Source organism: Serratia sp. CY52157 (genome assembly GCF_052168495.1).
GTDB lineage: Bacteria > Pseudomonadota > Gammaproteobacteria > Enterobacterales > Enterobacteriaceae > Serratia > Serratia ureilytica.
Window position 1 is genome coordinate 338,426 of record NZ_JBJNMO010000005.1, and the last position, 57,671, is coordinate 396,096.

Genomic DNA, 57,671 nt, shown 5'->3' on the forward strand with positions numbered 1-57,671 from the left:
CCAGGCGATCAATGCAGGATGCGCGCCACGCACGTCTACCACCGCTTCGCGCACCGCCGGGTGCGTTTCCAGCAGGACTTCAATCTCGCTGCACTCGATGCGGAAGCCGCGGATCTTCACCTGCTGATCGTTGCGCCCGCAGTAATCGAGGTTGCCGTCCGACAGATAGCGCGCCAAATCGCCGGTGCGATACATGCGGCCCCCCTCGTTGAACGGATCCGCCAGGAAACGCTCGGCCGTGAGATCTTCGCGATTCAGGTACCCCAGCGCCACGCCCACGCCGCCGATATACAGCTCGCCAATCGCGCCCAGCGGCACCGGCTGACGGTGTTCGTCCAGCAGATACACCCGCGTATTGCCGATCGGCCGGCCAATCGGCAGACGGTGCCGCCCCGCCGCCACGGTAATGTGCGCCGAGGTGGCGGCAGTGGTGGCTTCCGTCGGGCCGTAGCCATTGATCAGCTGCACCCGGCCGCCCTCCCTCAGCACCCGGGTATAGGCATGAGGATCCGCCGCTTCGCCGCCGCTGATCAAGTATTTCAGCCCCGCCAACGTCGCGGGGATGCTGTGCGCATGCTGATTGAACAGCGAGGTCGGCAGCACCAGCACCGTAATCGCCTGGCGCGTCAGCAAATCGGCGAACGCCGAGGCGTCCAGCAAGACCGCCGGCGGCACCACCACCAGCGCGGCACCGTTCAGCAAAGCACCCCACACTTCCATCGTCGCCGGATCGAACGCCGGGTTGATGGCGAAAGCGATGCGATCCGAGTCGCTGAACTCCGCATAACCGTTATTGATCACCAGTCGGTTGATCCCCTGATGCGGCACCATCACGCCTTTCGGCTTACCGGTTGAGCCGGAGGTGTACATGATGTAGGCCAGATCCAGACTGTCGCTCGCCAATATCGGCGCGCCGGACGGCAGATCCGCGTCGTCGCTGTGAGGCAGACGGGCGACACCGACGCCGATCTGCGCGTCGTCCTCGCCGCCGTTCAGCAGCAGCACCGCGCCGCTGTCGGCGATGATCCAGTTTTGCCGGCCGGCCGGCAGCAGCGGATCAACCGGCACATAGGCCGCGCCGGCTTTTAGGATCGCCAATTGGGCGATCACCAGGGCGGCGCAGCGCTCAAACCGGACCGCCACCCGCTGGCCGGGCTCCACGCCCGCCTTAATCAGGCGCCAGGCCAGCCGATTGGCGCGCTCCGCCAACTGCTCATAGCGGATAAGCTGCTCGCCATCGATCAACGCCGTCGCCTGCGGCGTGCGCCGCGCCTGCTCGTCGAACAGCTGATGCACGCACGCCTGCGCCGGATACGCCCGTTCGGTGCGGTTCCACTCGTGCAGCAGCAGCTGGCGTTCGGCCGCAGGCAGCAGATCGACGCACGCCGCCGGCTGGTCAAGATCCGCCGCCATCGCTCGCAGCGCCTGCTGCAGATACGCGCCGTAGCGCGCCGCCGTGTCGCGATCGAACAAGGCGCTGGCGTAATTCAACGAGCCGACAATGCCGCTGCCGCTTTCCGCCAACTCAAGCGTCATGTCGAATTTCGCGACGTCATAGTTCAGCCCCGCATCCGTCGTTTGCAGGCCCGGCAATGCGATATCGCGCACCGAGCCGTCCTGCCAGGCCAGCATCACCTGGAACAGCGGCGTCGCGTCCAGCTGGCGCGGCGGATTGACCACCTCCACCACCTGTTCAAACGGCAGATCGCCGTTTTCCCGCGCCGCCAATACCGTCTCGCGCACGCGTTCGAGCAAGATTCTCAGCGTCGGCTCACCGCGCAGATCGACATGCATCGCCAGCGTGCTAACGAAGAAGCCGGCCAGCGGTTCGATTTCCAGCCTGCTGCGGTTGGCCTCCGGGGTGCCAATCACCACCTGCGGTTGGCCGGCCATGCGGGACAACACCAAACTCCAGGCGGCCAGCACCGTCATGAACAGCGTGCCGCCGTATTGGCGGCTCAACCGCCGCAGCGCGTCGGTGAGCGCCGCGTCGATAACCAGAGGCACCTCGCCGCCGGCGAACGACTGCATCGCCGGACGTGGCCGATCGGTCGGCAGCGTCAGCAGCGCCGGCACATCGCCCAGCGTCTGGCGCCAGAACGCCGCCTGCTCGGCCAACCGTTCCTGCGTCAGCCACTGGCGCTGCCAAACGGCATAATCGACATAGTGCACCACCAGCGGCGGCAGCGGAGACGGTTCACCGCGTTGGAAGGCACCATACAGTGCGCTCAACTCCCGCATCAGAATCCCGGTAGACCAGCCGTCGGAAACGATATGGTGGCAGGTCAGCAGGAACAGATGCCGCCGCTCGCTCACTTGCAGCAAGCAGGCCCGCACCAGCGGCCCCCGTTCCAGATCGAACGGCGCTTTCATCGCCGTTTCGGCCAACGCGTGCAAACGTTGCTCCGCATGACGCTCGCCGCGCAAGTCGTGATGTGCCAGCGGCATGGCCGCCTCCGGCAAGATCCGCACCTGAGGTTGCCCATCCTGGCAAACAAACACGCTGCGCAAGGCTTCGTGGCGGGCATACAGCGCGTCGAGGCTGCGTTGGAACGCCGGCGCATCCAGGTCGCCGTCAAGGCGCAACGCCAGCGGGATATGGTAAGTCTCGCCGATCCCACCCATTTGGCTCAGGAACCACAGCCGCTGCTGGGCAAACGACAACGGCAATGCGTCGTGACGTGGGGTCGGCACGATGGCCGTCGGCTGCGCCGCCCCCTCCCGTTCCAGCCACTGCGCCAACGCCTGCAACACCGGCGCGGCGAACAGCGCCGACAGCGGCAGCCGCCAGCCGGCCTGCTGCACCCGATTGGCCAACTGTACCGCCAACAGCGAATGTCCGCCCAGGGCGAAGAAATCATCATGACGCCCGACGCGTTCAACATTCAGCAACTGACGCCAGATGGACGCCAGCAGGCGTTCTCGTTCATTGGCCGGCGCTTCATAAACGGCGCGCGCGGCGGCCCCCAGCTCAGGCGCCGGCAGCGCGCGTTTGTCCAGTTTGCCGTTGGTGGTCAGCGGCAACGCGTCCAGCCACACAAAGGCCGTCGGCACCATATAGTCCGGCAGGCGGCCGGCCAGATGCTGGCGCAGCCGCAGCGCCAGCGTTTCCCGATCTCCCCCTTCGCCCGGCACCGCCCAGGCCACCAAACGTTTGTCGCCGCCGTTGTCCTGCCAGGCGTCAACCGTCACGCTGCGGACCTCAGGATGGTCCAGCAGCGCCGCCTCCACCTCACCGCACTCAATGCGGAAACCGCGAATTTTCACCTGCTGGTCGTTGCGCCCCAGATACTCCAGCTCACCGTTCGGCAGATAGCGCGCCAGATCGCCGGCACGATACATCCGTTCTCCCGCCACGAAAGGATCGTCGAGGAAACGTTGCGCATTCAGCTCCGGCCGATTCAGATAGCCGCGCGCCACGCCCAGCCCGCCGACATACAGCTCACCCACTGCGCCCTGCGCCACCGGCTGACCGTGTTCGTCAAGCAGATACAGGCGCAGATCCGGGATGCGGCGGCCGATCGGGCTGCCGCTGCCGGTGATGTCCGCCGGAGACATTTCCCGGTAGGTGACGTGCACCGTCGTTTCCGTTATGCCGTACATATTGATTAACCGCGGCGCGTCCGGCCGATTACGGGCATACCACGGCGCCAGATCGGCCGGATTCAGCATTTCGCCGCCGAAGACGATGTAGCGCAGCCGATGCGGCGTGTCGTCCTGAGCCTGAATGAACGCTTTAAAGGCGCTTGGCGTCTGATTCAGCACTGTCACGCCCTGGTGACAAACCAGCTGATAGAACGCGGGGGCGGAGCGCGCCGTTTCCTGCGGCACGATCACCAACCGGCCGCCGTGGCGCCACGCGCCCCAGATTTCCCATACCGAGAAATCGAAGGCGAACGAGTGGAACAGACACCAGACATCCCCGGCGTCAAAGCCGAACCCGGCGTCGGTCGCGGTAAACAGGCGCTCAACCTGACGGTGTTCCACCATCACGCCTTTCGGCTTACCGGTCGATCCGGAGGTATAGATCACATAGGCCAGATTGGCCGCCGTCAGCCCCGCAACCTGCGGATTGGCGGCCTCAGCACCCCAGTCCTCCTCGAGCGCCATCGTCGGCACATCGGCCCCGCTCAGCGCCGAGCGCCCTGCGGCGTCGGCCAGCAGCAACACCGGCTGGGCATCGTGTAAAATGTACTCCAAACGTTCGCCGGTATAAGCCGGATCGAGCGGCACATAGGCGCCGCCCGCTTTCAGGATCGCCAGCAATCCGACCAGCATCGGCGTGCCGCGCTCCGCACACAGCGCCACCAGACGATCGGGCCCGACGCCGCGCGCGATCAACACCTGGGCCAACGCGTTGGCTCGTTCATTGAGCGCCCGATAGCTGAGGCGTTCTTCTCCGCACACCGCGGCGATCGCCTCTGGCGTGCGCAGCGCCAGCCGCTCCAAGTGATGGTGCGGGCAGAGATCCGCCTGCGGTTCGTCCGGTGTCCGGTTCCAGCCATGCAACAACCGCTGTCGTTCGTTCTGCGGCAACAGCGCAAGCTGCGAAACCGGCTGCGGCGCCGCCAACGCGATGCTTTGCAACACCTGACGCAGATAGATCCCGTAGCGCTCGGCGGTTTCACGATCGAACAGCGCCGTGGCGTAATACAGCGAACCGGCGATCTCTTCGCCGATCTCGGTCAGATCCAGCGTCATGTCATATTTCGCCGCGGCATAGCCGGCATCGATCGCTTCCGCCTGCAGCCCCGGCAGGCCGATGTCGTGCACCGAACCGTCCTGCCAGCTCAGCATCACCTGGAACAGCGGAGTATGGCCGCGATGACGCGGCGGGTTCACCTGTTCAACCACCTGCTCGAAAGGCAGATCGCCATGATCGCGCGCCGCCAGCAGTGTATCGCGCACGCGCAGCGCCAACGTCGGCAAATCCGGATCGTCGGACAGATCGATGCGCAGCGCCAGGGTGCTGACGAAGAAGCCGATCATCGGTTCCGTTTCCAGCCGGCGGCGGTTGGCCTCCGGCGTGCCGATCACCAGATCGCGCTGCCCCGACAAGCGGGACAGCACGACGCTCCACGCCGTCAGCAGCGTGATGAACAGCGTGCACCCCTGACGCAGGCTGAATTGCCTCAGCGCCGCGGTCAGCTCGGCATCGAGCGAGATCGCCACCCGATCCCCGGCGAATGACTGCACCGCCGGGCGAGGGCGGTCGGTCGGCAGCGTCAACAGCGCCGGCGCATCGCCCAGCGTCTGGCGCCAATAATCGGCCTGCTTCGACAACCGCGCCGGCTGCAGCCATTGCCGCTGCCAGTGGGCGTAATCCGCGTACTGCAACGCCAGCGGCGGCAGCGGCGACGGTTCGTCGCGACACAACGCGCCGTACAGCGCGCCCAGCTCCCGCAGCAGGATGCCGTTCGACCAGCCATCAGAAATGATGTGGTGACAGGTCAGCGCGAACAGCTGTTCATCGTCGCTCAGCCGGATGAGGCAGGTGCGCAGCAGCGGGCCGCCGGCCAGATCGAAGGGCGCCGCGACCTCTTCCCGCATCAACGCGGCGGCGCGCGCCTGCGCATCCGCGACGCCGCGCAGATCGTGGATCGTCAGCGGCAAACCGGCGACCGGCAAAATGAGCGCCTGCGGCTGGCCGTCGCGGCTGATGAAAACAGTGCGCAACGCGTCGTGGCGCGCATAAAGCGCGTCGAGGCTGCTCTGCCAGGCGTCCAGATTCAGCGGTCCACGCAACCGCAGCGCCAGCGGCATGTGGTAAATTTCGCTCATGCCGTCCAGCTGGGTCAGGAACCACAGGCGCTGCTGAGCGAACGACAGCGGTAAGGCCGCATCGCGCGGCGCAGGCAGAATCGGCGGCAGGCTTTCCGCCTGCGTGATCTGGCGCGCCAGCGCCTGCAGAACCGGGTTGGCGAACAGCGCCTGCAGCGACAGCGGCAACCCGCTTTGCTGCAGGCGGTTGGCCAAACGCACCGCCAACAACGAATGGCCACCCAGGGCGAAGAAGCTGTCGTTGCGGCCAACCTGAACCACGCCCAGCAGTTCTTCCCACAGCACCGCCAGACGCTGCTCAACGTCCCCCTGCGGCGCCTCGTAAGCTTCACGACGATAGGCCTCGCCCGACGGGTCGGGCAATGCGCGGCGATCGAGCTTGCCGTTTGGCGACAGGGGCAGCCTCTCCAGCAGCACGCAGGCGGCCGGTACCATGTAATCCGGCAGTTTGTCGGCCAGATGCCGACGCAGCGTCTCCGCCAGCGACGCCTCCTCGGCGCCCTGCTGCGGCACCACCCAGGCGATCAGGCGTTTTTCACCGCCGTCGCCGCCGCGCGCATCCACCACGGCTTCGCGCACCTGAGGATGCGCGGCCAGCGCCGCCTCTATCTCGCCGCATTCGATACGGAAACCGCGGATCTTCACCTGCTGATCGTTGCGGCCCAGATACTCGATATTGCCGTCCGGCAGGTAGCGAGCCACGTCGCCGGTGCGGTACATGCGGCCGCCGTGACCGGCATCGAACGGATCGGCCAGGAAGCGCTCCGCCGTCAGTTCAGGCCGGTTGAAATAGCCGCGCGCTACCTGGATGCCGCCGATATACAGCTCGCCAACCGCCCCCAGCGGCACCGGCTGCCCTTGTTCATCAAGCAAATAGATCCGCGTATTGGCCACCGGCCGCCCAATGGGCACCGACACCAGCCCGGGTTGGCGGGTGCAGTGCCATGCGGTCACGTCCACCGCCGCTTCGGTCGGACCATAGAGGTTATGCAACTCGACATGCGGCATCTGACGGTAGAACTCCGCCACCAGCGAGGCGGGCAGCGCCTCGCCGCTGCACATGACGCGCGCCACCTGCCCACAGCGGCGGCTCGCGCCTCCATACAGCAGAAAGCTTTGCAGCATCGACGGCACAAAGTGCAGCGTTGTCACGCCATACTGTTCAATGGCGCGGCTCAGGTACTCCGGATCCTTGTGGCCTTCCGGGCGCGCCATCGCCAGACGTGCGCCATACATCAACGGCCAGAAGAATTCCCACACCGAGACGTCGAAGCCGAACGGCGTTTTCTGCAGCACCGTATCCGCCGGCGTCAATCCATAAGCCTCCTGCATCCAGATCAGGCGGTTAACGATGCCGCGATGCTCATTCATCGCGCCTTTCGGTTTTCCGGTCGAGCCGGAGGTATAAATCACGTAGGCCAAATGATTGGGCTGCGCGCGCGGCGCCGGGTTATCGGCTTTCAGATCGTCCGGCAACGGTTCTTCCAGCGCCAGTAGCGGCACCGCGTGTTCGCCCAGCGCCGCGCGGCCGGCGGCGTCCGCCAGCAGCAGCACCGGATCGGCGTCCTGCAGGATATATTGCAGACGTTCGCCCGGATAAGCCGGATCCAGCGGTACATAGGCGCCGCCGGCCTTGAGGATACCGAACAATGCCGCCACCATCGCCAGACTGCGCTCGGCGCATACCGCCACGCGGCAATCCGGCCCGACGCCGCGCTGTATCAGCGCGTGCGCCAGGCGATTGGCCTGCGCATTCAGTTGGGCGTAGCTCAGTTCGGCGTCGCCGCAGACCAGCGCCACGGCGTCCGGCGTGCGGCGCACCTGCGCTTCAAACAACGCATGCAGGCAGACATCCTGCGGGTAAGGCTGCGCCGTTGCGTTCCAGCCGTTGATCAGCAAAGCGTACTCGTCGTCCGGCAAAATCGACAGTTCACGCACCGGCATTTCTGGCGTGTGTTCCAGCGCATTCACCAGAGCGGTCAATGCCTGTTGCATATAGCGGCACACCCGCGCGGCTTCGATAGGCTCGATGACCTGCGCCGTCAACGCCAGCGAGTCCATGCCGTCGTCCACCGACAGCACGAACGGATAGTTGGTGCGTTCGTCCGCGCCGATCAGACTGACCCCTTCCGGCAGCGCCAATTCTTCCCCGTCGTTGTGACGGTAGTTCAGCAGCGCACTGAACAGCGGTGCGCCGCTGTTCACGCCGCTGCAGCGCTGCGCCAACGCCAGCGAGGCGTGCTCATGCGCCAGCAAGCCGCTCAGGCGCGCATGCGCCTGCCGCACCGACGCCTCAACGCTGCGCCCGTCCATATCCAGCCGCAGCGGCAGCGTATTGATGAATAGCCCCAGAGCCCGGTCGGCGCCTTCGCCCGACTCCATGCGGCCCAGCAGCACCGTGCCGAACACCACGGCATCACGCCCACTGGTGCGCGCCAGCACCTGCGCCCAGGCCAGATGGCACAGGCTGGCCAGGCTGACGCCCAATCGCTTCGCCTGTCGACGCAGGCCAGCATTCAGCGCAGGCGCCAACGCCAGACGGCCGGTATTGGCGCACTGTCCGTCGCCGTGTACGTTGCCGAGCCCGAACGGCAGCACCGGTTCGTCGATATCCGCCAGCATGCCGCAGAAGAAACGCTCATGTTCCTGTTCGCTGAGCCCCAAACGCGCTTGCGCCACCGCATTGCGGAACGGCTGCGCGCAGGCCAGCGTATCGCCGCGTCCGGCCAGAATGGCGTTAACTTCTTCTCCCATCATCGCCAGCGTCGAGTGGTCGCCAATCAGGTGGTGCCACTGCTGCAAGACGTACCAGCTGCCGTCGCTCTCTTCGGCGATAACGTAATACAGCAGCGGCGCACGCGTCAGATCCTGCCGGATCCGCCGGGGATCGAAACGCGCTTCCAGCTGACGGCCGATCGGCCCCTCGGCCGGATCCAGCGCCAGCTCGATCACCGCTAAACGCGCCCGACGCCAGACAACCTGTACCGGCTCGGACAACCCCGCGCCGACAAAAGCCGTGCGCAAAATGTCATGACGATCCACCACCTGCTGCATCGCCGCCAGCCAGCGATCGAAACGCGCCCGGCTGTCGAAACGCAGCAATGCCGATAACAGGTAGGGATCGCCCTCTTCCGCCAGCATATGGTGGAACAAGATGCCTTCCTGCAACGGGGAGAGGGCGTAGATATCCTGTACGTTGTCGATGCCGCCCTCCACGCCGTCGACGATCTGATCGATCTCCGCCTGAGTCAGATCGGCCAGCGGCAACATCTGCGGCGTGATTGCGCGGCAACCCGGCGCAATCCGATTTTCCGGCACCTTAATCCGCTGCTGCGACACCAGCGTTTGCGCCAGAGCCGACAGCGTTGGCGTGGAGAACAGCGCCTGAACGCTCGCCGACAGCCCGACCTGGCGCAGCTGCGCCATCAGCTTCACCGCCAGCAGCGAATGACCGCCCAACTCGAAGAAGTTGTCATGACGCCCCACGCGTTCAACGCTCAGCAACCCCTGCCAGATCTGAGCCAGCAGCGTTTCGGTTTCCCCCTGCGGCTCGACATAGTTTTCACGCATGGCGGCATCCGGTGCCGGCAGCGCGCGCCGATCCAGTTTGCCGTTCGGCGACAGTGGCAACGCCTCCAGCCACACAAAGGCCGTCGGCACCATATAATCCGGCAGCGCTGCAGCGAGCGCCCGGCGCAGCGTCTGCGCCAGCGCCTCGCGTTCCGCTTCCGGCTGCGGCACGACCCAGGCCACCAGACGTTTGTCGCCTTCGCCATCAGTGAGCGCATCCACCACCGCGTCGCGCACGGCGGCATGCATAGCCAGCTGCGATTCGATTTCACCGCATTCAATGCGGAAGCCGCGAATTTTTACCTGCAGATCGTTGCGGCCCAGATACTCCAGGCTGCCGTCCGGCATATAGCGCGCCAGATCGCCGGTGCGGTACATGCGGCCACCCGGCGCGAAAGGATCGGCCAGGAAACGCTCCGCCGTCAGCGCCGGCAGGTTCAGGTAGCCGCGCGCCACCTGCGCGCCGCCGATATACAGCTCACCCACGGCGCCCAGCGGCACCGGCTGGCCATATTCATCCAGCAAGTACACCCGGCCGTTGGCGATAGGCCGGCCGATTGACGGCATCGCCGCACCGACCGCCGGCTCGCCCGACGTCGCTACCACGGTCGTCTCCGTCGGCCCATAGTTATTCACAATGGTTACGCCAGGCGGCGCCTGCAGCGGCCAGCGGCGAATGCTGTCGCCGCCGATCAGCAGCATCCGCAGATCGGCTGGCATTTCGCCCATCAGTGCGATCTCAGCCAGCGGCGTCACCATAAACCCGACCTGCACACCGCTGCCGCGCCACCATTGCAGCAGCGCTTCGCCATTGCCCGCCGCCTCTGCCGGCGGCAGCAGCAGCGTCGCCCCCTGCGTCAACGTCGGCCAGATTTCCCAAACGCTGGCGTCAAAACCCAACCCCGCCATGCTGGTCGTTCGCTCGCCAGCCTGCAAACCGGTCGCTTCGCAGTGCCACATGATCAGGTTGATCAGGTGCGCCTGCTCCACCATTACCCCTTTCGGTTTGCCGGTCGAGCCTGAGGTGTAAACCACATACGCCAGGCTGCCTGGCTGCGCGCGCGGCGGCAGGTCGTGATCCTGCTCTGGCAGTGCGTCTTCCAGCGCCAACAACGGCGCTGCCACCGCCCCCAGCGCGGCGCGGCCGATACTATCCGCCAACAGCAGCGCCGGCGCGCAGTCCTGCACGATATAGTGCAGACGCTCAGCGGGATAAGCCGGATCCAGCGGCACATAGGCTCCGCCGGCTTTCAGGATCGCCAGCAGTGCGACGATCATCTCCGGGCTGCGCACGGCGCAGACCGCTACGCGGCTTTCCGGCCCTACGCCGCGTGCCGTCAGGTAATGCGCCAGCCGGTTGGCGCGCGCGTTCAATTCCGCATAGCTCAGCGACATCTCCCCCTGAGACAGCGCCGGCGCCGTTGGTGTACGCCGCACCTGCGCTTCAAACAGGGCCGACACGCTCGACGCCGGCGGGAAAGCCCGGCGGGTGCGGTTGAGCTGGTTGAGCAATAGCTCTCGCTCCGCCTGGCTCAGTAAACGTTCGCCGCGCACCGGCGCATTCGGCGCCGCGGCGGCCTGCCGGAGCAGCAACAGCAGATGCTGCGCTGCACGCAGCATTTGCTCGTCCCCCACCACGGCGCTGTCGTACACCCAACGGAAAGCGCCGTTGCTTTCATTGATTTGCAGCACCGCCCGGGCACCGGAGCGTTTAACCGCCGCTGCGCCCTCCTGGGTTTCGTCGAACCCCGGCGCGGTGTCGCGACCCAATAGCGCCACAACGGTTGACCAGGCGCGCGAACGCGTGTCCAGGCCGAGCAATGCCGGATGGTAGGCCCGGCGCGCGCGCGCCTGCTGCCATTCGCGTCGCATCTGCGCCTGCGCCTCGGCGAAGCCCTGCATCGGATTCAGCGAGATCTGCAGCGGCAGTGTCCAGACCTGGCCCAGTTCGCCGATGACGTCGTCCGTCGCGTTCAGCCAGCCAAGTTGGAAATCACTTTCGCCGCCCATCAATCCCAGATACAACGCCAGCCCGGTCAACACCGCGTCAACCTCGATCTTGCCCGCGTGTTGCCAGGCCGTAGCCTGCCATACCGGCTGGGCTTCGTGCTGCCAGGCTACCGGGAACGCCGCCGGGGCAAACTGCGCCAATCGCGGTTGCCAGAAGGCCGCATGGAGCCCGCCGGCCGCCTGCATCTCCTCCAGCCGTTTCGCCTGCGAAGGGCCAAGCAATGGCAACCGCTCGCCCACCGCCAGGCCGCGCAGCTGCGCCAGCGCTTCCCCCGGCGCCAGCTCGCCCTCGGCGGTGAACCAGCTCCCGATCCGCACCGTCCCTTCCGCCGTGGCGATATTCCAGCCCGCATCGTCGACGCTGAGCAGCGTACCGGGCGCCGCATCGCCGGCGTCATGCAGCATTTCCAGGCGTCCAACGCCCAGCGCCCGGTCGGCCAGCAGGATTTTCAACGCGCAATCGCCCGACGGATGGTCGAGTGACGTCGCGAGGCGCACCAGTTCAGCGGCAGGACGATCCCAGCGGATGAAGCCGGCTGCCGGCGGCAGTCGGCGAAGATCGTAGAAACTGCCGCTGACGTCCGTTTCAGGCTGCGCATGAAGCTGTTGCATCACCTGAGCGATGCTGCCCTCAGGCTGCTCACATAGGCTCCGCAGAATAAACTGGAAACGCCGCTGTAAACTCTCAAGCTGGCTTAATGAATGGGCATGCGGCGCATCGGCAAACATGACGTCCAACTCCTGCGCCTGCTGATCTTCGTAAAACAGAATTTGCATATCGCTGACGGCGATGTTGCCGCCGTAATACCAGCGTGTCTTACATCCCCAAAACGGATCGCCATGATCAAAGGAAACGATATTAATGGCGGGGCCAAACCAGGATGAGCTCATGGTGCTGCGATCGCGACGAATGTCTTCACCGCGATATAATTGCCGGCGAACCACTTTGGCTATTTCCGCCGCGACCTGTTGTGCGAAATCAGCCAGATGACTTTCAGGGTTAATGGTTAAAATCAGTGGCACCACATTCGCGGTCATGCCAATACTGTTTCGCTCTCGCGTACCGGTCACCGGCAGGCTGAAATTCAACAAGGTCTGACCAGTAATACTGTGGAAACATAACGCGACGGCCGTCGCCAATATATGAGCGCGATGCACGCCGGCTTTTTCCGCCCCCCGATCAATCGCCGCTATCTCATTTATTTTTAATGTGTGACTGCTGATTTGCATGGACGAATAAGGGACGAGTTTCTCCTGACGCGTCAGGCTATGAGGCGCGGCGAGCGTATAACCCTGCCAGAACTGTTTATCGGTAGTGAAGCGGGAAGAATCGCGGTACTGCAAGTCGTGTTCATAAAGCCGGGTAAAACTGCAATTGCTGAATTCAGGAATGTTTTTTTTCTCAGCTAATGCGTTGTAATACAGCGCGATACGACGCATGAACTCTTCGGCGCTGCGGCCATCCACCAACATATGGTGAAAACGTCGGTAGAGGATATAGTTGCCCGGTGCCAACGTCAGTAAGGCAAAACCGAACAGGTCCTGATCCAGCGCGGAGATCACACGATCGGCATCTTGCCGCATCCAGCGCTGCGCCGCCAGCTCAGGGTATTCCTGGCTGCTGAAGTCATGCACGGAAAGCGGATCATGACTGCGCACCGCACGGTATTGATAAAGCTCGCCGTCTTGTTCGGTGAAATGGGCCTGCATCGCCGGCGTTTCTTCAATGATCGCGTCTATCGCCTGGCGCAGCAGGGCTATCTGCAACGGCCCTTGTATTGTGCCGTATCCCCACATATTGAACGGCAAGCCTTCAGACATGCTGGCGCTCAGCCAAAGCTCGCGCTGAGCGGTGGTAATTTCATGCAGCTCAACTTTCTCCGTTGCGGCCTGAGACCCTGCACGGAATTCCCCACTCTTCACATCAGTTTGTTTGTTCATAATATTCTCTAGCACGTTTTCATTACGTTAATGAAAGGGACCGTCCGGATTTAGGCAAAACCTGGCCGCCCGACAGTTCAAGTCAGAATAAAAAAACCGTAGAAAAGCTGGGTCTCCCCCAACTAAGAAAGGATAAAATGGCTAATCCAGAGGTCCCCCCTGTGCCTCAATTTGCTGAGCTGTGAAGTATAGGAGAGGATATTTTTTTTGGCGAAACGTGCGAAAGGGAATAAATGACCATTTTATTTCCCCGATATTACTCAGGGATGACGAGGGTATTGAACTTGTATTAACCTGAGATGATTAGAGAATAATTAATATTTTTTTGTATTATTCATCGATGTTAATATGCAGCAATTCTTACGATAAGAGCCTCTCCATATCAATAAGTTATACTTTATTGTTTGAAAAGCAATAATTAATAATTTAATTAATTCATTGTCATCGAAATTTATGCCCGGTTTTATCGGCAGCGGCTCTATCGCTTTTTGTTATAACAATGGGAAAAATTATGCTGAAAAAATTTTGCGTTTTTTCGTGCGCAAATCAACGGCACCGTTCCCAACCGCAGACAATGTCAATGGGGCGGCAGAGCCCGCCCCAAGAGGTCTTACCACATCAGCCGGCCGATCAATGGCGCGGCCACGACCGTGATGATGCCGGCCAGCATCATCACCAAACTCGACACCACGCCCTCCTGCGGCCCCAGCTCATAGGCGCGGGCAGTGCCGGCGCCGTGCGACGAGGCGCCAAATCCGGCGCCCTTCGCCAGACGGCTGCGCACCGCCAGCCGCAAAAACAAAATATCCCCCACCGCCATGCCGAACACCCCGGTGATCACCACGAACAGCGCCACCAGATCCGGCTGCCCGCCCATCTGTTTGGCGGCCTCCAGCGCGAACGGCGTGGTGATCGACCGCACCGCCAGGCTGCGCTGCACCTCTTCCGGCAGCGTCAACAGGCGCGCCAGCCACACCGAGCTGTACACCGCCACCAGCACCGCGGTCGTTACCCCGGCGGTCAGCGACAGCCAGTGGCGACGGATGATATGCAGATTCTCGTACACCGGCACCGCGAAGGCGATGGTCGCCGGCCCCAGCAGCCACAGCAGCCAGTGGGTTTCACCGATGTAGTCCTGATAGGAGATATGGGTGACCACCAGCAGCAGCACCAGAATCATCGGCGTCAGCACCAGCGGCATCAGCAGCAACGTGCGGCGGCGGCGATAGAGTTTCTTGTTGGCGAAATACAGCGCCAGCGTCGCCAGAAAACAGGCCAGGCTAAGGATAAAATCATTCATGGCGCTGCTTCCGCCGCTGCAGCCAAATCTCCAGCCGATACACCCTGTCCACCACCAGCCCGGTGGCGCCCAGCGTCAGCATGGTGCTGACTGCGATCACCAGAAAGATCTTCCAGCCCTCGACCATCAGCAGCTGGGCATAGTTGACCACCGCCACCACCGCCGGCACGAAAAACAGCAGCATTTCCGCCAGCAGCCAGCGGGAACCGGCCTTGACCCAGCTGAGCGGCAGAATGCGCAGCAGGATCAGCGCCAGCAGCATCAGCATGCCGACGATATTGGCGGGGAGCGGCAGGTGGAATTGTTGCACCAGGCGATCGGCGATCAGGAACAGCGCCGCATACAACGCCACCTGAATCGGCACCTGCAAACGGGTCAGCAGGGAGGGGGCAACGCGGCGTAACGCCAGAGACATGAAAGATGACCTCAAACAATAATTGACGGCCTACAGTATACGCAGCCGGGAAACCACGCCTGAAATGAATTAAAATTATCGACATCATGCCGTCCGGGAATAGTTTCCCGCCGGTAGCGTCCCCAAGGAGAACCCTAACGTGGATGTCCGCACCCTGCGCTACTTCGTTGAAGTGGTGCGCCAGCAAAGCTTCACCCGCGCGGCGGAAAAACTGTTCGTCACCCAGCCCACCATCAGCAAAATGCTGCGGCATCTGGAGGAGGAGCTGGAATGCACGCTGCTGATCCGCGAAGGCCGCAAGCTGCGCCTGACCGACAGCGGCCAGGCGGTGTATCAGCGCGGCCTGACGATCCTCGACGAATTCCGCCAGTTGGAGGCGGAGCTGGAAGACATCAGCTCGGTGAAAAAGGGCGTGTTACGGCTGGGCATTCCGCCGATGGTCGGCAGGCAGATCGCCGATCTGATCCGCCGCTTTCGTCAGACCTACCCCGGCATCGAATTGAAGATTTCCGAGCTGGGCGGGCTGTCGGTCGAACAGGCGGTGATGTCCGGCGAACTGGATCTGGCGATGACGGTGTTGCCCTTCGACTCGGAGCAGCCGCTGACCTTTCTGCCGCTGCTGGGCCACCCGATGTGCGTGGTGGCGCCGCGCACGCCGCAGTGGCTCAACCGCACCAGCATCAATATCGCCGAATTGGCCGACAGCCCGATCCTGATTTATAACGAAGACTTTGCGCTTTACAAGATGCTGATGAAGGCGTTTCGCCTGGCCGGTTTTGAACCGCAAATCGCGGTGCGCAGCGGCCAATGGGACTTCCTCGCCTCGATGGTGCAGGCCGGCGTGGGCATCGCCATGCTGCCGGAGCCGGTTTGCCGCTGGCTGGATAAGGAAAACCTGGTCTGGCTGCCGCTGGAACCGCGCATGGAATGGAAAATCGGCCTGATCTGGCGCCAGGGCAGCTATTTGTCGCACAGCGCGCAGGCCTGGATCGCCTGCTGCCGCGACTACTGGCCGCCGGTCAAGTAGCCAAAAAACAAGGGCCGCACAGGCGGCCCTTCAGGATGGGGATAACGAGGAAAAACGTTTATTCCTCCCTCTGCGTTTACCCCTCGCGCTCGATCAACAGCGCTTCGAGCAAATCGAGATCGTGCAGCAGTTTTTGCAGCGTCTCGTTGCTGATTTTCTGCGTGGCGCGCAGGTGGTACAGCTCGCCGCGCTCGGCGCGCAGCGCCGTCAGGCGGAAACGCCGCTCGAGGTTTTCCATCGCCAGCGCATTCTCGATATCGTCTTTCGACGCGATACGCCGCCGCAGCATGCCCGTCACCCGCGAGCTGACCTCTTTCAACACCTGCGGATCGAGGTTCTCTTCGGTATCGGCGACCAGGCGCTCTTCCATTTTATTCACGCTCTCGATCGCCACCTCGGCCGCCATGGCGATCGCCATGCGCTCTTCCTGCTTGCTGGCGCTCTTGTCGGTCACCTGCACGCCGCGCAACAGCAGCGGCAACGCCAGCACGCCGACAATCAACGACAGCAGGATCACCCCGGCGGCGATAAACACCAGCTGATAGCGCGCCGGGAAGGCGGTGCCGTCGCTCAGCAACAGCGGTATCGACAGCACGCCGGCCAGGGTAATCGCCCCGCGCACCCCGGCGAACGACGCCACCCACAGCTCACGCGTGCTGTAATCGCCGAACTGCAGCGGACGCTTTTTCATAAAGCGGTTGCTGGCCTTCTTCATCACCCACAGCCAGGTGAAACGCAGCACCAGCAGCGCGGCGTAGATGGTGGCCACGTCGGCGAACAGATACCAGGTCTGGATGGTCGGATCCAGTTCCGCCTGCAGGATGGAGGTTTCAAGAATGCCCGGCAGCTGCAGGCCCAGCATGATGAACACCATGCCGTTGAACACGAATTCCAGCATCGCCCACACGCTGTTGGCGCGCAGGCGCATCGCCAGCGGCGCGTTGCGGATCACGCCGGATTGGCTGATGGTCATCCCCGCCGCCACCGCCGCCAGGATGCCGGAAACGCCGATATGTTCGGCGATCAGGTAGGACGCGAACGGCAGCAGCAGCAGGAACACGATCTGGGTCGCCGGATCGTCGCCGCTCCAGCGGCTCATCACCCGCAGCGATTTACTGTAAGTCCAGGTGACCGCCACGCCGGCCAACAGGCCGCCGATCGCCACTTTGAGGAATTCAAGGGTCGCGCCGCCCACGGTGAACACCATCGTGCCCATCGCCACCGCGATGGCGAACTTGAGCGACACCAGGCCGGACGCGTCATTCATCAGCGCCTCGCCCTCGAGCACGCCCATGATCGGCTTGGGAATCCGCCCTTTGCCGACGATGCCGGACAGCGCCACGGCATCGGTCGGCGACAGCACCGCCGCCAGCGCGAAGGCCGCCACCAGCGGAATGCCCGGCACCATGGCGTAGATCAGATAACCGACGCCGACCACGGTGATCAGCACCAGCACCAGCGCCAGGCCGAGAATTTCACGCCCGTGATGCAGGAACTCGCGCGTCGGCGTTTTCCAGCCGTCGGCGAACAGCAACGGCGGGATGAACAGCACCAGGAACAGTTCGGGATCAAAATCGACGTGCAGCCCGAAATGCGGCCAGGCCAACAGGGCCCCGATGGCGATTTGCATCAGCGGCAGCGGCACCTGGAACGGCAACATGCGCGTCACCACCCCGGACAGGGAGACCACCAGGATCAAAATGAGGATTGTAAAAAAGATTTCCATGCTTTCCTTAGACTCTACGATTCAGACGACATCGGCTCAGGGCCTGCGTTGGTCCCGATAGTAGATCACTTTTTTTACAGCCGTTAAAGCTTGTTGTGCCTTTCAAAACGCGGTGCAGAGCAGAAGAAGACTTATCTTAAGAAGGGAATTGCCGTCACAGGCTCCCCCGCCCGATGGGCGAGGGAAACCCAAGAGGCTTAAATCGCCCAGCCGCCGGCGTAGAACGCCACCAGCGCCACGGCGATCAGCACGGTGCCGATGTTCAGCTTGCGCCATTCGCCGGAGAAGATGCGGCCGATGACCAGCGAGCTGAAGCCCAGCATGATGCCGGTGACGATGTTGCAGGTCAGCACGATGAACACGGCGCACAGCAGGCCGGCCATCGCGTCGACGAAGTCGTTGAAGTCCAGCTTGGTGACGTTGCTCAGCATCAACAGGCCGACGTACATCAGCGCCGGCGCGGTGGCGTAGACCGGCACCAGATAGGCCAGCGGCGACAGGAACAGGATCAGCAGGAACAGAACGCCGACCACGGTGGCGGTCAGGCCGGTCTTGCCGCCCGCGGCGGTGCCGGCGGCGGACTCGATGTAGACCGCGGCGGGCGCGGCGCCCACCAGCCCGGAGAAGATGCTGCTCAGGGAATCCGAGGTCAGCGCCTTGCCGCCGTTAATGATCTGGCCGTCTTTATCCAGCAGGTTGGCCTGCCCGGCTACCGCGCGGATGGTGCCGGTGGCGTCGAACACCGCGGTCATCACCAGCGCCAGCACGCTCGGCAACACCACCGGCTGCAATGCGCCCATGATATCCAGGCTGAAGATCAACGATTTGCCGTCAGCGTCCGCCAGGCTCGGCATGGCGAACAGCCCCTGATATTTCACCGCCGGGTCGAAGATCAGGCCGATGATGGAAATGGCGATGATCACCAGCAGAATGCCGCCGGGCACGCGCAGTTTCTCCAGGCCGAAGATCACCGCCAGGCCGACCAGCGTCATGACGACCGGGAAAGAGGTGAACGCGCCGAGCGCCACCGGCAAGCCATCCAGCGGGTTCTTCACCACCAGGCCGACGCCGTTGGCGGCGATCAGCAGCAGGAACAGCCCGATGCCGATGCCGGTGCCGTGCGCCACGCCCATCGGCAGGTTGCGCAGGATCCAGGCGCGGATGCCGGTGACCGAGATGACGGTAAACAGCACGCCCATCAGGAACACCGCGCCCAGCGCCACCGGAATGCTGATATGTTGGCCGAGCACCAGGCTGAAAGCGGTAAAGGCGGTCAACGAGATCGCACAGCCGATGGCCATCGGCAGGTTAGCCCACAGCCCCATCAGCAGCGAGCCCAGACCGGCCACCAGACAGGTGGAAACGAACACCGCCGCCGGCGGGAAGCCCGCTTTGCCCAGCATGCTCGGCACCACGATCACCGAGTACACCATCGCCAGGAAGGTGGTCAGCCCCGCCACCACCTCCTGACGCACGCTGCTGCCGCGCGCGGAAATTTTAAAATAGCCATCAAGCCCGCCGGTTGGTTTTGCGGCGTGGTTCGCTTGAGAGTTCGACATAGGTTACTTCCCCTGTGTTTCATGAATCGGCCCGTCGCAGCAGGCCTGTAATCTCGCCCGCGCCTGATCGCCACGTAATCGTTTACGTCACGTTCCGCTTCCTTGCCCTTCCGTCGCACCGCCAACGGCGATGCGCACCAAGGCAAACGTTTAACTCGCAGCGCGCGGTACGGGTGATTTATGGTGGTTTATTCAAGGCAAACGATTATCCTGCCTTCCCTAGCGTCTAATCAACTAAAGATCGCGGCAATTTATGCAGAAAGCGGCGGGAAGGGCTTCTGCGCGAAAAGACGGGGCGATCCGGCGCCCCTGCCAGCCTGTTTCACGGCGATCTTATTGCGCCTGCACCGCTGCGGGATCCATATACATCAATTCCCAGATATGGCCGTCCAGGTCCTGAAATCCGTGGCCGTACATCACGCCATAGTCCCGCGGCGGATGATAGGTATTGCCGCCGCCGGCGATCGCCTTGCGCACCAGTTCGTCCACCGCCGCCCGGCTGGGTTGCGACAGGCACACCAACACTTCGGTGGCCTGTTTGGCGTCGCCGATCGGGTTCGGGGTAAACATCCTGAATTTGTCGTGGGTCAGCAGCATCACGTAAATCGTGTCACTGACCACCATGCAGGCGGCGGTATCGTCGGTAAATTGCGGGTTGAAGCCGAAGCCGAGCTGGGTGAAAAACGCCATTGAGGCGGGCAGATCGCGTACGGGCAGATTTACGAAGATTTGCGTAGCCATGGGCTACCTCCGATGAAGAATGACCCCATCGAGTATAGCCCATCCGCTTAACTCAGCAGGTCGTAAGGGCCGCCCTGTTCCAGCGCCCGCTGGTAAGCGGGCCGGGCGTGGATGCGCTGCAGGAAGCCGCGCAGTTTCGGGCAATTGTCCAACGCGCCGCGCGCCGCCATCGCCTCGAGCGGGAAGCTCATCTGTATGTCCGCCGCGCTGAAATCGTTGCCGACGAACCAGCTGCCCTTGTTCAGGTGCTGTTCGAGATACTCGCAGTGCGGCGCGATCTGTTTGTCGAGGTATTCGCGCTGTACGCCCTTGCCGATCGCGCCCGCCACCGGCCGCAGCAGCCAGGGGATCGGCGGCTGGCCGAGACGGCTGAACACCAGCTTCATCACCAACAGCGGCATCAGCGATCCCTCAGCGTAGTGCAACCAGTAGCGGTATTGCTGGCGCGCGTGGAAGTCCGTCGGCATAAACATGCCCTGTGCGTCGTAGGCTTCCTGCAAGTATTCGATAATGGCGCCGGATTCCGCCAGCGTCAGATCGCCATCGACGATCACCGGCGATTTGCCCAGCGGGTGGATCTTTTTCAGCGCCGGCGGCGCCAGCAGAGTGTGCGGATCGCGCTCGTAGCGTTGCACCTGATAGGGCACGCCCAGCTCTTCCAAAAACCACAGAATGCGCTGCGACCGCGAGTGATTGAGATGATGAACAATGATCATGATGACGCTCCTGTCCGCTGCCACACCAGTTCGCCGATCTGCACGCCGTTGCCGAGCTGCAGCGGCACCGTGCGCAACGTCAGCCGATCGGCGTTAAAGGCGTAAAAGCGCACCTGACGGCTGCCTATCCAATTGGGGAACGAGCAGCCTTCAACCTGATGCACCACCCGTTGCTCGCTTTCTTCCACCTGATAACGGCCGAAATAGCAAATCATATTGATGAAGGCGGCATGGATCTCCCGCTCGGATCCCTGCGCCAAATCGTCGGCGACGAAACGCGGCCGCACGGCGCTGTATAGCTGCGCCGCCATCGTGCCGTTGGCCTCATAGTGGATGCGCCCCAACACCTGCTCGCCCAGCGGGTAATTCAGCTCGCCGTTCTGGTTTTTGAACGCCGACGACACCAACGCCCAGCTGCCGATAAACGCGTTTACCGTCATGACGCTTCTCCGGTTAAGGATCGTCTGTAAAGGGTAGTGGCAATTTTTGCCGCACGCCAACGGCTGAAAAACCATCAATTTATTTGACAGAGATACTCAAAACTCTCCGATTTTTTATTCACACCCGGTGCACTAGTATTTAACACATCGAGAGACAACGCGCTCTCACCTAATAAATACTCTGAGGAACACATCATGAAAAACGTCAAAATTTTTGCTACCGCTGCACTGCTGGCTACCGCTTCTTTCGCGACCTTCGCCGCTGACCTGCCAACCAGCCAGCCAGCCGCAGACGCGCAGAAAATCGGCGTAGTCACCGTGAGCGGCGCCGCCAACCTGAGCGCGCTGGAAAGCGAACTTGCCAGCAAAGCCGCTGCGTCGGGCGCCAGTTCCTACCGCATCGTCGCCGCCGGCGGCCAAAACAAACTGTACGGCACCGCAGAAATCTTCAACTGATCGTCGGACAGCCAATCGACGGAAGAAAGAAGCCCCGCAAGGGGCTTTTCTCGTTTCAGGCGGCCAGAGCTCTTTGTGGACAGTGATCGCCATTCATTTCACCCATACTGAATGACAGCGCAATACCCTCACCCACTTTGGAGAAATAGCATGACGACAGCACAACCTCTGCAAGGCAAAGTCGCATTCGTTCAGGGCGGCTCCCGCGGCATCGGCGCCGCCATCGTGAAACGGTTAGCGAACGAAGGCGCCGCCGTCGCCTTTACCTACGCCGCCTCGGCCGATCGCGCCGAAGCGGTGGCGAGCGCCGTGACCGCCGCCGGCGGCAAAGCCCTCGCCATCAAGGCCGACAGCGCCGATGCGTTGGCGCTGCAGCAGGCGGTTCGCCAGGCGGTGAGCCACTTCGGCAACCTGGATATTCTGGTGAACAACGCCGGGGTGTTTACATTGGGCAGCACCGAAGCGCTGGCGCTGGACGATCTGGATCGCATGCTGGCGGTCAACGTGCGCAGCGTATTCGTCGCCAGCCAAGAGGCGGCGCGCCACATGAATGACGGCGGGCGCATCATCCACATCGGCAGCACCAACGCCGAACGCGTGCCGTTCGGCGGCGCGGCGGTGTATGCGATGAGCAAATCGGCGCTGGTCGGGTTGACCAAGGGTATGGCGCGCGATCTCGGCCCACGCGGCATCACCGTCAATAACGTGCAGCCCGGCCCGGTGGACACCGAAATGAACCCGGACGCCGGCGAGTTCGCCGATCAGCTCAAGCAGCTGATGGCGATCGGCCGCTACGGCAAAGATGAAGAGATCGCCGGTTTTGTCGCCTACCTGACGGGCCCGCAGGCGGGTTATATCACCGGCGCCAGCCTGAGCATCGACGGCGGCTTCTCGGCGTAACGTCCAAGCCCCGCGAGGGGCTTTTTATTGGCTTGCCGCAGTATGCAAGCCTGACGACGTCGATGCACGCTTGTTTCCCCTGCCCACGCTTTACGCCGCCAATCCCGCGTGAAAGACAACAATCGAATCAGTTTATGTACAAAAACGGAATAGTTTATTGACGATTCTGTTATTTATTCACCTCACTGCCCCCTTTATCCTTCGCTCCATCGTGTCGTACCGGACACCCTTATTTTTCGAATTGTCGAACACAGGATAAAGATATGAAAACCATGACCACCGTTATTTCACTCGCTCTGTTTTCCACGCTGTCGTTTAACGCTGCAGCAGAGAGCGTTACCGCAACCGGCAGCACGCTGGATTCCACCGAAGCCCTCATCGCTAAAAAAGCGCAAGAGGCCGGCGCAAGCGGCTACAAAATCACCAGCGCCTATATGGGTAATTTCGTCACCATGAGTGCTGAGCTGAAAAAATAATATCAATGACGCCGCTCGCCCGGCGTTATTTATTTCCGCATAAGGAAGTCATCGTCGGGTGGTTATTCACCACGCCTTGTTATAAGGCATTACGCTAATACATCCCGCGCACCCAAAAATGAGCTTCTTTCTCCATCGGTTATTATTCGGCGGCCTGATGTCGCCATGTCCGGACGGCTCATTTTCATTCACCCTGCAATACGTTGTTATAAGGATGAGTCACTGATGAAATCATTGTATCGCCTCTCCCTCTTGCTGCCTTTGCTTGCCACAGTGCCTGCACACGCCGCAGAGTCCGCCGCTCAGCCGTCAGACTGGTATCCTTCCGTTTACGGTGCAAAAGACGAAATCGGCGCGGCCAACCTGCTCACGCCAGAAGGGGTATTACAGTCCGTGCAGTTGGTAAAACAAGGCAAGACATTGTCATTGGCGGTGCCCGTCGATAAAGATTTCCCGGCGTTCCGCCACCGCAGCTTCCGCTTATATAATATTCAGCCTGGTCAGCAGGACGGTAAAACGCTTGGCCCAAATAAATTCACCTTTAATGATGAATTGGTGAATGCCTGGACCGGCGTCGGCACTCAGTTGAATGGCATTGGCCATATCGGCATCGACAATGTTTATTATAACGGCAATAAGGCGGCGGATTTCGTCACCGTAGATGGCGTGAAAAAATTGGGCGTGGAAAAAGTGCCGCCCATGGTCACACGCGGCGTGGTGCTCGATATGACGGCTTATTATCATAAAGACATCGTTCCGGGCGGCACCGAATTTTCCGTTGCGGATATTCAAGCGGTGCTTAAGAAGCAGGGCATTAGCTTAAGGAAAGGCGACGTTGTTTTATTTAATACCGGTTGGCTGGAGCTGATTGGTAAGGACAATAAAAAATTCCTGGAGGTCGAGCCGGGTATTGGCATGGAAGCGGCGAAGTGGTTGGCTGACCAAGGCATCGTGGCCTTTGGCGGTGATACCTGGGCTTCCGAAGTATACCCTAACCCGAAAAATGACGAAGAGTTCCCGGTCAACCAATACCTGCTGGCCAAACGCGGCGTCTATAACCTGGAACTGATCGACAGCCGCCCACTGGTGCGCACGAAAACCTGGGAATTCCTGTTCGTGCTGGGACAACCGCTGTATGTCGGCTCAACGCAGGTCAACATCAACCCGGTAGCAATTTACTGATTGGCGACACCGCCGCAGAAAATCGGCAGTGAGCGCCCACAAAAAACCCCGCCTGAGCGGGGTTTTTTTAGCGCTGTTGCCAGGCTTAGAACGGAATATCGTCGTCGAAATCCATTGGCGGTTCGTTGCTGGTCGCCGGAGCGCTGTTCTGCGCCGGACGAGACTGCTGCTGGCCGCCGCTGAACTGGTTGCCGCCCTGTGGCTGTTGAGGCTGGCCCCAACCGCCCTGGCCGCCGGCAGATTGACCGGCCGGTGCGCCGCCGCCCTGACGGCCGCCCAGCATCTGCATGGTGCCGCCGACGTTAACCACGATCTCGGTGGTGTAGCGATCCTGGCCGCTCTGATCCTGCCATTTACGGGTCTGCAGGGAGCCTTCGATATAGACCTGAGAGCCTTTGCGCAGGTATTCGCCCGCCACTTCAGCCAGTTTGCCGAACAGCACTACGCGGTGCCACTCGGTCTTCTCTTTCTGTTCGCCGGTCGCTTTGTCACGCCAGCTTTCGGAGGTCGCCAGGGTAATGTTGGCCACTGCGCCGCCGTTCGGCATGTAACGGACTTCTGGATCCTGACCCAGATTCCCGACCAGAATTACTTTGTTTACGCCTCTGCTGGCCATGAGCACTTCTCCCGATGATTGATTTCTACACAGTATAAACGCGTCAGTTTACCACGCTGAGTACGAAACCACACCCGTGTTGATAAGTGCGAATTGCATTCCAGAATTGTCTTTCCAATCGACCTTATTGCATTCGCATACTGGATATCCATTCAGGTTTTTTTGTGTCATAATTATGCGTTTCGACCTGGCTGTGCCGGTTTTTTGCGAGATCCATCACAAAATCCCCCGCAAAAATCGCGACAGGCGCGGTGTATCATCAAGACGGGAAGTGTAAATGGACAATATCGAAGTTCGTGGTGCTCGAACCCATAATCTGAAAAACATCAACCTGATCATCCCGCGTGACAAACTGATCGTCGTCACCGGCCTGTCCGGTTCCGGCAAGTCTTCGCTGGCTTTCGATACGCTGTATGCCGAAGGGCAGCGGCGCTATGTCGAATCACTCTCCGCCTATGCGCGCCAGTTCCTGTCGCTGATGGAAAAACCGGACGTCGACCATATTGAAGGTCTGTCGCCGGCGATCTCCATCGAGCAGAAATCCACCTCGCACAACCCGCGATCCACGGTCGGCACCATCACTGAGATCCACGACTACCTGCGCCTGCTGTTCGCCCGCGTCGGCGAGCCGCGCTGCCCGGATCACCATGTGCCGCTGGCGGCGCAAACCGTCAGCCAGATGGTGGACAACGTGCTGAGCCAGCCGGAAGGCAAGCGCCTGATGCTGCTGGCGCCGGTGGTGAAAGATCGCAAGGGCGAACACACCAAAACGCTGGAAAACCTGGCCGCTCAGGGCTATATCCGCGCGCGCATCGACGGTGAAGTGTGCGATCTGTCCGATCCGCCGAAGCTGGAGCTGCAGAAAAAACACACCATCGAAGTGGTGGTCGACCGTTTCAAGGTGCGCGACGACATGGCGCAGCGCCTGGCCGAATCGTTCGAAACCGCGCTGGAGCTCTCGGGCGGCACCGCGGTGGTGGCGGACATGGACGACGAAAAAGCGGACGAGCTGCTGTTCTCAGCCAACTTCGCCTGCCCGATCTGCGGCTACAGCATGCGCGAACTGGAACCGCGCCTGTTTTCCTTCAACAACCCTGCCGGCGCCTGCCCGACCTGCGACGGCCTGGGCGTGCAACAGTTCTTCGATCCGGATCGCGTGGTGCAAAACCCCGAGCTGTCGCTGGCCGGCGGCGCAATCCGCGGCTGGGATCGCCGCAACTTCTATTACTTCCAGATGCTGCGCTCGCTGGCGGAGCACTATGAGTTCGACGTCGAAGCCCCGTTCAACACCTTGAGCGCCAACGTGCAGAAGGCGGTGCTGAGCGGCTCCGGCAAAGAGTCGATCGAATTCAAATACATCAACGATCGCGGTGACACCACCGTGCGCCGCCACCCGTTCGAAGGCGTGCTGCACAACATGGAGCGCCGCTATAAAGAGACCGAATCCAGCGCGGTGCGCGAAGAGCTGGCGAAGTTCATCAGCAACCGCCCTTGCGCCTCGTGCCACGGCACCCGCCTGCGTGAAGAAGCGCGCAACGTGTTCGTCGAAGACACCACGCTGCCGGAGATCTCCGATCTGAGCATCGGCCATGCGATGACGTTCTTCCAGAACATGAAGCTCAGCGGCCAGCGCGCCAAGATCGCCGAGAAAGTCCTGAAAGAGATCGGCGATCGCCTGAAGTTCCTGGTGAACGTCGGCCTGAACTACCTGTCGCTGTCCCGGTCGGCGGAAACGCTCTCCGGCGGCGAAGCGCAGCGTATCCGTTTGGCCAGCCAGATCGGCGCCGGTTTGGTGGGCGTGATGTACGTGCTGGATGAGCCGTCGATCGGCCTGCACCAGCGCGACAACGAGCGCCTGCTGGAAACGCTGATCCACCTGCGCAACCTCGGCAACACGGTGATCGTGGTGGAGCATGACGAAGACGCCATCCGCGCCGCCGACCACGTGATCGACATCGGCCCCGGCGCCGGCGTGCACGGCGGCCAGGTGGTGGCGGAAGGCACCGTCGATGACATCATGGCGCAGCCGGAATCGCTGACCGGCCAGTTCCTCAGCGGCAAGCGCGAGATCGCCATCCCGGCGCAGCGCGTGCAGGCCGATCCGACCAAGGTGCTGAAGCTGAGCGGCGCGCGCGGCAACAACCTGAAGGACGTGACGCTGACGCTGCCGGTCGGTCTGTTTACCTGCATCACCGGCGTGTCCGGCTCCGGCAAGTCGACGCTGATCAACGATACGCTGTTCCCGATCGCCCAGCGCCAGCTTAACGGCGCCACCATCGCCGAGCCTGCGCCATTCCGCGAAGTGACCGGCCTGGAACATTTCGACAAGGTGATCGATATCGATCAGAGCCCGATCGGCCGCACGCCGCGCTCCAACCCGGCCACTTACACCGGCATCTTCACCCCGGTGCGCGAGCTGTTCGCCGGCGTGCCGGAGTCGCGCAGCCGCGGCTATACGCCGGGCCGCTTCAGCTTCAACGTCAAGGGCGGGCGCTGTGAAGCCTGCCAGGGCGACGGGGTGATCAAGGTCGAGATGCACTTCCTGCCGGACATCTACGTCCCGTGCGACCAGTGCAAAGGCAAACGCTATAACCGCGAAACGCTGGAAGTGAAGTACAAAGGCAAGAGCATCCACGAAGTGCTGGAGATGACCATCGAAGAAGCGCGCGATTTCTTCGACGCGGTGCCGGCGCTGGCGCGCAAGCTGCAAACCCTGATGGATGTCGGCCTGTCCTACATCCGTCTCGGCCAGTCGGCCACCACGCTCTCCGGCGGTGAGGCGCAGCGCGTCAAGCTGGCGCGCGAGCTGTCGAAACGCGGCAACGGCCAGACGCTGTATATTCTCGACGAGCCGACCACCGGTCTGCACTTCGCCGATATTCAACAGCTGTTGGCGGTACTGCATCAGCTGCGCGATCAGGGCAATACCATCGTGGTCATCGAGCATAACCTGGACGTGATCAAAACCGCCGACTGGATCGTCGATCTGGGGCCGGAAGGCGGCAGCGGCGGCGGCGAGATCCTGGTCGCCGGCACGCCGGAAACGGTCGCCGAGTGTGAAAAATCGCACACCGCGCGCTTCCTGAAACCGCTGTTGGAAAAATAACGGCGGATGATACGCTCAACGAGGCGCCCTATTCCGCCTCGTTGAGCAATCAACCTATCCCTCTGCGAGAAACATTAAATACCCTTCGCTGCATCATTCCTTTAAAAACAGGCGCTTTGAACCCAGCCAATAATAAACTCGCCCCATCATGCCATTTGTTTGGCTTTTGTTTATTCCCCATGCGTTTCACTATTGCGGTGAAATAACGCCAATGGCGCGCCGTCGCCTGTCGATTAATCAATATAAACATGGCGTTTATCAATAAGCCGTCATTTAAACGTGGGCCTGCGGGCCGTTTATTCAATGGGATGATATAAAGGTGTTTAACGTGGATAATAAACTGGGTACCTCTGCCGCCGCCCTGCTCTTTCTTTTTCCCCTCGCCGGTCAGGCGCAGGACGGCGAAGCGTCTTTAACGCTCGCCGGCGGCCTCGCCGTCGCTCCCGCCTATGAAGGCTCGTCTTTTTACAGCATTGAACCGCTGTATCAGGTGAATGCCGGCTATCAAAACGCCAGTTGGGGAGAATTCAGCGCGGGCAGCGAAGGGGCGCGCTGGCAATTCCCCATCGCCGGGCCCGTAGGCATCGCGTTATTGCTCAACTATGACGCCGGCCGTGACGAGGAAATCAAAACCTTGCGCGGGCGCAACACTCGACTCAAAGGCATGGGCAAACTGGGCGGCGCGCTGGAAGCCGGCGCTGAGCTGAGCTACCAACTCGACCCCTTCCGCGCCTATGTCAAAGGGATGCAGGCGACGCGCAAACGCAGCTACGGCGGGGAAGAACTGGGCCACACCGCCTATGTGGAAAGCGGACTGACCGGGCAATATCCGCTCAGCGAACAGCTGACGCTTATCGGCAATCTCTCCACCACCTGGGCCAACAGCGGCTATCAGCGCGGCTATTTCGGCGTGACGTCGCAGCAGGCGCAGCACAGCGCCTTCAGCGCATATCGGCCGGGCAGCGGCTTCAAGGACGCGACGCTCACCGCCGCACTCAACTACCAATGGCGACCGAACGTGGCCTTCCAGGCCGGCGTCGGCGTAACGCGCCTGCTGGGCGACGCGGCCGACAGCCCCATCGTTGAGAAAACCACCTCGGGCATGGCCTTCACCAGCGCCAGCTACAGTTTTTGACGTTTTTGCCTAAGTCTGTGCAGGAAGGGATAAACGCCATGATTAAAAAACGAACTACAGTTTAGCTGAGTGTTAGGTAAACGGATGGATAATTAAACATTCATTATTTACCTGACAATGTCAGGCGTGGCTTTCCCTTATTAAGGATATTTTATGTGTCAACATCATGCGACGGAATGTCGTAATTTCACCGCATTTCGCCACCGCTGGGAAATGCCCATGATCTGGCTATCGGCGATAATTACCTTGTTCGGTTTTTTATTTGGCATCGCCGCCGTCGTGGTAAATACGGATGGAACTGCACTTGGGTTGGGAGACGACGCCAAGGAAACATTGGATACCCTCAGCCTGCTCGCGTTATTACCGCTGATCCCGATCGCTTTCTATATTTACCGTTTCTATCTCGCCGCACAGGCGAAATCCAACGCCTTGCGCATCGGGCCGGCGCAATTTCCGGAACTGTTCGCGCTGTATCAGGATATCGGCCGTCGGCTGGAACTCAAGACGCTGCCCAAGCTTTATCTGACCAACGGCAACGGCGTGGTCAACGCCTTCGCGCTGGAATGCAACCGCCGCCAGCGCTACGTGGTGATCCATGCTGAAATCGCCATGCTGATGCCCACCGCGCCGGAGATCGTGGAGTTCGTGCTGGCCCATGAATTGGCCCATCACAAGCTGCGGCACGTGTCGCTGTGGCGTCTGGCGATCGGCGTTGTGCCGCAGTCGCTGGTGCTGCCCGGCCTGGCGACCACTCGCGCGCAGGAGTATTCCGCCGATCGCGTGGCGCTCGCGGTGTGCCCGAACTACGCCAACACGGTGCGGCTGCTGGCCGTCGGCCCCTGGATGCAGCACGGCGTGAATCCGCAGGCCTGGCTGGAGCAGTGCGAAGAAGAGAACAAGGAGCTGTTTGTTCGCATCAGCAATCTGCTGTCAGACCATGCGGTGATGGTCAAACGCTTCAAGGCGCTCAAAGACATCGAGATGCACGGCTTCGAGCGCCATGGCAGCATGTTTTAATCCGCCCGAGGGCTTACAGCGTTTTCAGCACGCGCGCCGGGTTGCCGCCCACCACGCAGTTGGCCGGCACGTCTTTGGTCACCACCGCGCCGGAGGCCACGACCGCATTATCGCCGATGGTCACGCCCGGATTAATCACCGCGCGCCCGCCGATCCACACGTTGTTGCCAATCTTGACCGGCTTGCCGAACTCGGCGCCGCCGGCGCGGGTCTCGGCGTCCAGCGGATGAGTGGCGGTGTAGATATGCACGCCCGGCGCCAGCAGGCAGTTGTCGCCGATGTGCACCTCGCACACGTCGAGGATCACGCAGTCGAAATTGGCGTAGAAGTTCTTGCCGAGATAGATGTTATAGCCGTAGTCGCAGCGGAACGTCGGCTCGATGGCGCCGCCTTGATAGCCGCCCAGCAGCTCGTCCAGCCACTGTTTGCGCAGCTCGCCCTCTTCCGGCGATGAGTGGTTGTAGCGATGCGTTATCTGGCGCGCGCGCCGACGCTCGCTGCGCAGCAGTTCATCGCCGGCGTCGTACAGTTCTCCGGCGATCATCTTGCGCTTTTCTTCGCTCATGGCCATGTCGGCCTCCTTCATCCGCGTTTCTTGAATGCCCAAGCGTAGCCGCTTTAGCCCGGCAATAAAAAGGGAACGTTCCCAATTTAAAGCCGCGATCACGGTTTAACGCGAGAAAGCAGGAGAAAACGGGCGGCGGCGCCGCCCGGCAATCAGGCGCGCAGTTCCTGGCGCACGTGTTCGGGCAGGCCTTCCACCACCAGCTGATAGGAGCTGTCGATCAACGTATAAAACTGCGAGTTCGGCAGGTTGCCGTCGAGAAACACCGTATTCCAGTGGGCCTTGTTCAGGCCGTCGCAGGCGACGATCTCAGGGTGGTGTTCGCGCAGGCTTTCCGCCAGCTCCGGGCTGGACTTGACCGCCAGCGCCGGCCGCCCTTCCACTTCACACACCATGGCGAACATCACGTCGCCCACCTTGATCTGGCTGGCCTGCCACTGGTTCTGGTCGCTTTGCTCCGCGCCCGGCTTCGCCATGCAGTACTCCAGCAATGCGCTGTTATTCATTGGGTTATTCCCCCTGTAATGTGGCCACAATACGGCGTGCTCCGCCGTGGATGCGGTGCTCCCCCAGCCAGATGCCCTGCCATGTGCCCAACATCAGCCGCCCGTGCCTGACGGGCAGCGTCAAGGAAGCGCCCAGCAGCGAGGATTTGATGTGCGCCGGCATGTCGTCCGGCCCTTCGTAGTCATGTTGATAGGGGGCGTTTTCCGGCACCTGACGCAGAAAATGCTGCTCCATATCGGCTCGCACCGTGGGATCGCAGTTCTCGTTGAGCGTCAGCGAGGCCGAGGTATGCTGCAGCAACAGATGCAGCAGGCCGGTTTGCAGGCGGTGTAAGTGGGTTAACTGGTTGGTGATCTCGTCGGTAACCAGATGAAAGCCACGCGCTTTTGCGCTGAGGATTAGCGTTTGCTGATGCCACATGAGTGAGCGCCCCTCAATCAGTATATTCTCTCTCCGGTTTGCGGCAACTTCGGCGGCGCGCCGGCAATAAAAAAGGAGCGATATCGCTATCGCTCCCGATGAACGTCCGTTCAGACTAACAGGCGTTACTGCACCGCAGCAAACGCCTCGGCTACCTGACGCACGTTGTCGTGGTTCAGGCCGGCCACGCACATGCGGCCGCTGTGGATCAGGTAGACGCCGAACTCTTCGCGCAGGCGATCGACCTGCGCCGCGCTGAAGCCGGTGTAGCTGAACATGCCGCGCTGCGCCAGCAGGTAATCGAAGTTGCGCTGCGGCAGCGCGCTCTTCAGGGTGTCCACCAACGCGTGGCGCATTTCGAGAATGCGGGTGCGCATGCTTTCCACTTCATTGAGCCACTGGGTTTTCAGCTCAGCGTCGTTCAGCACTTTAGCTACCAGCTGCGCGCCGAAGTTCGGCGGGCTCGAGTAGTTGCGGCGCACGGTCGCCTTCAGCTGGCCCAGCACGCGCCCGGCCGCTTCTTCGCTTTCGCACACCACCGACAGGCCGCCGACGCGCTCGCCGTACAGTGAGAAGATCTTCGAGAACGAGTTGCTCACCAGGCACGGCAAGCCGGCCGCCGCAATGGCGCGAATGGCGTAGACGTCCTGCTCCATACCGCCGCCGAAGCCCTGATAGGCGATGTCGAGGAACGGAATGATCTCACGATCGGCGATCACCTTGATCACTTCGTCCCACTGGGCGGGGGTCAGGTCTGAGCCGGTCGGGTTGTGACAGCACGGATGCAGCAGCGCGATGCTATGCTTCGGCAGCTGTTTCAGCGCAGCCAGCATGGCGTCGAACTTCACGCCCAGGCTTTCGCCGTCAAAATACGGATAGGTATTCACCTTGAAACCGGCGCCGCTGAAGATGGCGACGTGGTTTTCCCAGGTGGGATCGCTGACCCACACCTGCGAATTCGGGAAGTAGCTTTTCAGGAAGTCGGCGCCCACTTTCAGCGCGCCGGAACCGCCGACGGTCTGAATGGTGGCGATGCGCCCCTGCTGCAGCATCGGGTGCTGCTCGCCGAACAGCAAATGCTGGATGGCGGTGCGGTAGGATTGCAGCCCTTCCATCGGCAGGTATACCGAGGCGCCGTGCTCGACGCTGTTCAACTGCGCTTGCGCCGCGGCGACCGCACGCATCTGCGGAATAACGCCCTGCGCATCGTAGTACAGGCCAATGCTCAGGTTCACCTTGTGCGCGCGCGGGTCTTGTTTGAATTTTTCCATCAGCGACAGAATGGGATCGCCGGCATAGGCGTCAACGTTCTGGAACACGTTTTTTTCTCCTGGTTTATTTATTGTGGTTTGGGCACAGCGTTACGTTCCTAATATAGACGGAAAAGCGCATTCGGTTTCAGCTTTCTCGCGTCACCGGCAACAAACCGTTTTCCTTGATGCGATTGAGCACCACCGCCGTTTTGATATGCGCCACGCTTTTGTGCGGCGACAGCGTCTGGCTGATGAACTCGCTCAGCGCCGGCAGGTCCGCCACCGCCACTTTCAGCAGGTAATCGGCGTCGCCGGTGGTCTTGTAAGCGTCCAGGATCGCGTCCACCTCCTCCAGCATCTGATGAAAGCTGTCGATCTGCTCCTGAGCGTGCGTGATCAGGCTGACTTCAATCAGCCCCACCAGCCCCAGGCCGACCGCCTCCGGCGCCAGCCGCGCGTGGTAGCCGCGGATCAGCTGCGCCTGCTCCAGGCTGATGCGCCGCCGTGAACACTGGGAAGCGGAAAGCCCCACCAGTTCGCTCAGCTCCTGATTGGTCAAACGGCCGTTGGCCTGTAACAGCGTCAGGATTTTCATATCAAAATCGTCAATGTTGTACATAGCCACCTGTAAACTGTGTTAATAAATGTTGACGTTACAGCCTACCAGTTTTTTTACCGTTGCCGACGTCACACCCTGGCGCTTAAATCGCGTACAGCAGCAACGCCCGGCGTTTTCGCCGGTAAGCGGCATAAAAAACGGCTAACTCATGCAGGCAAACGACAATTAACGGCGAAGTAACGCATAAAACCACGAATGTATAAAAAGGACGCCAGATGAAAAAGTTACTCCCTCTCGCGCTGCTGCTCGCCGCCGGCAGCGCCGGCGCGCAATCCCACCTGGACAAAGTGCTGCAGCAAAAGACCCTGGAGGTCTGCACCACCGGCGACTACAAGCCCTACACCTTCCTCAAGGAAGATGGCAGCTATGAAGGCATCGATATCGACATGGCGGAATCGCTGGCGAAGAGCCTGGGCGCCAAGGTGAAGTGGGTGAAAACCAGCTGGAAAACCCTGACGCCGGACTTCGCCTCCGGCAAGTGCGACATCGCCATGGGCGGCATCTCCGTCACGCTGGAGCGACAAAAACAGGTGTTCTTCGCCGACAAGCTGGATACCGACGGCAAAATTCCGCTGGTGCGCTGCACCGACGTGAAGAAATACCGCACGATAGAACAGATCAACAAACCGTCGGTGCGTCTGCTGGAACCGGCGGGCGGCACCAACGAAGCCTTCGTGCACGCCTATCTGCCAAAAGCCAAGCTGACGCTGACGCACGACAACATGAGCATTTTCCAGCAGCTGGTGGATCGCAAGGCGGACGTGATGATCACCGACGCCTCCGAGGCGCTGTACCAGCAGAAGCGCTATCCGAAGCTGTGCGCGGTGAATCCGACCAAACCGATGCAGTACGGCGAAAAGGCTTACATGCTGCCGCGCGACGATCTGAGCTGGAAACTGTATGTGGATCAGTGGCTGCACCTGGCCAAGGCGACCGGCGAGTATCAGAAGGTTATCGACAAGTGGTTGGCGGTAAAGAAGTAACCCGCTGAGAAACGGGGCCGACGCGCGTCGGCCCCTGCGGCGTATCAGTCGCCAATGTATTCCATCGCCACGCGCTGCGTGAGCTTGGTGATCAGTTCATAAGCGCTGATGCCGGTACAGGCGGCGATGCGCTCGACCGGCAACGCCGGCCCCCACAGCACCGCTTCATCCCCTACCTTATCGGCGGCGTCCGGCCCGAGATCGACCGAAATCATGTCCATCGACACCCGGCCGACGATCGGCACTTCGCGGCCGTTGATCAGGATCGGCGTCCCGGTCGGCGCGCTGCGCGGGTAGCCGTCGCCGTACCCCATCGCCACCACGCCAAGGCGAGTATCGCGCGGGCTGATCCAGGTGCCGCCATAGCCCACCGCTTCACCAGCCTTGTGCTCGCGCACCGCGATCAGGCTGGATTTCAGCGTCATCGCCGGCTGCAGACCATGCTCGGCGCCGCTGCCGCTATCCAACGGCGACACGCCGTACAGAATGATGCCGGGGCGCACCCACTCGTTGTGGGCGTCCGGCCACAGCAGCGTGCCGCCGGAGGCGGCGACCGAGCGCTGGCCCGGTTTGCCGCGCGCGAACTGCTCAAAGCAGGCGATCTGTTTCAGGGTGGCGTCGGACTCCGGCTCGTCGGCGCGGCTGAAGTGGCTCATTATATTGACCGGCTGCGCCACGTTGCGGCAGGCGCACAGACGCTGATAAAACGCTTCCGCCTGTTCGGGACGCACCCCCAGCCGATGCATGCCGGTATCGAGCTTCATCCACACCGGCACCGGGCGCGCCAGCTCGGCCTGTTCCAGCGCCTCGAGCTGTTCGATGCTGTGCACCGCGGTTTCGATGTTGTTCGCCACCAGCACCGGCAGGTCTTCGGCGCTGAAGAAGCCTTCCAGCAACAGGATCGGCTTGACGATGCCGCCGGAGCGCAGCATCAGCGCCTCGCCGATGCGCGCCACGCCGTAGCAGTCAGCGTCTTGCAGGGTGTGTGCTGTTTCCAGCAGGCCATGTCCATAAGCGTTTGCTTTCACAACGGCAATCAGGCGGCTTTGCGGCGCCTGGCGGCGCACCTGTTGCAGATTATGTCGCAGAGCGCGGCGGTCGATTACAGCGGTTGCCGCTTTCATTTCAGTTCCTTAGCTGATTATTCGTCATCGTATTGTGGCCCCGCGTAGTTATCGAAACGCGACCACTGGCCGTTAAAGGTAAGGCGCACGGTGCCGATGGGGCCGTTACGCTGCTTACCGATAATAATTTCCGCGATCCCTTTCAGATCGCTGTTCTCGTGATACACCTCATCACGATAGATGAACATAATCAGGTCGGCGTCCTGCTCGATGGAGCCGGATTCACGCAGGTCGGAGTTGACCGGGCGTTTGTCGGCGCGCTGCTCCAGGCTTCGGTTCAGCTGCGACAGCGCCACCACCGGCACCTGCAGCTCTTTCGCCAGCGCCTTCAGCGAGCGCGAAATCTCGGCGATCTCCAGCGTACGGTTGTCGGACAAGGCCGGCACGCGCATCAGCTGCAGGTAGTCGATCATGATCAGGCTAAGCCCGTCGTGTTCACGGAAAATGCGCCGCGCGCGCGAGCGCACCTCGGTCGGCGTCAGGCCGGAGGAGTCGTCGATGTACATGTTGCGCTTCTCCAGCAGGATGCCCATGGTGCTGGAAATGCGCGCCCAGTCCTCGTCGTCGAGCTGGCCGGTACGGATGCGCGTCTGATCCACGCGCGACAGTGACGCCAGCATACGCATCATGATCTGCTCGCCGGGCATCTCCAGGCTGAAGATCAGCACCGGTTTCTCCTGGGTCATCGCGGCGTTTTCGCACAGGTTCATGGCGAAGGTGGTTTTCCCCATCGATGGACGGGCGGCGACGATGATCAGATCGGACTTTTGCATGCCCGCGGTTTTCTTGTTGAGGTCCTGATAGCCGGTATCGACCCCGGTCACGCCGTCATGCGGCTGCTGATACAGCTGTTCGATGCGCGAGACGGTGTCTTCCAGGATGCGTTCGATGCCCTTCGGGCCCTCGTCTTTGCTGGCGCGGTTCTCGGCGATTTGGAATACGCGGGATTCCGCCAGATCGAGCAGGTCTTCGCTGCTGCGCCCCTGCGGATCGTAGCCGGCGTCGGCGATTTCGTTAGCCACCGAGATCATTTCGCGCACCACCGCCCGCTCGCGCACGATGTCGGCGTAGGCGCCGATGTTGGCGGCGCTCGGGGTGTTTTTCGACAGCTCGGCCAGGTAGGCGAAGCCCCCCACCGAGTCCAGTTCGCCCTTCTGTTCGAGCGATTCGGACAGGGTGATGAGGTCGATAGGCTTGCTCATCTCCAGCAGACGCTGCATCTCGGTAAAGATCAGGCGATGCGGGCGGCTGAAGAAGTCGTTGGCGACCACGCGTTCCGCCACGTTGTCCCAACGCTCGTTATCCAGCATCAAACCGCCCAACACCGACTGCTCGGCCTCCAGCGAGTGCGGCGGCATCTTCAGCCCTTCCATCTGACGATCTCTGGAACGCTCTCTGGTTTCGTCCGCGTTTGTTTTGTTGGTTGGTTTTTTTCCTGCCATGAAACGTAGTCTTTATCCGGTTGCGAATGAAGGATCCTGACGCGAGAGTATACGTGATTTTTGCGTCATAACCGATGCAAAAAAGGTATTGAACCCCGCACGGGCGAACTGGATCTCCGATACTAAAAAGAATAGGGTGAAATCAGACACTCCAACGAGGTAACCCAATGGCCAAGCGCATTCAATTCTCCGCCGTCGGCGGACCGGAAGTCTTGCAATACGTTGATTTTACACCGCTCGATCCGGCTGCCGGTGAAGTGCAGATCGAGAACAAGGCGATCGGCATCAACTACATCGACACCTATGTGCGCAGCGGGCTGTACGCGCCGGCCAGCCTGCCGAGCGGCCTCGGCACCGAAGCGGCCGGCGTGGTGGTCAAGGTCGGCGCCGGGGTCAGCGCGATCAAACCGGGCGACCGGGTGGTGTATGCGCAGTCGTCGCTCGGCGCCTACAGCGAGATCCACAACGTGCCGGAAGAGAAAGTGGCGCTGCTGCCGCACAACCTGAGCTTTGAGCAAGGCGCCGCTTCTTTCCTGAAAGGGCTAACGGTGCACTATCTGCTGCGCCAGACCCACGAAGTGCAGCCGGGTGAAGTATTTTTGTTCCATGCCGCCGCCGGCGGCGTCGGGCTGATCGCCTGTCAGTGGGCCAAAGCGCTGGGCGCGCGCCTGATCGGCAGCGTCGGCTCCGACGAGAAGGCGGCGCTGGCGAAGCAGGCCGGCGCCTGGGCCACCATCAACTACCATAAAGAGGATATCGCCCAGCGGGTGGCCGAGCTGACGCACGGCGAGAAGGTCGGCGTGGTGTACGATTCGGTGGGGCAAAGCACCTGGCAGGCCTCGCTCAACAGCCTGAAGCGGCGCGGCCTGATGGTCAGCTTCGGCAACGCGTCCGGCCCGGTGACCGGCGTTGATCTGGCGCTGCTGAATCAGAAGGGCTCGCTGTACGTCACCCGCCCTTCCCTCAACGGCTACATCACCAACCGCGCCGAGCTGCAGTACGCCAGCAACGAGCTGTTCTCGCTGATCGGCAGCGGCGCCATTCGGGTGGAGGTGAGAGACGAGCAGAAATTCGCGCTGGCCGACGCCCAGCGTGCGCACCAGGTGCTGGAAAGCCGCAGCACCAGCGGTTCCAGCCTGCTGATCCCCTGATCGCGGCCAAAGAAAAGGGCTCCTTGCGGAGCCCTTTCTGTTACTGCGTTTTGTAGGGGTAGAGCAGAGTCCGCCAGAGACAGGGGTTGCTTTAGCAACACGAATTTTAGGTGTCTCTCACGGTGATGAAATCGGTCGCATCACTGCATCGACCCACATCCTAACAGCCCCGTCCGGCAAAAAACACGCTTTATGTGCCACATCGCCGGGGAAAACTGCCAAGCTGTGATCGCTGCCGCATTCGCGGTGCGGGAAATTGTGCAAGTTTCAGTGTGACTGTCTGATTATTCAGCAAAAAATCAGTAACGCCGGATCTGGGGTTTCTGCATTGAACGGTAAATCCATACCCCAACCACCGCCAAAATCAGCCACGGCAGCAGCTTAATGACCACCGCGAACAGCCCGCCCAACAGCATGAATGCCGCCGCCACCAACAGCGCAGCGAAGATCCCCAGCAGCGAGATGCCGGTCACCATCAGCATCACCACAAAACCAATGAGAAAGAAGATTTCCAACATGATTGCTCCTTTGCAATACAACGTATCTGCAGAGTGGATTACAAGAAGCGTGCCAGAACGGCGGATGGGCTAACCCATTGAAAACAGAGGACAGGCATCCGGTAACGCACCGAACGCCTGGCGAAAAAGACTAACTGTTGGTCAAATTTTTTGTGGATTACGCCATTTCGACGCGCGGCTGACGCACCAGCGCCAGCGCCTGCTCGACCACCCGCGCATCGGCGCCCGGCTTGTGGGCGTTCTCGCTCAGATGGCGACGCCACTGGCGCGCGCCCGGCACGCCCTGGAACAGACCGAGAATATGGCGAGTAATGTGGCCAAGATAGGTGCCGTTAGACAGCTCGCGCTCGATATACGGATACAGCGCTTCGACGATCGCCACGCTGTCCGGCACCGCGGTCTGCGCGCCGAACAGTTCGCTGTCGACCCGCGCCAGGATACCCGGATTCTGATACGCCTCGCGCCCCATCATCACGCCGTCCAAGTGCTGCAGGTGCTGCCGCGCCTCTTCCAGCGTTTTCACCCCGCCGTTAATGGCGATGGTCAACGCCGGGAAATCCCGCTTCAGCTGATAGACGCGCGGATAGTCCAGCGGCGGCACTTCGCGGTTTTCTTTCGGGCTGAGGCCGGAGAGCCAGGCCTTGCGCGCGTGGATGGTGAACATGTCGCACTCGCCGCGCCCGGCGACGGTCTCGATAAAGTCACACAGGAAGGCGTAGCTGTCCTGATCGTCGATGCCGATGCGGGTCTTCACCGTCACCGGGATCGACACCACGTCGCGCATCGCCTTGATGCAATCGGCGACCAGCGCCGCCTGGCCCATCAGACAGGCGCCGAACATGCCGTTTTGCACCCGATCGGACGGGCAGCCGACGTTGAGGTTAATCTCATCGTAACCGCGCTGCTCCGCCAGCTTGGCGCAATGCGCCAGCGCGGCCGGATCGCTGCCGCCCAGCTGCAGCGCCACCGGATGCTCTTCTTCGCTGTAGGCCAGATAGTCGCCCTTGCCGTGGATGATCGCGCCGGTGGTCACCATCTCGGTGTACAGCAGCGTTTCCTTGGTCAGCAGGCGGTGGAAGTAACGGCAATGACGATCGGTCCAGTCGAGCATCGGCGCGATGGAGAAACGATTGGCGGCGTAGGTTGGGGCGTGGTTGTCTTTCGTCATGCTGAGTTACTGGCTACCTGAGTCTGTCTGGGTTCAACGAACGGCACGCGGCCGCAAACGGCTATTATAACGACAATCGGCGCCGTTGGGAAAACCCGCTTGCCGCCGGCAAAAATAAGCGGAGACAAGGCGAATAAACCCGCTCGTTCAGGTGTTATCTCATTACGGGCGCGCACGGCGCCTCTGCCTTGAGGACATAACCATGAACAGCTTCATTAAACGCCTGCTGGCATCGGCCATTGCCGGCTGCCTGCTGTTGTCCGGCGCGGCGCTGGCGATGGGCGGCGACGGCAGCGGCCAAACCCCGCCAACCTGTCCGAAAGGCCAGGTCTACGACAGCAAAACTCAGACTTGCATGGTAGATAAAAGCGGCAAGGTCGACGACGCCGACCGCACTAACTACGCCTATGCACTGGCGAAAAGCGGCCGTTATCAGGAAGCGCTCGATATGCTCAATACGTTGAAAAATCCCAACACCGCCGTTGCGCTGAACTATCGTGGCTACGCCACGCGCAAGCTTGGCCGCACCGATGAAGGGATCGGCTATTATTTAAAATCAGTAGCCCTCGATCCGAAATACCCCAAAGTGCGCGAGTACCTGGGGGAAGCCTATATGCTGAAAGGCCGGCCCGATCTGGCTCGCCAACAGCTGCAGGTGATCCAGTCGCTGTGCGGCACCGGGTGCGAGGAGTACCGCGATTTGGCGGCGGCCATCGACCGCCACCCGGAATCGTGATCCGACGCGCCTGCGGAGGTGACTATCAGCGGCGATGCGATACGCGATGAACTCGGCCACTATCTCTCCCGCCTGTGGCGCTATGCGCTGGTGCTCTCGCACCGGCGGGATGTCGCCGACGATCTGGTGCAGGCCACCTGCCTGCGTGCGCTGGAGCGCGCCGCGCAATTCACCCCCGGTTCACACCTGGATCGCTGGCTGTTTTCCATCTTGCACTCCATTTGGCTCAATGAAGTTCGCGCCCAACATCTTCGCCAGGGGCAAGGCTGCATGGCGGCGGAAGAGCTGGGCGATGCGGACAACGGCGAACAGCCGGTCTGGCTCCATGAAGTGATGCGGCGCGTCAGCCGGCTGCCGACGGCCCAGCGCAACGCGCTGTTTCTGGTGTATGTCGAAGGGCTGTCTTACCGGGAGGCCGCAAAAGTGCTGGCGGTGCCGATCGGCACCGTCATGAGCCGTTTGGCGGCCGCACGCCTGGCATTGGCCGATGACCGCCCGTTGGCAAACGACGGCCCGCACCGCAAAGAACGCCATCCCGCCCCCTTGCCTCCTGCTCGTCGATAACGCCCTATTCCAACGAGCGGATAACCCGACATGGCTGCCCCAGTGCCAGCACGTTGGCCGGGATGTCGCCGGTGACGATGCTGCCCGCGCCGATGGTGGTGCCGTCGCCGATGGTCACTCCCGGCAGGATCACTACGTTGCCGCCGATCCAGACGTTGTTGCCGATGGACACCGGCTGCGCCGAGGTGCGGAAAGGGAAATCCGGATCGCCGGTGAAGCGCTCTGCGGCCTTCAGCGGGTGGCTCGGCGTATAAATTTGCACGTTGGGGCCGATCAGCGTGTTGTCGCCGATGGTGATGGTATTGCAGTCAAGGAACACCGCGTTGACGTTGATAAAACAGTTTTTACCGATGCGGACATGCTGCCCGTAGTCGCACCAGAATGGCGTTTCAATCCAGCTCGCCTCCCCCCAGGCGCCGAACAGCTCACCGAGCAGGCGGTTTTTCTCGTCCGCCTGATGCGAGTCCAGCGCCCCCAAGCTTTTGATCAACGCCCTCGCCCGATGGTACATCCCGATCAGTTCTTCATCGCGGCTGTTGTACTCCAGGCCGCTTAACAGCTTCTCTCTTTCCGTCATCACACAGGGCTCCTGCTCATCACGCGGGTGAAAGGCGTTATACCGCGCTCGCCCCCCGCTCTCCAGCGCTAAAACCGGCAACGTTGATTTGCCGCCCGACGGCGGGGAAAAGTTGTGACGCATCTCTCTTTTAGCGCGATCGACGCGCCTTTCCCTGCGCTATCATCAGGGGAAAAGGGGGCAACTCTCGGCGATTCGCCGTAATCATGGTAAAATCGGCTTTTTTACGTACCGGGATATTTGCGATGAACTCAACCACCCAGGAAAAGCTGCTGGCGCAGGCTGAACGCCTCTGCCAGCAACGCAATGTGCGATTGACGCCGCAACGGCTGGAAGTGCTGCGTCTGATGACTCAGCAACCCGGTGCAATCAGCGCATATGACCTGCTCGATCTGCTGCGCATCGCCGAACCGCAGGCCAAGCCGCCGACGGTATACCGCGCGCTGGATTTTCTGCTGGAGCAAGGGTTTATCCATCGAGTGGAGTCGGCCAACAGCTACGTGCTGTGCCACCATTTCGAACAGCCGATGCATACGTCCGCGCTGTTTATCTGCGACCGCTGCGGCCAGGTGACCGAACGCACCACCGAAGGCGTGGAGGAAACGCTGCAGAAGCTGGCGCAGGAAGCCGGATTTGCACTGCGGCACAGCGTGGTGGAAGCGCACGGTCTGTGCGCCGGTTGCGTTGAAGTTGAAGCTTGTGACAGCAAGCATGACTGCGCCGAACACGATCACAGCATCGCCATCAAGAAGAAGTAAGACGAAGTCAGGTACTTCCCTGTACCTGCGGCCGGGGCGCCAGAGGATGGAGCGACGCCGGCCTGCGCTGTTGCCGGCCGCCGTCAGTGGCGGCCCTGCGTGTTACCAGCGGTGTTTGGTGTGATCTTCCCAGGCCTTCACCTCTTTTTCGGCCGCCTCTTTCTGGTAACCGTAGCGCTCCTGAATTTTGCCGACCAGCTGTTCGCGTTTCCCTTCGATGACCGTCAGATCGTCATCGGTCAGCTTGCCCCATTTCTCTTTCACTTTGCCTTTCAGCTGCTTCCAGTTACCGTCGGCTTGATCTTTATTCATAGTCTCTCCGTTAACCTGTGGTGAATCAGTGATCCCTGTCGCCGGCCGGGGTTAACCAGAAATTTTTCTGGCCGATGCTTCCTTCACCTTAAGAAGCACCGCTCCCCTTCATTTACCAGCCACATGATTCATTCTAGTTAAACATGGAAATAAAAAAGCCAAAACACAGAATAAAAAACCATCAACAAACAAAATAAAAACAAAAAACGCTAACAAACAACGAACTAACGCGAACAGATCAAGGCTGAAAACATGTAAGCAAACATGACCAAAATCATAAGAAAAGCTAACCATTAACCCAACAAAACGTCCGGTTTAATGTGCAGTAAACCAGCTGCCGCGCACCTGGTGACGGTGCCAAATCCAGCCCAATGCCACGCCACGCAACGTCAGAAACACCGCCAGCGCCAGCCAGAGCCCGTGATTGCCAAGCAGCGGCACGCTGAACAGCGTCAGACCGTACCCTGCCGCGGCCACCGCCATGCTGTTACGCATCTCAGCGCCGCGCGTGGCGCCGATAAACATGCCATCCAGCAAATAGCACCACACCCCGACCAGCGGCAAAATGACCTGCCACGGTAAATAGTGGGCGGCCAACGCGCGCAGCTCCGGTAGGGAGGTCAACGCCGCCACGATCTGCTGGCCGGTAACGGCATACGCCAGGCCGAAGGCCAACGCGACCAGCCCCGCCTGCCTGCAGGCCGCGTGCCACACCTTACGCAGTTGGCTGCCGTCCCGGGCGCCGTAGGCGTGGCCGGAATGGGCCTCCACCGCATAAGCGAAGCCGTCGAGCGCATAGGCGGTAAACGTCAGCAGGTTCATCAACACCGCGTTAACCGCCACCACATCGCTCCCCAGGCGAGCGCCGAAAATGGTCAACGACGCAAAGCACAGCTGCAGCAGCAATGAACGCAACATGATGTCGCGATTGAGCGCCAGCAGGCGACGCAGATCGCCACGCCAGGCCTGACGCAACATCGCCAGGGTAATACCACGCAGACGCATCACCCGCCACGCCAGCCACAGGCCGAGCAATAGCGTGGCATATTCGGCGATGGCGGTGGCCGCCGCCGCCCCTCGCACGTTCCAACCCAGGCCCATCACCAGCCAAATATCCAGCACGATGTTCAGCAGGTTGCCGACGATCAGCAGGATCACCGGCGCACGCACGTACTGCACGCCGAGCAGCCAGCCCAGCAGCACCAGGTTGGCCAGCGCCGCTGGCGCGCTCAACCAGCGGATCTCAAGAAAACGCCGCGCCTGCTCCAGCACCTCGCCATCGCCGCCGACGCTCCGCAGCGCCAGTTCAATAAGCGGGTAGCGCAACAGGACGATCGCCCCCCCGGCCAACAGCGCCAGCAGCAGCGGTTGCATAAAGGCGCGCGCCAGCGCCTGCGGGTTCTTCGCTCCCAGCGCCTGCGCCGCGAGGCCGGTGGTGCTCATGCGCAGGAACAGCAGCAGCATGAACAGGAAGCTGGTCGCCACCGCGCCGATCGCCACGCCACCCAAATAGATCGGGCTGTCGAGGTGGCCGATCACCGCGGTGTCCACCAGCCCGAGCAGCGGCACGGTGATATTGGAGAAAATCATCGGCAGGGCGAGGCGCCACAGGGCTTTATCGGTGTCGCTGGTGAAGGCGGAAATCAGGCGCATGATGGGATGTTCCTGTGACAGAGTGACGAAGGGCGAAGTCAGAAACAAAAACGCCCCAAAACAGGGGCGATTGATACAGGGAGCGACGGTGATGGCGCGGCGATTAAATCCAGTCGCCGTTGCGGATCACGCCGACCGCCAGCCCTTCGATCGTGAAATTCTGCTGGCGCAGATCGACCACGATCGGTTGGAATTCGTTGTTCTCCGGCAGCAGTTCAACCACGTTGCCGTGCTTTTTCAAGCGTTTGACCGTCACTTCGTCTTCGATGCGCGCGACCACGACCTGGCCGTTGCGCACGTCTTGCGTTTTGTGCACCGCCAGCAGATCGCCGTCCAGAATGCCGATGTCGCGCATCGACATGCCGTTCACTCGCAACAGGAAATCGGCGCTCGGTTTGAACAGGGATGGATCCACCTGGTAGTGCCCTTCGATGTGCTGCTGCGCCAGCAGCGGCTCGCCGGCGGCGACGCGGCCGATCAGCGGCAGCCCTTCTTCTTCTTCCATCAGCAGGCGGATACCGCGCGACGCGCCGGAGACGATTTCGATCACGCCTTTGCGTGCCAGCGCCTTCAGGTGCTCTTCGGCGGCGTTAGGCGAACGGAACCCCAGACGCATCGCGATCTCGGCACGCGTCGGCGGCATGCCCGTTTGCGAAATATGATCGCGAATCAGATCGTAGACCTCTTGCTGTCTGGTAGTTAGTGCTTTCATTCCGCCCCCTGTTTGTTTATACAGTCTTGCTGTGAGTATATACAGGTAAGCGCGGATTGGGAACCGAAGAATAAATAAAAATCAGTCAGTAGGCGCTTTGCGTCAGCCAAAATGCTGCCACAAGACCGTGCCCCAAACGAACAGCGCGAGTACGATCGCCAGCGATACCGCCGCCGATCCCATGTCCTTGGCCCGCCCGGACAGCTCATGGTGTTCGCTGCCGATGCGATCCACCACCGCCTCGATCGCGCTGTTCAGGATCTCGACGATCATCACCAGCGCCACCGATCCGATCAATAAAATGCGCGCTATCGCACCCACGTCCAGCCAGACAGCCAGTATGATAGCCAGGAGGGTCACCACCAGTTCCTGGCGGAACGCCGCCTCGTGTTGCCAGGCGGCGGAAAGCCCTTTATAAGAATAGCCGGCGGCCTTGATGATGCGGGTCAATCCGGTTGCTTGGTTTGCCATGTTTTCGTGCCTTTCTCAGAGGTCGGTCATAATAAAAAGAGTCTAGAACAGTCCGCGCTGACGGCTCTCGGTTTTCGAACACCACAGATCTGCTACCCGGTTTCTGGTATGCTTGCGGCGCATTGCTAACAAGAGGCTTCACGTTGTTATGTCAGGTTGGCGTAAAATTTATTATAAAATATTGAATTTACCACTTAAATTGTTGGTAAGAAGTAAGGTCATCCCTTCAGATCCGGTTACCGAGCTAGGGTTGGATCCCTCACGGCCGATTTTGTATGTTTTACCTTACAATTCCAAGGCGGATTTGCTGACGCTGCGCACCCAGTGCCTGGCGCAGGATCTGCCCGATCCGCTCAACGCGCTGGAGATCGACGGCACCGTGCTGCCGAGCTACGTGTTCATTCACGACGGCCCGCGCGTGTTCCGCTACTACACCCCGAAAGAAGAGTCGGTAAAGCTGTTCCACGACTACCTGGATCTGCATCGCAGCAATCCGGATCTCGACATTCAGATGCTGCCGGTTTCGGTCATGTTCGGCCGCTCGCCGGGCCGCGAAGGCCACGGCACGCCGCACCTGCGTCTGTTGAACGGCGTGCAAAAATTCTTCGCCGTGCTGTGGCTCGGCCGCGACAGCTTCGTGCGCTTCTCCAACACCGTTTCGCTGCGCCGCATGGCCACCGAACACGGCACGGATAAAACCATCGCGCAGAAACTGGCGCGCGTGGCGCGCATGCACTTCTCGCGTCAGCGCCTGGCCGCAGTAGGCCCAAGCCTGCCGGCCCGTCAGGATCTGTTCAACAAGCTGTTGGCGTCCAAAGCGATCGAAAAAGCGGTCGAGGACGAAGCGCGCAGCAAGAAGATCTCGCACGAGAAGGCCCAGCAGAACGCCATCGCGCTGATGGAAGAGATCGCCGCCGACTTCTCCTACGAAACCGTGCGTCTGTCCGATCGCGTGCTGAGCTGGACCTGGAACCGGCTGTATCAGGGCATCAACGTCACCAACGCCGAGCGCGTGCGCCAGCTGGCGCAGGACGGCCACGAGATCGTCTACGTGCCCTGCCACCGCAGCCACATGGACTATCTGCTGCTGTCCTACGTGCTGTATCACCAGGGCCTGGTGCCGCCGCACATCGCTGCGGGCATCAACCTCAACTTCTGGCCGGCCGGCCCGATCTTCCGTCGTCTGGGCGCGTTCTTCATCCGCCGCACCTTCAAGGGCAACAAGCTTTACTCGACGGTGTTCCGCGAATACCTCGGCGAGCTGTTCACCCGCGGTTACTCGGTGGAATACTTCGTGGAAGGCGGCCGTTCCCGCACCGGGCGTCTGCTGGAACCGAAAACCGGCACCCTGTCGATGACCATCCAGGCGATGCTGCGCGGCGGCGCCCGTCCGATCACGCTGGTGCCTATCTACATCGGCTACGAGCATGTGATGGAAGTGGGCACCTACGCCAAAGAGCTGCGCGGCGCCACCAAGGAAAAAGAGAGCCTGTTGCAGATGCTGCGCGGCCTGCGCAAACTGCGCAATCTGGGCCAGGGTTACGTCAACTTCGGCGAACCACTGCCGTTGACCGCTTACCTCAACCAGCACGTGCCGCAGTGGCGCGAGTCGATCGATCCGATCGAGGCTCAGCGCCCAAGCTGGCTGACGCCGACGGTCAACGATCTCGCCGGCCAGATCATGGTGCGCATCAACAATGCCGCCGCGGCCAACGCCATGAACCTGTGTTCCACCGCGCTGCTGGCCTCGCGCCAGCGTTCGCTGACCCGCGAACAATTGCTCGAGCAGCTCGAGTGCTACCTGCAGCTGATGCGCAACGCGCCTTACGCGCATGACGTCACCGTACCGTCGCAGACGCCGGACGAGCTGCTGGATCACGCGCTGAACATGAACAAGTTCGAGGTGGAAAAGGACAACATCGGCGACATCATCATTCTGCCGCGCGAGCAGGCGGTGCTGATGACCTATTACCGCAACAACATCCACCACCTGCTGGTGTTGCCGTCGCTGATCGCCAGCATCGTCATGCATCATCGCCGGGTATCGCGCGCCGAACTGCTGCGCCAGATTGGCATGATTTACCCGATGCTGAAAGCCGAGCTGTTCCTGCATAACGACAAGGAGCAGCTGCCGGACGTGCTGCGGCCGATGATCGACGAGCTGATCCGCCAACAGCTGATCTGCGACAAAGGCGACGAGCTGGTGCTGAACCCGGCGCGCATTCGCCCGCTGCAGCTGCTGGCCGCCGGGGTGCGCGAAACCCTGCAACGCTACGCCATCACCATGTCGATCCTCAGCGCCAACCCGAGCATCAACCGCGGCGCGCTGGAGAAAGAGAGCCGCATCATGGCGCAGCGTCTGTCGGTGCTGCACGGCATCAACGCGCCGGAGTTCTTCGACAAGGCGGTATTCTCCACCCTGGTGGCGACGCTGCGCGAAGAAGGCTACATCAACGACAGCGGCGATGCGATCCGCGAGCACACCCTCGAGGTGTACAACATGCTGAGCGATCTGATCACGCCGGAAATCAAGCTGACCATCGAAAGCGTCAACATGCCGGAAGAGACCAACGCTCTGCCGCAAACCGATGCGCAAGAAGAGAAAGACGAGTGATTTCACCCGGCGCGGAAACACAAAAGGCACCCCGAGGGGTGCCTTTTTTCTTGCTGCAGGAAACCGTTACGCCGGCAGATAGCTGAGCGCGATGCCGATAAACACCACCAGCCCAACATAATTGTTCTGCAGGAAGGCCTTGAAACAGGCCTCGCGCTCGCGCCCGGCGATCTGCTTCTGCTGGTGAATGAACAGCGCGCCCGCCAGCAACAGCGACCAGTAAAACGCGCCGCCGAGCTGCGCCAGATAACCGACCCACACCAGCAACAACAGCGTTGCGAACTGCAACAGCCCGACGATCAGCTTGTCATAACGCCCGAACAGGATAGCGGTGGACTTGATGCCTATTTTCAGATCATCGTCGCGATCGACCATCGCATACAGCGTGTCATAGGCCACCGTCCAGCAGATATTCGCCAGCAGCAGCAGCCAGCAGCTGAGCGGCAGCGATTCGCTGACCGCCGCATAGCCCATCGGAATGCCCCAGCCGAACGCGGCGCCCAGCACGAACTGCGGCAGGTTGGTCACCCGCTTCATAAAAGGATACACCCAGGCCAGCGCCAGCGCCGCCAGCGACAGCCAGATGGTCATCGCATTCAGCGTCAACACCAGGCAGAACGAGATCAGCACCAGCACCACGAACAGCACCTTGGCCTCTTTCGCGCTCACCCGGCCGCTCGGCATCGGCCGCCCGGCGGTGCGCTTTACGTAGCCGTCCACCGCGCGATCGGCGTAGTCATTCACCACGCAGCCGGCGGCGCGCATCAGGAACACGCCGAGCACGAACACCACCAGAATCGACAGCGGCGGCACGCCTTTCCCGGCCAGCCACAGCGCCCACAGCGTCGGCCACAACAGCAACAGCGTGCCGATCGGTTTATCAATGCGCATCAAATGGCTGTAAGCCCGCCATTTACTTTGAGTCACGCTTCCCTCCAACGTCTTGCTCTCCTCTCTTATGCGGGAACCGCTGAATACAGCGGCGAAGCCGGTAAAAACAGTTCGGTCAGCAGCAGCGGCTTGCCCGCCAGCCGCAGCCGTGAACGACGCGCCCACAGCGCGTCCTGCCGGCCGATATGGATATAGTCGCGGGTCAGATCGCCGCTGCTGAACAGATAGCTCCCGAGCGGCAGCGTCCCCAGATCCACCAACGCCTGATCGGGGCCGGTCAGCGTATGTTCCGGGATCACCGTGCGCCCCAGCAGCCAGGGCTGGTCGTCGCCCAGCAGCACCACTTCGCGCAGCCAGTAGCGCGGGCTGTCGGGCAGGTGGTTCGCCTCGTCGCCCAGCGCCTCGCGCGTGACGAAGCATTCGCGCTGCGGTTCAACGCGCACCTGGGCGCAATGGCGTTCAAATCGGCGGGTCATGGAGCCTAACTCCATCAGCCAGTCGCTGACGGCGGCGGGCGCCGGAGGATCCTGTTCGGATAACCACTCCAGCGGCGGCAGGATGGAATCCCTGATGCCAGACATTGCTTTACTCCTCGCCTGAACCGCAGCCGGTACGGCGCGCCAGACGATACAAACTGTTAACAGGCCCCCATTGTAGCGCAGAAATGCGAAAGCGGCAGGCTGATTCGTGGCGAAAACGGCAGGCCTATCGGCCGGAAAAACCGGGGTTCTGTCATCTTTTTGCCATCCGCATTCTCTATCTTCATTTCCCGGCGCGCTGACGATTCTGTGATCGCCCGCAAAGTTTCAGCTTCCTCGCGTTGTGTTATCTACGCGCGTAGATACCCTGATACGGCAGCGTTGAATCGCCATGCGTCCGACATGATTTGTCGGCACACCTTTGTTGCCGGCACCAGGGAAACCATCTTTAACCGCGCCCCTCCAGGCGCAGAACAAAAGAGGATAGCACTGCCATGAGCGAAACAACGCTTGCCCCTTCACAGACCGCCGACGCCGCGCTGGCGGCCGATGAACGCCTGGCAACCAAAGAGGGGCGCAGCCAATTTTGGCGCGCCACCTTCTCCTGCTGGCTCGGCACCGCCATGGAATACGTCGACTTCGCGCTGTACGGCCTGGCGGCCGGCATGGTGTTCGGCGACGTGTTCTTCCCGGAAGCCACGCCGCTGGTGGCGCTGCTGGCCAGTTTCGCCACCTACTCCGTCGGCTTCGTCGCGCGGCCGATCGGCGCGCTGGTGTTCGGCTGGATCGGCGACCGCAAAGGCCGCCGCGTGGTGCTGATCACCACCGTGGCGCTGATGGGCCTCTCCACCACGCTGATCGGCCTGATCCCGTCCTATGCGCAAATCGGCGTCTGGGCGCCCGCCTGCCTGGTGATCCTGCGCTTCGCGCAGGGGTTCGGCGCCGGTGCGGAGCTGTCCGGCGGCGCGGTGATGCTGGCGGAATACGCGCCGGCCAAGCGGCGCGGGCTGGTGGCGTCGATCATCGCCATCGGCTCCAACAGCGGCACCCTGCTGGCGTCGCTGGTATGGCTGCTGGTGCTGCAGCTGGACAAGGAAGATCTGATGAGCTGGGGCTGGCGCATTCCGTTCCTCGCCAGCATTCTGATCGCCGGGGTGGCGCTGTACCTGCGCCGTCACGTGCGGGAAACGCCGGTGTTCGAACGCGAGCTGCAGCAAAACCACCAGCGCATGCTGGACGCCGCCCAGGCCGCGCCGGATACGCGCAGCTACCTGCAACGTACCAAAGCGTTCTGGGTGATGCTCGGCCTGCGCATCGGCGAAAACGGCCCTTCCTACCTGTGCCAGGGCTTTATCGTCGGCTATGTCGCCAAGGTGCTGATGGTCGATAAATCGGTGCCGGCGTTGGCGGTGTTGATCGCCTCGCTGTGCGGGTTCCTAGTGATCCCGCTGGCCGGCTGGCTGTCCGATCGCTTCGGCCGCCGCATTACCTACCGCTGGTTCTGCCTGCTGCTGGTGCTGTACGCCTTCCCGGCGTTCTGGCTGCTCGACAGCCGTGAACCGGCTATCGTCATCTCGGTGATCGTGGTCGGCATGTGCATCGCGTCGCTGGGGATCTTCGGCGTTCAGGCGGCCTACGGCGTCGAACTGTTCGGCGTGAAGAATCGCTACTCCAAGATGGCGTTCGCCAAAGAGCTCGGTTCGATCCTCTCGGGCGGCACCGCGCCGCTGATCGCCACCGCGCTGCTGTCCGGTTTCGGTCACTGGTGGCCTGTCGCCTGCTATTTTGTTGTAATGGCGGCCATCGGCTTAATCACCACCTTCTTTGCTCCCGAAACCCGCGGCCGCGATCTCAACCTGCCGCAGGATGCCGCGTAGCGAGAAGGCGAACAGGATCCCAATTTGGATAATCACTCCGCGCGACGCGTTACCCGCGCCGACGTGGCCCGCGTAGCGGGCACCTCCGTCGCCGTGGTCAGCTATGTGATCAACAACGGCCCGCGCCCGGTGGCGGAAGCCACCCGGCTGCGCGTGCTGGCGGCGATCGAGCAGACCGGCTACCGGCCGAACGACATCGCGCGGGCATTGGCCTCCGGCAGCACGCAAACCTACGGGCTGGTGGTGCCGGATATTTCCAACCCGTTCTTCGCCACGCTGGCGCGGGCGCTGCAGCAGGAGGCCTTCAGCCGCGGCCGCGTGCTGCTGCTGGGCGACGCCGGCGATGACCGGCAGCGCGAGTATGAGCTGATCAATAACCTGCTGCGTCGCCAGGTCGACGGCCTGCTGTACACCAGCGTCGATCGCCATCCGTGGTTCGAGCTGATCCGCGCCTCCGGCACGCCCTGCGTGATGATAGACACTATCGACAACCAGGCCGGCGTCTGCGCCATCCGCGTCGACGAGCGCGATGCCGCCTGCCAGGCGACCCGCCATCTGCTGCAGCACGGCTATCGCGACATCGGCATTTTTATCGGCCCGCTAACCATGCTCAACGCGCAGGATCGCCTGAACGGTTGGCGCGATGCGCTGCTGGAGGCGGGCATTGCGCCGCGCGACGAGTGGATTTTCGAGGCGCCTTACACCCGCCAGGGCGGCTACCAGGCCACCCAGCGCATGGTGCAAGGCCCGCGCCCGCGCGCCGTTTTCACCTCCAACGAGCAGCAGGCGCTCGGCTGCCTGTCGGCGCTGGCGGAGCATGGGTTGCGCGCGCCGGACGATCTGGCGCTAATCTGTTTTAACGGCACGCAGCAATCCGAATTCAGCGTGCCGCCGCTCAGCGCGGTCGAGCAGCCTATCGACGCCATGGCCAAGCGGGCCATCGCCATGCTGGCCGCCGGCGCCGCGCCCGCCGAGCTGCATGAATTCGCTTTTCAACTGCGCATCCGCCGTTCGTGCGGCTGTTAGCGGTTTTTCAGGACACCTTCTATGCGTTTGATCATTGATTGCGATCCCGGTAACGGCGTTCCCGGCGCCAACGTCGACGACGGCCTGGCGCTAGCCCTGGCGCTGGCGGCCAAACCGCAGCTGCAACTGGAATTGATCAGCATCGTGGCCGGCAACACCCCGCGCGAAGTGGGCTTCGCCGTCGCCACCGAGCTGCTGGCGCAAAGCGGCTACCAGGTGCCGGTCGCCCTCGGCGCGGCGCGCGCCCTGAGCGAACCGCCGGAGCCATGGCGCGCGCATTTGGACAGGCCGATCGCCGATCCCAAGCTGGCAGCGCTGTGGCGCGACTTGCCCGCACCCTCGCTCGCCCACGCGCCCGCACCGGACGCCGCCATCGCCATCGGCGAGCTGATCTGCCGCCATCCCGGCGAGATAACGCTGGCGGCGATCGGCCCGCTGACCAACGTTGCGCACGCCATGCAGCTGTACCCGCAGATGGCGCAGGCGGTGAAAGAGATCGTGATCATGGGCGGCGTGTTCAACGTCGAGGGATACATCAAGGACACCAATTTCGGCCTGGATCCGGAAGCGGCGCGGCTGGTGCTGAACAGCGGCGCCGCTATCACGCTGGCGCCGCTGGACGTCACCACCCAGACCATGCTGACCCAGGCGGATCTCGCCGCACTGACGCAGCCGGATACGCCGCTGTGCCGCTATTTGCGCGCCACCACGCAGCCGTGGATCGATTATTCGCGCCATACGCGGCGCCTGCCGGGCTGCTGGATCCATGATGCGCTGGTGATCGCCTGGCTGCTGGCACCGCAGCTGGTCACGACCGAGATGTTCCATGTGGATGTGGCGCTGGAAGGGGCGCTGACGCGCGGCAGCTCACGCCGCTGGCGGCCGGACAGCCTGCGCCTGACGGTCGGCATGCCGCCGCCGCAGGGCAAGCCGGTGCGCATCATGCAGCAGGTCGATAACGCCCGTCTGCTGGCGTTGATCGGTGCAACGCTGGCCCGCGGATGAAAAAAGGTGCGCCAAAGCGCACCAATCATCGAGCCAGCATCGGCAGCGTCGGGTGTTACCCCTTGCCTTTTACGCTGCTGATAAACGTTTTACGCGCAGTGGTCGAGCCCAGTTTCTCGGCCTCATTCATCAGTTTCAGCGCTTTGTCGATATCGCCCGCCTTCACCGCCTGCTTGATGCCGTTATTGAAGTAGCTTTCGGTATCGTTGAGCATCGGCTCCGCCGGTTTCTCCGGCGTCGGTGCAGGCGCCGCCACGGCGGCCGGTGCGGTTGATCCCACCACCACCGGCGCCACGGTCGGCGCAGGCTGTAGCATGCCGATCATCACGTTGCCGGTGCCCTGTTCCGCGGTCACCTTGAGCTTCAGCGTGCCGGTCGTCGCGTGGCCGGCGATCGGATCCGGGATATCCGGCACCGCGTTACCCACGCCCTGCGCGTAGGCCTTGGCCGGGTTAGTCAGCTGCGTGGTTTTCGCCAAATCCTGACGGGTGGTGTACACCAGCAGGTAAATCTGTTTTTGACCGAGCGCCGGCGTCAGTTTCAGCGTGCCTTCGAGGCGATCGGAGGACATCGCCCCCGGCGGCTGGTAAGGGAAATAGCTGCTCGGGTAATACGCCGCCGGGCGCAGATGCTCGTCCAGCACCAGCACGCTCGGCGCGTACAGCGAATTGTTCTTGGCGAGGCTGCTCAGCGTCACTTCCAGCGAACCGCGATCGGCCGGCAGCGTATAGGCGGCGATCGCCCCCTGAATGTCGCCCTGATTGAGCTGCGGGCTGACGGCGTCGAGCTTCACTTCTTGCGACACCGGCGGTTGCAGCGGCTGCCACGGCAGGCTTTGCAGCGTGGCGGCGCTGATGGCCGGGGCGACGGAAACGTTGGCCGGCGTATCGGCGTTGGCCGCCAAAGGCGCGCCGACGGTCAGCGCCAGCGACAGGCAGAGTGACAGCAGATTCTTTTTCATCGTTATATCCTCTTTCAGCACCGCGGCGGATCAGGCAAGAGATCGGGCCGCGGCGAATGCGGTTGGGGGAGAGCCGGCGGCCCTCCCCGTCCTGTCGTTACCACCAAATTTCCATCTGGGCGCCGAAGGTGACTTCGTCATCCTTGCCGCGGCTGAAGGTATGCATGCTGGTGTCGTTGTAAGCGGTGCCGGCGTTATACCCGGTGTCATCGCCGGTGGCGTAGCCCCACTTCTCGTCCCACTTGGCGTAGGTGGCGAACAGGCGGATGGCCGGACGCGACCAAATGCTGTTGCCCGCCTGCCATTGCTGCGCCAGGGTCACTTTATACTGGCCGTTGCGATCGCCGGTGCGCTGAGATTTGACGTTGTCGTAGCCGGCTTCCAGCAGGGTGCTCATGATCGGCGTCCATTTGTACATCGGACGCACGCCCACGGTGTACCAGGTGGTGCCGTTGTTGTTGTCGCGGTCAATGTCCTGGAACATGGCGACGTACATCAGCGCCCACTGATCGTTGAAGTCGATGGCGCCGTGATCCAACACGCGGATCATCTTGCCGTTGTTATCGATGGTGGCGCCTTCGTTGCGGCCGTTGTTCTGCGAGGTCATCGAGTCGGTGGCGTACTGCAGCACGAATTTGTTGTAACCGTTCAGGATGCTTTGCGTGTGTTCGGCGGTGAACATCCAGCCGTCTTTGCTGGCCCCGTCGGCCAGGCGGTAGTTATCCTGCGCATTGGCTCGGCCGTAGTCCACGCCCAGCTCCAGGGTGCCGCCCGGGTTCAGCTCCAGCCCGGCCAAGCGCACGTCGAAGGTATCGTTGACGGTCGGACGCTGTTTCCATTCGTTATCCAGGTAGCCGTAAGAGCCGCCAGATTCCGAGTTGCGGGTCACGGCGGCGGACAGCTTGCCGAAGCCCAGATCGATGTTTTCCAGACCGGCGCCCGGGCCGGAGATATCCCAGTAGTAGAAGTCGATCATGTGAACGTCATGACGCTGATAGAAACGCTTACCGGCCCACAGCGTGGAGCCCGGCAGCCACTCGATCAGGTTTTTACCCTGCACGTTCACTTCGCGGAAGCCCGGCGTCACGTCTTCCCAGTCGGAGCGCTGCGAGACCGAATAGGCCAGGTTAGTGTCGAAATAGAAGCTCTTGTCGCCTTCTTTCCACACTTCCTGCCCCAGTTTCAGCTCGGCGTAGGTTTCGCACTCGTTGCCGAGACGGTATTTGCTCGCGGCGCCGGTGGCCTTGAAGCACTGTTGCTCACCGCCGCTGCCGGTCCAGCCGATGCCGGAACGGGCGTAACCGTGGAAATCCACGGCCAGCGCCTGAGTAGAGAGAACACCGGCGGCGACAGCCAGTGCCAGAGGAAGTTTGCGCAGAGTAGTCATCATTATTCTCCTGTTATACCGACTTTGATGCTTTAAACGCCCGGCTCCTGGTGCAGCCGTTTACATGCCGTACCGTCTTCACGGAACAGGTGGCAGCGGTGAGGCGGCAGGCCGATGGCGAATGTGGCACCTTCTTCTACCAGCACCACGTCATTCTGGCGGTACACCAGGTTTTGACGGATGGCCGGGATTTGGATATGGATTTGCGTCTCGTTGCCGAGCTGCTCCACCACCTGCACGTCGCCGGTAAGCCGCACTTCAGAGGCTTCGCCGGGCAGCAGATGTTCAGGGCGAATGCCCAGTGACAGGTTGGCGCCGGGTTGGACACCCGCGCCTTCCACCGGCAGCCAGACCAGCTGACGGTTGGGCAGTTCGACCTGCACCTGTCGCGGCTCCGCCGCGGTGACCTTGACCGGCAGGAAGTTCATCTTCGGTGAGCCGATAAACCCGGCGACGAAGCGGTTGGCCGGGTAGTGATACAGCTCCAGCGGCTTGCCGACCTGCGCCACGCGACCAGCGTCGAGCACCACGATCTTGTCGGCCAGCGTCATCGCTTCGACCTGATCATGGGTGACGTAAATCATGGTGCGCTGCAGGCGCTTGTGCAGACGGGAGATCTCAATGCGCATCTGCACCCGCAGCGCGGCGTCGAGGTTGGACAGCGGCTCGTCGAGTAGGAACACGTCCGGCTCGGCCACCAGCGTGCGGCCGATCGCCACGCGCTGACGCTGCCCGCCGGACAGCGCCTTCGGCCGCCGATCGAGCAGGTGCGCCAACTGCAGCACCTCGGAAACCTGGTTCACCCGTTGATTGATTTCCGCTTTCTTGGCGCCGGCCAGCTTCAGGCCGAACGACATGTTGTCCGCCACCGACAGGTGCGGATACAGCGCGTAAGACTGGAACACCATGCCGATGCCGCGCTCGGAAGGCGGCACTTCATTCATGCGTTTCTCGCCGATCAGCAGGTCGCCGGAGGTGATGTCCTCCAGCCCGGCGATCATGCGCAGCAGCGTCGATTTGCCGCAGCCCGACGGCCCGACAAACACCACAAACTCGCCGTCTTCGATGGTCAGATTGACGTCTTTGGAAATCACGGCCTCACCGAAGGCCTTATAAACGCTGCGCAGTGTCACGCTAGCCATGCGTTACTCCCCTGCTTTCGCAGTTAACATGTCGTGTGAAAATGGCGGAGGCAAAGCCCGCCAAAACCCATTGATGACCCTCTTGCTGCGCGCCGTGCTGCCATGCCAACGGCAAGGTCGCCTCAGACGGCGCGGCCGCCTGAGTATAAGGCTGCAGGTTTATCAGCGCTTCAAGGCATTGATCCTGATGGGTAATAAGTAAGCGCACCACGCCATCGCGCTGGCTGACCGCGCTCAGCTCGCCGCGCTGGAAAAGCGGCGAACGGCGCAGGGCCAGCAGCGTCTGGCAGTAACGCAAGGTGGAGTGGCTGTCGTGCTGTTGGCGACTGATGGCCAACGCGCGGTGTTCGATCGCCACCTGCTGATACCAGCTGATCTCCCCGGCGGTGACCTGTTCGGGGGCTTCATGCCACGGCATCGGCGTTTGCGCGCCGCGCGGATCCTGCAGGCCGGCGGCGTGCGGCAGCCCCAGCTCCTCGCCCTGGTACAGGCAGATCGGCGCCGGCAACATCGCCAGCAGCGTCAAAAAGGCGGCGGCGGAACGCAGGTCGCCCTGCCCCCAGCGGCTGACCACCCGAGGCTGATCGGCGTCGCCGGTGCTCCACAGGCTGTCCGCCAACGTGGCGCGGCGGGCATGCAGCA

46 protein-coding genes (2 of these 46 running past the window's edge) are annotated in these 57,671 nt (G+C 61.7%); 17 read left to right on the forward strand and 29 right to left on the reverse strand.

What is annotated here, in order from left to right:
* The 3 genes from ACJ8IP_RS18265 to ACJ8IP_RS18275 form a co-directional block, all read right to left on the reverse strand.
* Positions 1 to 13,302, reverse strand: the 5' portion of a protein-coding gene (locus tag ACJ8IP_RS18265; RefSeq protein ID WP_273974402.1) for a non-ribosomal peptide synthetase. Its footprint begins 4,473 nt before the window's first position; only the first 13,302 of its 17,775 coding nucleotides appear in the window; the start codon lies at positions 13,300 to 13,302; the stop codon falls past the left edge of the window.
* A gap of 610 nt (positions 13,303 to 13,912) precedes the next feature.
* Complete coding sequence (locus tag ACJ8IP_RS18270; protein WP_004936833.1) at positions 13,913 to 14,602, reverse strand: LrgB family protein; 690 nt, start codon at positions 14,600 to 14,602, stop codon at positions 13,913 to 13,915.
* Positions 14,595 to 15,017, reverse strand: a complete 423-nt coding sequence (locus ACJ8IP_RS18275) for a CidA/LrgA family protein (RefSeq protein WP_004936830.1) — start codon at positions 15,015 to 15,017, stop codon at positions 14,595 to 14,597. Before ACJ8IP_RS18275 ends, ACJ8IP_RS18270 begins: the two co-directional genes overlap by 8 nt.
* A gap of 139 nt (positions 15,018 to 15,156) precedes the next feature.
* Between ACJ8IP_RS18275 and ACJ8IP_RS18280 the strand changes: the two genes are divergently transcribed.
* Positions 15,157 to 16,044, forward strand: a complete 888-nt coding sequence (locus tag ACJ8IP_RS18280) for a LysR family transcriptional regulator (RefSeq protein WP_033651228.1) — start codon at positions 15,157 to 15,159, stop codon at positions 16,042 to 16,044.
* Between the two features lie 76 nt (positions 16,045 to 16,120).
* Here ACJ8IP_RS18280 and ACJ8IP_RS18285 read toward each other — a convergent pair whose 3' ends face one another.
* The 5 genes from ACJ8IP_RS18285 to ACJ8IP_RS18305 all read right to left on the reverse strand — a co-directional run bounded on the left by ACJ8IP_RS18285 (position 16,121) and on the right by ACJ8IP_RS18305 (position 21,226).
* Entirely contained in the window at positions 16,121 to 17,770 is a 1,650-nt protein-coding gene (locus ACJ8IP_RS18285; RefSeq protein WP_004936822.1) for a Na+/H+ antiporter, read from the reverse strand.
* Positions 17,771 to 17,967: 197 nt separating this feature from the next.
* Complete coding sequence (locus tag ACJ8IP_RS18290) at positions 17,968 to 19,329, reverse strand: NCS2 family permease (protein WP_033644434.1); 1,362 nt, start codon at positions 19,327 to 19,329, stop codon at positions 17,968 to 17,970.
* 333 nt (positions 19,330 to 19,662) lie between these two features.
* Entirely contained in the window at positions 19,663 to 20,070 is a 408-nt protein-coding gene (locus ACJ8IP_RS18295) for a VOC family protein (protein WP_164106555.1), read from the reverse strand.
* 47 nt (positions 20,071 to 20,117) lie between these two features.
* On the reverse strand, positions 20,118 to 20,786 hold the full coding sequence (locus ACJ8IP_RS18300; protein WP_033644433.1) for a glutathione S-transferase family protein: 669 nt from the start codon (positions 20,784 to 20,786) through the stop codon (positions 20,118 to 20,120).
* Positions 20,783 to 21,226 (reverse strand): lipocalin-like domain-containing protein, encoded by a 444-nt coding sequence (locus tag ACJ8IP_RS18305; RefSeq protein WP_033644432.1) that lies wholly within the window; start codon positions 21,224 to 21,226, stop codon positions 20,783 to 20,785. The genes ACJ8IP_RS18300 and ACJ8IP_RS18305 overlap by 4 nt, the downstream gene beginning before the upstream one ends.
* 195 nt (positions 21,227 to 21,421) lie before the next feature.
* On the opposite strand from ACJ8IP_RS18305, the gene bhsA reads away from it, so the two are divergent.
* The 4 genes from bhsA to ACJ8IP_RS18325 all read left to right on the forward strand — a co-directional run bounded on the left by bhsA (position 21,422) and on the right by ACJ8IP_RS18325 (position 24,240).
* Positions 21,422 to 21,682: a multiple stress resistance protein BhsA gene (bhsA, locus tag ACJ8IP_RS18310; protein ID WP_042785456.1), complete on the forward strand. Its 261-nt coding sequence runs from the start codon at positions 21,422 to 21,424 to the stop codon at positions 21,680 to 21,682.
* Between the two features lie 150 nt (positions 21,683 to 21,832).
* A complete protein-coding gene (locus ACJ8IP_RS18315) occupies positions 21,833 to 22,582 on the forward strand; it encodes a 3-oxoacyl-ACP reductase family protein (protein WP_164106557.1) in 750 nt (249 codons plus the stop codon).
* A 263-nt stretch (positions 22,583 to 22,845) separates the two neighbouring features.
* Positions 22,846 to 23,058 carry a DUF1471 domain-containing protein gene (locus tag ACJ8IP_RS18320; protein ID WP_033644427.1) on the forward strand — a complete coding sequence of 71 codons (213 nt, stop codon included), beginning with the start codon at positions 22,846 to 22,848 and terminating at the stop codon, positions 23,056 to 23,058.
* 225 nt (positions 23,059 to 23,283) lie between these two features.
* Positions 23,284 to 24,240: a cyclase family protein gene (locus tag ACJ8IP_RS18325; RefSeq protein WP_047573539.1), complete on the forward strand. Its 957-nt coding sequence runs from the start codon at positions 23,284 to 23,286 to the stop codon at positions 24,238 to 24,240.
* Between the two features lie 85 nt (positions 24,241 to 24,325).
* On the opposite strand, the gene ssb1 is transcribed toward ACJ8IP_RS18325, so the two are convergent.
* A complete protein-coding gene (gene ssb1 / locus ACJ8IP_RS18330; RefSeq protein ID WP_004936793.1) occupies positions 24,326 to 24,856 on the reverse strand; it encodes a single-stranded DNA-binding protein SSB1 in 531 nt (176 codons plus the stop codon).
* Between the two features lie 277 nt (positions 24,857 to 25,133).
* On the opposite strand from ssb1, the gene uvrA reads away from it, so the two are divergent.
* The 3 genes from uvrA to ACJ8IP_RS18345 all read left to right on the forward strand — a co-directional run bounded on the left by uvrA (position 25,134) and on the right by ACJ8IP_RS18345 (position 30,114).
* Positions 25,134 to 27,962, forward strand: coding sequence for an excinuclease ABC subunit UvrA (gene uvrA, locus ACJ8IP_RS18335; protein ID WP_442524483.1), 2,829 nt, complete (start codon positions 25,134 to 25,136; stop codon positions 27,960 to 27,962).
* A gap of 328 nt (positions 27,963 to 28,290) precedes the next feature.
* Entirely contained in the window at positions 28,291 to 29,097 is an 807-nt protein-coding gene (locus ACJ8IP_RS18340) for a MipA/OmpV family protein (protein ID WP_033651345.1), read from the forward strand.
* 153 nt (positions 29,098 to 29,250) lie between these two features.
* Positions 29,251 to 30,114, forward strand: coding sequence for a M48 family metallopeptidase (locus tag ACJ8IP_RS18345; RefSeq protein ID WP_080301905.1), 864 nt, complete (start codon positions 29,251 to 29,253; stop codon positions 30,112 to 30,114).
* Between the two features lie 13 nt (positions 30,115 to 30,127).
* Here the strand turns inward: ACJ8IP_RS18345 and maa are convergent, their stop codons facing one another.
* The 5 genes from maa to ACJ8IP_RS18370 form a co-directional block, all read right to left on the reverse strand.
* Entirely contained in the window at positions 30,128 to 30,685 is a 558-nt protein-coding gene (gene maa / locus ACJ8IP_RS18350; protein WP_047026577.1) for a maltose O-acetyltransferase, read from the reverse strand.
* Positions 30,686 to 30,831: 146 nt separating this feature from the next.
* Positions 30,832 to 31,185 (reverse strand): MmcQ/YjbR family DNA-binding protein, encoded by a 354-nt coding sequence (locus ACJ8IP_RS18355; RefSeq protein WP_019453210.1) that lies wholly within the window; start codon positions 31,183 to 31,185, stop codon positions 30,832 to 30,834.
* 4 nt (positions 31,186 to 31,189) lie between these two features.
* Positions 31,190 to 31,606, reverse strand: a complete 417-nt coding sequence (locus ACJ8IP_RS18360) for a secondary thiamine-phosphate synthase enzyme YjbQ (RefSeq protein ID WP_016930264.1) — start codon at positions 31,604 to 31,606, stop codon at positions 31,190 to 31,192.
* A gap of 125 nt (positions 31,607 to 31,731) precedes the next feature.
* Positions 31,732 to 32,925, reverse strand: coding sequence for an amino acid aminotransferase (locus tag ACJ8IP_RS18365; protein WP_033644416.1), 1,194 nt, complete (start codon positions 32,923 to 32,925; stop codon positions 31,732 to 31,734).
* A gap of 79 nt (positions 32,926 to 33,004) precedes the next feature.
* Entirely contained in the window at positions 33,005 to 33,478 is a 474-nt protein-coding gene (locus tag ACJ8IP_RS18370; RefSeq protein WP_164106559.1) for an Lrp/AsnC family transcriptional regulator, read from the reverse strand.
* A 215-nt stretch (positions 33,479 to 33,693) separates the two neighbouring features.
* Here ACJ8IP_RS18370 and ACJ8IP_RS18375 point away from each other — a divergent pair, with 215 nt between their 5' ends.
* Positions 33,694 to 34,461, forward strand: a complete 768-nt coding sequence (locus ACJ8IP_RS18375) for a transporter substrate-binding domain-containing protein (protein WP_033651220.1) — start codon at positions 33,694 to 33,696, stop codon at positions 34,459 to 34,461.
* A 44-nt stretch (positions 34,462 to 34,505) separates the two neighbouring features.
* Here the strand turns inward: ACJ8IP_RS18375 and alr are convergent, their stop codons facing one another.
* Positions 34,506 to 35,585 (reverse strand): alanine racemase, encoded by a 1,080-nt coding sequence (alr, locus tag ACJ8IP_RS18380; protein WP_047026579.1) that lies wholly within the window; start codon positions 35,583 to 35,585, stop codon positions 34,506 to 34,508.
* A gap of 17 nt (positions 35,586 to 35,602) precedes the next feature.
* Entirely contained in the window at positions 35,603 to 37,027 is a 1,425-nt protein-coding gene (dnaB, locus tag ACJ8IP_RS18385; protein ID WP_025160134.1) for a replicative DNA helicase, read from the reverse strand.
* Between the two features lie 167 nt (positions 37,028 to 37,194).
* Between dnaB and ACJ8IP_RS18390 the strand changes: the two genes are divergently transcribed.
* The gene (locus ACJ8IP_RS18390) at positions 37,195 to 38,178 is read left to right on the forward strand and encodes a quinone oxidoreductase (protein ID WP_033644412.1); all 984 of its coding nucleotides are present in this window, start codon (positions 37,195 to 37,197) and stop codon (positions 38,176 to 38,178) included.
* Positions 38,179 to 38,477: 299 nt separating this feature from the next.
* Here ACJ8IP_RS18390 and pspG read toward each other — a convergent pair whose 3' ends face one another.
* Entirely contained in the window at positions 38,478 to 38,696 is a 219-nt protein-coding gene (gene pspG / locus ACJ8IP_RS18395) for an envelope stress response protein PspG (protein ID WP_033644411.1), read from the reverse strand.
* A 157-nt stretch (positions 38,697 to 38,853) separates the two neighbouring features.
* Positions 38,854 to 39,864, reverse strand: coding sequence for a tRNA dihydrouridine(20/20a) synthase DusA (dusA, locus tag ACJ8IP_RS18400; protein WP_033644410.1), 1,011 nt, complete (start codon positions 39,862 to 39,864; stop codon positions 38,854 to 38,856).
* A 202-nt stretch (positions 39,865 to 40,066) separates the two neighbouring features.
* Between dusA and ACJ8IP_RS18405 the strand changes: the two genes are divergently transcribed.
* Complete coding sequence (locus ACJ8IP_RS18405; protein WP_042785465.1) at positions 40,067 to 40,600, forward strand: tetratricopeptide repeat protein; 534 nt, start codon at positions 40,067 to 40,069, stop codon at positions 40,598 to 40,600.
* 18 nt (positions 40,601 to 40,618) lie between these two features.
* On the forward strand, positions 40,619 to 41,164 hold the full coding sequence (locus ACJ8IP_RS18410) for an RNA polymerase sigma factor (RefSeq protein ID WP_033644408.1): 546 nt from the start codon (positions 40,619 to 40,621) through the stop codon (positions 41,162 to 41,164).
* Between the two features lie 4 nt (positions 41,165 to 41,168).
* Here the strand turns inward: ACJ8IP_RS18410 and ACJ8IP_RS18415 are convergent, their stop codons facing one another.
* Positions 41,169 to 41,741 (reverse strand): sugar O-acetyltransferase, encoded by a 573-nt coding sequence (locus ACJ8IP_RS18415; protein WP_042785466.1) that lies wholly within the window; start codon positions 41,739 to 41,741, stop codon positions 41,169 to 41,171.
* 245 nt (positions 41,742 to 41,986) lie between these two features.
* On the opposite strand from ACJ8IP_RS18415, the gene zur reads away from it, so the two are divergent.
* Positions 41,987 to 42,499, forward strand: a complete 513-nt coding sequence (gene zur / locus ACJ8IP_RS18420) for a zinc uptake transcriptional repressor Zur (protein WP_413712844.1) — start codon at positions 41,987 to 41,989, stop codon at positions 42,497 to 42,499.
* A 102-nt stretch (positions 42,500 to 42,601) separates the two neighbouring features.
* On the opposite strand, the gene ACJ8IP_RS18425 is transcribed toward zur, so the two are convergent.
* The 4 genes from ACJ8IP_RS18425 to ACJ8IP_RS18440 all read right to left on the reverse strand — a co-directional run bounded on the left by ACJ8IP_RS18425 (position 42,602) and on the right by ACJ8IP_RS18440 (position 45,647).
* Complete coding sequence (locus tag ACJ8IP_RS18425) at positions 42,602 to 42,811, reverse strand: CsbD family protein (protein ID WP_004936743.1); 210 nt, start codon at positions 42,809 to 42,811, stop codon at positions 42,602 to 42,604.
* Positions 42,812 to 43,126: 315 nt separating this feature from the next.
* Positions 43,127 to 44,464, reverse strand: coding sequence for an MATE family efflux transporter DinF (gene dinF, locus ACJ8IP_RS18430; protein WP_442524484.1), 1,338 nt, complete (start codon positions 44,462 to 44,464; stop codon positions 43,127 to 43,129).
* Between the two features lie 103 nt (positions 44,465 to 44,567).
* Positions 44,568 to 45,176: a transcriptional repressor LexA gene (gene lexA, locus ACJ8IP_RS18435; protein WP_025160136.1), complete on the reverse strand. Its 609-nt coding sequence runs from the start codon at positions 45,174 to 45,176 to the stop codon at positions 44,568 to 44,570.
* A 102-nt stretch (positions 45,177 to 45,278) separates the two neighbouring features.
* Complete coding sequence (locus ACJ8IP_RS18440) at positions 45,279 to 45,647, reverse strand: diacylglycerol kinase (RefSeq protein ID WP_015379225.1); 369 nt, start codon at positions 45,645 to 45,647, stop codon at positions 45,279 to 45,281.
* A gap of 148 nt (positions 45,648 to 45,795) precedes the next feature.
* Here ACJ8IP_RS18440 and plsB point away from each other — a divergent pair, with 148 nt between their 5' ends.
* A complete protein-coding gene (gene plsB, locus ACJ8IP_RS18445; protein ID WP_046897191.1) occupies positions 45,796 to 48,261 on the forward strand; it encodes a glycerol-3-phosphate 1-O-acyltransferase PlsB in 2,466 nt (821 codons plus the stop codon).
* Between the two features lie 66 nt (positions 48,262 to 48,327).
* On the opposite strand, the gene ubiA is transcribed toward plsB, so the two are convergent.
* A complete protein-coding gene (ubiA, locus tag ACJ8IP_RS18450) occupies positions 48,328 to 49,200 on the reverse strand; it encodes a 4-hydroxybenzoate octaprenyltransferase (protein ID WP_025304455.1) in 873 nt (290 codons plus the stop codon).
* 17 nt (positions 49,201 to 49,217) lie between these two features.
* Positions 49,218 to 49,733, reverse strand: a complete 516-nt coding sequence (gene ubiC, locus ACJ8IP_RS18455; protein ID WP_164106561.1) for a chorismate lyase — start codon at positions 49,731 to 49,733, stop codon at positions 49,218 to 49,220.
* Positions 49,734 to 50,125: 392 nt separating this feature from the next.
* Between ubiC and ACJ8IP_RS18460 the strand changes: the two genes are divergently transcribed.
* From ACJ8IP_RS18460 to ACJ8IP_RS18470, 3 genes are read left to right on the forward strand one after another with little or no spacing between them, the layout of a single operon-like run.
* Positions 50,126 to 51,508 (forward strand): MFS transporter, encoded by a 1,383-nt coding sequence (locus tag ACJ8IP_RS18460; RefSeq protein ID WP_033651213.1) that lies wholly within the window; start codon positions 50,126 to 50,128, stop codon positions 51,506 to 51,508.
* Between the two features lie 24 nt (positions 51,509 to 51,532).
* The gene (locus ACJ8IP_RS18465) at positions 51,533 to 52,534 is read left to right on the forward strand and encodes a LacI family DNA-binding transcriptional regulator (RefSeq protein WP_072626870.1); all 1,002 of its coding nucleotides are present in this window, start codon (positions 51,533 to 51,535) and stop codon (positions 52,532 to 52,534) included.
* Between the two features lie 21 nt (positions 52,535 to 52,555).
* Positions 52,556 to 53,539 (forward strand): nucleoside hydrolase, encoded by a 984-nt coding sequence (locus tag ACJ8IP_RS18470; RefSeq protein ID WP_072626869.1) that lies wholly within the window; start codon positions 52,556 to 52,558, stop codon positions 53,537 to 53,539.
* A 55-nt stretch (positions 53,540 to 53,594) separates the two neighbouring features.
* On the opposite strand, the gene malM is transcribed toward ACJ8IP_RS18470, so the two are convergent.
* The 4 genes from malM to ACJ8IP_RS18490 all read right to left on the reverse strand — a co-directional run.
* A complete protein-coding gene (gene malM / locus ACJ8IP_RS18475) occupies positions 53,595 to 54,500 on the reverse strand; it encodes a maltose operon protein MalM (RefSeq protein WP_069100417.1) in 906 nt (301 codons plus the stop codon).
* A gap of 97 nt (positions 54,501 to 54,597) precedes the next feature.
* The gene (locus ACJ8IP_RS18480) at positions 54,598 to 55,887 is read right to left on the reverse strand and encodes a maltoporin (RefSeq protein ID WP_025304461.1); all 1,290 of its coding nucleotides are present in this window, start codon (positions 55,885 to 55,887) and stop codon (positions 54,598 to 54,600) included.
* Positions 55,888 to 55,919: 32 nt separating this feature from the next.
* The gene (gene malK / locus ACJ8IP_RS18485; RefSeq protein WP_016930284.1) at positions 55,920 to 57,029 is read right to left on the reverse strand and encodes a maltose/maltodextrin ABC transporter ATP-binding protein MalK; all 1,110 of its coding nucleotides are present in this window, start codon (positions 57,027 to 57,029) and stop codon (positions 55,920 to 55,922) included.
* Positions 57,022 to 57,671 carry the 3' portion of an alpha-amylase family glycosyl hydrolase gene (locus ACJ8IP_RS18490; protein WP_033651344.1) on the reverse strand. It continues 322 nt past the right edge of the window, so 650 of the gene's 972 nt are visible here — the last part of the coding sequence; the start codon falls outside the window, past its right edge; the stop codon is at positions 57,022 to 57,024. The genes malK and ACJ8IP_RS18490 overlap by 8 nt, the downstream gene beginning before the upstream one ends.

What these genes read in the sequence shown, in the direction of transcription:
- ACJ8IP_RS18270 (WP_004936833.1), bottom strand. Translation starts at nt 14,602, where the DNA reads ATGAATGATTTTATCCTTAGCCTGGCCTGTTTTCTGGCGACGCTGGCG.
- ACJ8IP_RS18275 (WP_004936830.1), bottom strand. Translation starts at nt 15,017, where the DNA reads ATGTCTCTGGCGTTACGCCGCGTTGCCCCCTCCCTGCTGACCCGTTTG.
- ACJ8IP_RS18285 (WP_004936822.1), bottom strand. Translation starts at nt 17,770, where the DNA reads ATGGAAATCTTTTTTACAATCCTCATTTTGATCCTGGTGGTCTCCCTG.
- ACJ8IP_RS18290 (WP_033644434.1), bottom strand. Translation starts at nt 19,329, where the DNA reads ATGTCGAACTCTCAAGCGAACCACGCCGCAAAACCAACCGGCGGGCTT.
- ACJ8IP_RS18295 (WP_164106555.1), bottom strand. Translation starts at nt 20,070, where the DNA reads ATGGCTACGCAAATCTTCGTAAATCTGCCCGTACGCGATCTGCCCGCC.
- ACJ8IP_RS18300 (WP_033644433.1), bottom strand. Translation starts at nt 20,786, where the DNA reads ATGATCATTGTTCATCATCTCAATCACTCGCGGTCGCAGCGCATTCTG.
- ACJ8IP_RS18305 (WP_033644432.1), bottom strand. Translation starts at nt 21,226, where the DNA reads ATGACGGTAAACGCGTTTATCGGCAGCTGGGCGTTGGTGTCGTCGGCG.
- bhsA (WP_042785456.1), top strand. Translation starts at nt 21,422, where the DNA reads ATGAAAAACGTCAAAATTTTTGCTACCGCTGCACTGCTGGCTACCGCT.
- ACJ8IP_RS18315 (WP_164106557.1), top strand. Translation starts at nt 21,833, where the DNA reads ATGACGACAGCACAACCTCTGCAAGGCAAAGTCGCATTCGTTCAGGGC.
- ACJ8IP_RS18320 (WP_033644427.1), top strand. Translation starts at nt 22,846, where the DNA reads ATGAAAACCATGACCACCGTTATTTCACTCGCTCTGTTTTCCACGCTG.
- ACJ8IP_RS18325 (WP_047573539.1), top strand. Translation starts at nt 23,284, where the DNA reads ATGAAATCATTGTATCGCCTCTCCCTCTTGCTGCCTTTGCTTGCCACA.
- ssb1 (WP_004936793.1), bottom strand. Translation starts at nt 24,856, where the DNA reads ATGGCCAGCAGAGGCGTAAACAAAGTAATTCTGGTCGGGAATCTGGGT.
- uvrA (WP_442524483.1), top strand. Translation starts at nt 25,134, where the DNA reads ATGGACAATATCGAAGTTCGTGGTGCTCGAACCCATAATCTGAAAAAC.
- ACJ8IP_RS18345 (WP_080301905.1), top strand. Translation starts at nt 29,251, where the DNA reads ATGTGTCAACATCATGCGACGGAATGTCGTAATTTCACCGCATTTCGC.
- maa (WP_047026577.1), bottom strand. Translation starts at nt 30,685, where the DNA reads ATGGCCATGAGCGAAGAAAAGCGCAAGATGATCGCCGGAGAACTGTAC.
- ACJ8IP_RS18355 (WP_019453210.1), bottom strand. Translation starts at nt 31,185, where the DNA reads ATGAATAACAGCGCATTGCTGGAGTACTGCATGGCGAAGCCGGGCGCG.
- ACJ8IP_RS18360 (WP_016930264.1), bottom strand. Translation starts at nt 31,606, where the DNA reads ATGTGGCATCAGCAAACGCTAATCCTCAGCGCAAAAGCGCGTGGCTTT.
- ACJ8IP_RS18370 (WP_164106559.1), bottom strand. Translation starts at nt 33,478, where the DNA reads ATGTACAACATTGACGATTTTGATATGAAAATCCTGACGCTGTTACAG.
- ACJ8IP_RS18375 (WP_033651220.1), top strand. Translation starts at nt 33,694, where the DNA reads ATGAAAAAGTTACTCCCTCTCGCGCTGCTGCTCGCCGCCGGCAGCGCC.
- alr (WP_047026579.1), bottom strand. Translation starts at nt 35,585, where the DNA reads ATGAAAGCGGCAACCGCTGTAATCGACCGCCGCGCTCTGCGACATAAT.
- dnaB (WP_025160134.1), bottom strand. Translation starts at nt 37,027, where the DNA reads ATGGCAGGAAAAAAACCAACCAACAAAACAAACGCGGACGAAACCAGA.
- ACJ8IP_RS18390 (WP_033644412.1), top strand. Translation starts at nt 37,195, where the DNA reads ATGGCCAAGCGCATTCAATTCTCCGCCGTCGGCGGACCGGAAGTCTTG.
- pspG (WP_033644411.1), bottom strand. Translation starts at nt 38,696, where the DNA reads ATGTTGGAAATCTTCTTTCTCATTGGTTTTGTGGTGATGCTGATGGTG.
- dusA (WP_033644410.1), bottom strand. Translation starts at nt 39,864, where the DNA reads ATGACGAAAGACAACCACGCCCCAACCTACGCCGCCAATCGTTTCTCC.
- ACJ8IP_RS18405 (WP_042785465.1), top strand. Translation starts at nt 40,067, where the DNA reads ATGAACAGCTTCATTAAACGCCTGCTGGCATCGGCCATTGCCGGCTGC.
- ACJ8IP_RS18415 (WP_042785466.1), bottom strand. Translation starts at nt 41,741, where the DNA reads ATGACGGAAAGAGAGAAGCTGTTAAGCGGCCTGGAGTACAACAGCCGC.
- zur (WP_413712844.1), top strand. Translation starts at nt 41,987, where the DNA reads ATGAACTCAACCACCCAGGAAAAGCTGCTGGCGCAGGCTGAACGCCTC.
- ACJ8IP_RS18425 (WP_004936743.1), bottom strand. Translation starts at nt 42,811, where the DNA reads ATGAATAAAGATCAAGCCGACGGTAACTGGAAGCAGCTGAAAGGCAAA.
- dinF (WP_442524484.1), bottom strand. Translation starts at nt 44,464, where the DNA reads ATGCGCCTGATTTCCGCCTTCACCAGCGACACCGATAAAGCCCTGTGG.
- lexA (WP_025160136.1), bottom strand. Translation starts at nt 45,176, where the DNA reads ATGAAAGCACTAACTACCAGACAGCAAGAGGTCTACGATCTGATTCGC.
- ACJ8IP_RS18440 (WP_015379225.1), bottom strand. Translation starts at nt 45,647, where the DNA reads ATGGCAAACCAAGCAACCGGATTGACCCGCATCATCAAGGCCGCCGGC.
- plsB (WP_046897191.1), top strand. Translation starts at nt 45,796, where the DNA reads ATGTCAGGTTGGCGTAAAATTTATTATAAAATATTGAATTTACCACTT.
- ubiC (WP_164106561.1), bottom strand. Translation starts at nt 49,733, where the DNA reads ATGTCTGGCATCAGGGATTCCATCCTGCCGCCGCTGGAGTGGTTATCC.
- ACJ8IP_RS18460 (WP_033651213.1), top strand. Translation starts at nt 50,126, where the DNA reads ATGAGCGAAACAACGCTTGCCCCTTCACAGACCGCCGACGCCGCGCTG.
- ACJ8IP_RS18470 (WP_072626869.1), top strand. Translation starts at nt 52,556, where the DNA reads ATGCGTTTGATCATTGATTGCGATCCCGGTAACGGCGTTCCCGGCGCC.
- malM (WP_069100417.1), bottom strand. Translation starts at nt 54,500, where the DNA reads ATGAAAAAGAATCTGCTGTCACTCTGCCTGTCGCTGGCGCTGACCGTC.
- ACJ8IP_RS18480 (WP_025304461.1), bottom strand. Translation starts at nt 55,887, where the DNA reads ATGACTACTCTGCGCAAACTTCCTCTGGCACTGGCTGTCGCCGCCGGT.
- malK (WP_016930284.1), bottom strand. Translation starts at nt 57,029, where the DNA reads ATGGCTAGCGTGACACTGCGCAGCGTTTATAAGGCCTTCGGTGAGGCC.